Genomic DNA, 46,270 nt, shown 5'->3' with positions numbered 1-46,270 from the left:
TTGTGACGAGGAGCGATAACTAATGAGCAATCACGCGATCATCCGACCTGTTATTTTAACTGCTCTTACCGAAATTTGTGGGACAGATCAGGTTGCCAACAACCCCAACCAGGATCTTTTGGCTAATGGACTCTTAGATTCCTTTGGCTTAGTAGAACTGCTCCTGGCGATTCATGAACAGTTGAACATCGACATTGCTCCGACGGAAATGGAACGAGAAACATGGTCAAATCCAGAAAAAATCATCCAATATCTTGAGGAGAAGCTAAAATGATCCGCAAGCGGCTGGGGCCTTTAGGACTGGCGCTCATTCTCTTTTTCCTAAGTATGCTCATGATCGGTCCGCTCAGCGAATGGTGGGTAAAGAGCTACATTAAAGCCGGCGTAATCGAGACAGCCAGTGAAAACCCCATACCCTCACTTTTTGGAGGAACTCTTCTCCAAAGTGCGGCTTTAAAAGATCCTCACGTTCACGTAGTCCCTATATACGGATCTTCCGAATTTGGACATGGCGGCCCGTATAATCCAACCAAACTCTTCGCCGGCCAACCAACGGGGTGGACTCCCTATCTCGTCGGGCACGCCGGCTCGGTAGATTTAATACAGACCCTTTATGCCGGCGCCCAAAATCTAAAAGGCCGAAAAATTGTTCTCTCCCTTTCTGCCCAGTGGTTCAGCGGTAACGGGGTCTCTCAGGCCACCTTCGGGGCTAATTTTTCAGCCTTGCAAGCCTACAAAATGATTTTCAACCCTGCTTTGACCTTGCAAACCAAACAAGCTTTAGCTCGTCGTCTTATTCAATTTAACGAAGTAAAGAAAACCTATCCCATCCTAGATGGATTTCTTAATTATTATGGACAGAGAGATCTGAAATCGCTCCTTTTAGAATCAGTATACTGGCCTGCCGCCAGGGTGGAAATGGCCTCTTTGGAAATTCAGGACGCCCTAAAAACGGTTCAAGTTATTCAGCATCTTCCAGCCGGGAAAATCACCGACAATTCCAGAAGCACTGCTCAAAAGGTTCTGCCAACGTGGTCCGCAATGCAAGAGAAAGCGACAAACGATGTACGGAAAAATGAAACGAATAATCCCTTTGCTGTCGGCAATAGCTTCTATAGTCAAAGAATTAAGAACCTCCAAAGTTTAAAAAATTCAGCGACCAAAGGACATTTTTATCCTTCACCGGAATATGCGGATCTTAATCTCTTGATGGAGGTTTTAAAAGACGAAGGAGCCGATCCGATTTTTTTGATTCAGCCTGTAAACGGCCTATGGTATGATTTCACCGGTTTCCCTAAAGAACAGCGCCAACGTTATTACAGTCACGTTCGTGAAATGGCCAAGCACTTCGGGTTTTCTCTGGCCGATTTTTCCACTCATGAATATGACAAATATTTTATGGATGATCCGTCACATCCCAGTGAGAAAGGATGGCTTGAATTTGATGAAGCTCTGGATACGTTCGTTCAGCAATAATCCTAAAACTGCCTGGTTCGCCCGCCTCATTTACTACTACTTAATCTTGATGGGACTCTTTGTCCTCTATTTGGTGCAAAAACAGCATACTCCGCCCCCCTTTATCTACAACGGTTTCTGAGGGGAGTTACTTTGATATTGGAAAATGCTTGCGACAAACTGATTAAGAAGGTGATTTTATGCTTTTACGGCAGATTGACCGCTGGGCGGAATTAGCTCCTCAACAAATAGCCCATCAATACCGGGAGCAAATTCTCACATACTCGGAGCTGAAAACCTATTCCGATAGTTTAGCCTGCTGGCTTTTTCAGACGCTGAAGTATGCTTCCGGGAAAAGACTCCCTATTATCGTCTACGGACATAAAGAGAGCGAGATGCTCGTCTTCTTTTTAGCTTGTCTTAAATCAGGACATCCCTATATTCCTGTCGATAGCTCCATCCCTCCTGAGCGTTTGCTTAAAATTATTGAAGCTTCCGGCGCAACGGCTATTCTTTCGCCTACTGCTCTTCCCGAGAAAGTAAAATCAAGAGATCTCCTTTGGCGAGAGCACCTTCACCTTGCGGCGATCTTCGACTTGGCGCCGGGGCATGCCGGACCTCTGCCGGAATGGCAGATCGGCACCACTGACGTCTGGTATATTATTTTCACCTCCGGAAGCACCGGAGAGCCAAAAGGCGTCCAAATTACCCGGCATGCCTTGGAAAGTTTTGTCGGCTGGATGACCAAGGAATATCAGCCTAAGCTTCAGCAAGAAATTTTCCTCAACCAAGCTCCTTTCTCTTTTGATCTTTCAGTTATGGACTTGTACATAGCCCTCAGCCAGGGAGGGACTTTGTGGAGCGTGGATCAGCAACATATTGCTAATCCCAAGGATCTATTCGACTCTTTGCAAAAATCGCAAATAAGTTATTGGGTTTCCACACCTTCTTTTGCGGAGCTGTGCCTCATGGACCCCAGCTTTAGGCAAAAGCTTCTGCCCAGGCTGCGCTATTTTCTCTTTTGCGGAGAAATTTTACCCCACAATGTCGCCTCAAGTCTCTTAGAACGCTTCCCTCAAGCTCAGGTCATCAACCTTTACGGCCCGACTGAATGTACGGTAGCCGTATCCGGCGTCTCGATAACAGCCCGGATTCTGGCAAGCCCCGGCCCGCTGCCTGTCGGACAAAATTCTGCCGCCTGGCAAATCCACATCTGTGATCCCGACGACCTGGACAGAGTGATTGCCAGTGACGGCAACAAGGAACTGTTTCTCAGATCACTTCCACCCGGAGAAAAAGGAGAAATCGTTATCGCCGGACCTAACGTCAGTCTTGGCTATCTTAACCGCCCTGAGCTTACAAAACGATCCTTCTTTACCTGGACGGAAAACGATATCAGCCTTCAAGCCTATCGCACCGGCGATATCGGTTACTGGCTTAACGGAAAGCTGTATTATCAAGGACGCCGGGATTTTCAAATTAAATTGCATGGCTACCGCATTGAGCTCAACGAAATTGAAGAGCAGTTGCGTAAATTACCGGAAATTGAAAATGCCGTTGTGGTTCCGGTTGTACGCCGCCATAAAAATGCCGCTCTTCAGGCATTTATTAAACTCAGCGACAACTTCCTTGAGCTTACTTCCAAGCCGGAAACAGCCCAGCAGGATTGGGGACAAGAAATACGTCAAAAATTGGAAGCAATTTTACCCGCCTATATGCTACCGCAGCGCTGCATTGTCATTGCAAACCTACCCCTGACCAAAAACGGTAAAATTGACCGCCAAGCGCTTCGAGGAGGGCAAGATGATTCCCTATGCTAATTTCAGGTTTTTTTTATGGCTTCTTCTACCTGTAATACCGGCAATAATTCTGGGATTTGCTCAAGCATCTCCCAGAACCCGCTCGCTCTGGATTATGCATTCGTCTCTTGGCATGGTATATTTGATTTTGAACACTCAGGTTTTTTTAGCTCACGCCCTTTTGTATTTTATCTGGGAGTACCTTATTATCCGCTTTTATCTTTGTTACCGACTGTCGGAAAAAAAACGAAACAGCTCTTGGATCTTTTATCTGGTTTTGGCCGCAAGCTTGCTGCCTTTAATCATCGTCAAATTATCCCCCAGCCTGGGGCCCCACTTGGCCCCGGCTGAATTTTTCAGCAGCCGGAGAATCCCGCAAATTTCTCAAACTTTAGGGCAAACTTCCTCAGCTCAAAGTCCCATGACATCCTCTGAGAATTCATTCTTAAGTTTCTTAGGGATATCTTACGTAAGTTTTAGAATCTTAGGAACCTTAATTGAAATCAGGGACGGCTTGATTCAAGAAATTCAGCTCGGCAATTTTATAAGCTATGTTCTGTTCTTCCCCACCCTTGCCTCCGGGCCGATTGACCGTTACCGCAGATTTCTCTCGGACCTGCAGAAAACCTTAACGCGCCAAGAGTATCTCACGAATTTCACAGAGGGTTTAGAGTACATTTTTCGCGGTTTCTTATACAAGTTCATCATCGCCTATTTGCTTAATCAATATGGACTTATTCACCTCAATCCTGCCCACAGCTTGTGGCAGACGATTCAATATATGTACGCTTACAGCGCTTACCTTTTCTTTGATTTTGCCGGTTACAGCGCCTTTGCCATTGGCGTAAGCCGCTTTTTTGGCATACAGACACCGGAGAATTTTCAGGCACCTTTCTGGTCGAAAAATATTAAGGACTTTTGGAACCGCTGGCATATATCCCTATCCACGTGGTTCAGAGACTATATTTATCTGCGTTTTGTATTAAACAGCGCCAAAAAGAAACGTTTTGCCAGCCGTTATACGGCCTCGGCAATTGGCTACCTTCTGCTTTTTCTCATCATGGGAATCTGGCACGGCACAGAATGGCATTTCATTCTTTACGGACTCTATATGGCCCTGCTCATGATTAGTTTTGAGTTTTTAGAACGCCTTAATAAGCAGAAACATTTTTGGGGTCAGGGAAAGGCTTGGGATATACTGGCCAGATTGCTTACTCTCCAATTCACCTGCTTTGGCTTGTTGATTTTCTCAGGAAAACTGCTCTGATTTGCCTTGGCCGCAAATTTTTTAAAGGATGTGAAGTCATGGCTTCATTTTCATTCCGCATTTTAGTTGTCGACGACGAACCTTCAATCTGCCAAATGTTGAGCTTAGGCTTGCGCAAAGAAGGATATAGCGTTAAAACCGCAGCGAATGGCCAAATCGCTTTGGAACTCATTCCCGAATTTGACCCGCACCTGATTATCTTAGATTTAATGATGCCTGTCATGGATGGGAATAATTTATGCCAGGCTGTACCGGAAATCAGCCAAGCTCCTATGATCATGCTGACGGCAAAAAATTCGGCCGCCGATATTGTAGGCGGCTTGAGGCAAGGGGCCAACGATTATTTGACCAAACCTTTCCATTTCGAAGAGCTTTTGGCCCGCATTGAAGTTCAATTGCGCAACCGCTATCCGGAGCTAACCGGAATGCACAGCACAGGCGCTTTTTGTTTGGATGAAGCACACCATACTATTACTTTTGACAGCTGCCAGCTTGCTCTTTCGCCAACGGAATACAAACTCTTGTCCTATATGCTTTGGAACCCCGGTCAAGTGCTCAGCAAAAGTTCCATCTTAAACCACATTTGGGGATATGACTTTGACGGTGAGGACAATATCGTTGAAGTATATATCCGCTATCTTCGTGACAAACTGGGTGACAAAGAACACAAATTAATCCAAACTGTGCGCGGTGCCGGTTATCGCTTAGTTCCCTCACCTGTCAAATAACTCTGTAATCGGCTTCAGCGTTTCCTAAAAAGCGGGAAGGTGTTATCATGAAAAAAACTGGCGGCATAACCCCTTGGAAAAATTCCCTGGCCGGCAAACTCTTAATCAGATTTTGGCTGAGCCTTCTCTTGCTTTCTCTGATCATGGGCATAATTCAATACCAGGCTTTGCACTCCTTCTTAATGAAAGGAGAGACCCAGGAATTACAGGCTCAAATAGGTTCTTTTGATGAAAGTCAGCTTAAACTGTGGCTAAACGGTGAACAGCCATTTCCCAAAGAGTGGTCAAGCCTCAGTTCCGGCGTTGTCGCCGGTTTTTTCACTCCCGACAAAAAACTTGCGGGTATCCTGGGCCGCCAGGAAGTTAAGGCTAAAAACCCTTATGCTTTGGAAAAATCCTTTTTTCAGAAACAAATTAAAAGCAAAAAACTGCGGACGAACACAATCTTAACATCTCCCAAAGGTATCCGCTATATGGTCATTTCCGGACCGATTTACCTCAATCAGGAAACCGGAGCCGGCATGACAGGACAGAATTCCGCCCAAACGGCAAACAGCACTTTAATTGGCTATGCGGCACTATCAGCGCCTCTAACCCAACTTAACAACATTCTCTATCACCAACTTCAGGTTTTTCTTGTCAGCACTTTGTTTATTCTGGTGTTTGGCGGAATTTTAACCCTTTATATTGTAAAAAAGCCGCTCTTACCCTTATCCCGCATGTCCGAGATCTTCGGCAAGATTGCCGCCGGAAACTACGCCTTAAGAATACCCGAAGAGCCGGCAGCCTCGGAAATTACCCATTTGCGCTTTGTTTTAAATCAAATGCTGGAAACTCTCAATCAATCTTTAACAACGGAAAGGGAAGCCAAAGAACAAATGACAAGATTTATCGCCGACGCTTCCCACGAGTTAAGAACTCCCTTGACTTCCATTCGGGGATTTTTGGAAATCTTACTGCGCAGCCCGGAAACAGACCCGGAAACTTTAGCCTCCGCCCATCAGTCCATGCTGGTTGAAACGGAGAGATTGATCCACCTTACCGAGGATTTATTGACGCTTAATCATTTAAACAAACAAATCGAGCATATGCCGCAAGCCAAGCCGGAAACATTCGTTCAAGCTATTCTTCCTGAGCTCTTACCCTTACTTAGCTCGCTGCTGGCTTACCGGACTTTAGACGTCCAAGGAGACGAAATATCCTTGCCGGTTGAACCTGGAGAACTTAAACAGATCATCTATAACTTAATTCATAACGCCATTCAGCATACTCCCGTCAACGGGAAAATTACACTCAAAACCGAAACAAGGGATAAGGCAAAATATCTTTATATCGCCGATAATGGTGAGGGAATTGCCCCTCAAGACCTTCCGTATATTTTTGAGCGCTTTTACCGCGGCAACCGCTCAAGAGAAAGAAAAGCCGGCAGCGGTGCCGGCTTAGGATTGGCTATTGTCGGGGAAATCGTGAATTTGCGAGGCGGCAAGATCAATGTTGAAAGCAACCAGGGCGAAGGCACAACCTTTACAATCCATTTCCCTCAGGATTACTAAAAAAAAAACGGTGTTTTTGAGGCTGTTTGGCAACAGCCTCAAAAAGTCACGGCGGATGAATTTTATGACGGATTTGTGGCCGGCGCCGCTGAAGTAGACGTTGTTGAAGGTGAGGCGTTCAAATCTCCATTAATTTTCTGAAGGTCTGCCAAAATCTTCTGGTAAACACTAATTCTATTCTGAATATCCGTTTGAATCTTGCTTAAGTCCGTTGTAACCGCCGAGGAGTTATTGGCCTTGTTGTCAACGTTAAGTTGCGTCCAATCTGCCTTAGCCGTTTGAGCGTCTGTTTGAGCACTGGCGATATCATCCTGCATCGGAATCATGTCATTGAGAGCTGTTACTAAAGCAGTGTAATTCTTTGCTTGACGATCTGTTTTAACTTGAGCATGGATTGTTTGACGCAAGGTTTTAATTTGTGCACGCAGTTGTTTATCCTGAGCTTGCAGCTGGCGGATAGGAGCCAGGTTTTGCTGAAATTGTTCTTCATTTTGGAGATGTAAAATTTCATTTTGCAGTTTCTGTTTCCGGGCGGCTGCTTGATCGGAAGGGGTTGCTGCAGTCCCTGCTGCGGAATTTTGAACTTGAGACGTTGCAGGCGAAGTCGGCTGAGTAGTATCGCCTAATACAGGGAGAGAAAAACCAAAAATAGACGAGGCCAGCAAAGTGCAAGCTAAAAATTTGCTTGATGTTCGCATTTTAATTCTCCTTTACAATAACTCTAAACATATAACTCTAATTTCTTTAGATATTTTGCTGTAGACATTAAATCCTTGTCTCTACAAACTCCCCAAACTTTTGTCCAGGTCATTAAGCGATTTATCCAGATTATTAAGGTTTTTATTGATTTGGGCATTTAATTGCTTTTGTCCTTTATCTGTTTTCACATCAATTGCTTTTACCTGCTGTTGGCTTGTCATGAGATTAGGATCTGATGTTCTCTGAGCATCCGCCGTGGACGCTGAAGTTGCAGTCCCTGGGGCGGAACTTGCGGAAGACTGAGTGCCGCAGCCCGTAAGTACTAACAACAAAGTGAGCATAGCTAACGCAACAGGAACAGCCTTGCGATAGAATTGTTTCATCTGTGGGCCTCCTTTCTTAGACGAGAATCTTTACAAAGCTTATTTTAGGTGGCAAAACTGAGAATTCGCTGAGAATTAGGTTTACAAAGAAAACTTTTTATCCTTCAGGTGGCCTGCCAGGCGTCACAGGGGCCAACAATAAAAAAAGACCGGAATATCAGCTAATGACAATTCCGGACAGTGAGAGAATGTCCTCTTTTCCAAAGCAGAAATAAAGAAAACTTATTAAGAGAACAGGCAAAAGAAGTTTATATTTTCCAAACTAGCACTAAGAAGCCATTAAGTCTTCCCTAAGGCTAATACGTCAAAATGAGGATCTATTGACAGTGCAATATGGTATAATTTTTAAAAAGAAAAAATGAGGTCGGAGAAAATGAAATTAATCTCATGGAATGTTAACGGGCTTCGGTCCTGTCTGGCAAAAGGTTTTTTGGATTTCTTCAACGAAGTGCAAGCCGACATCTTTTGCATCCAGGAAGCCAAACTTTCTCAGGGCCAACTGGAGCTTGCCTTGGACGGCTATAGCCAATATTTCAATTACGCAGAAAAGAAAGGGTATTCCGGCACAGCAGTCTTTACCAAAAAGAAACCGATCAACTGTACTCTTGGCCTGGGAATTCCGCATCATGACAAGGAAGGCCGGGTTATTACTTTGGAATTTGAAGAATTCTACCTGGTCAATGTTTATGCCCCTAATTCCCAGCCCGAACTGGCCAGGTTAGACTACCGCTTAACCTGGGAAGATGATTTCCGCAGTTATGTTCGGAATCTCGATGTTCATAAACCGGTGATTTTCTGTGGTGATTTAAATGTGGCCCACCAGGAAATTGACCTCAAGAACCCTCGGATCAATAAAAGAAACGCCGGTTTTACCGACGAAGAACGTTTAAAATTTCATCAATTACTGGAAGCCGGCTTCATCGATACTTACCGTTATTTTTATCCGGAACAGAGGGACGCTTATTCCTGGTGGTCCTATCGTTTTAATGCCCGAATCAGAAATGCCGGCTGGAGAATTGACTATTTTTGCACCTCCAAAAGCTTAGCCGACAAGCTGCAAACTGCGAATATCTATCCTGCCGTCTTCGGTTCGGATCATTGCCCCGTTGGCTTAGAGATTTTATAATATCGGCAGTTTTTTACTACTCATACTCTTCGTTCTTGCCTGTCCTTTTATCTTAAGATTGGCTTTTGGTCTATTCTCTTTTCATCAAATTATTCTATGCTGTGAAAATTATTTAATTTATTAAGCATTGACATTCTCTTGTATTAATAATATATTAATAGCAATTATAAATATCTGAATCTTTAGTCTAAAGGAGGGGCTTATGATGGCTTTATGTGCAAAATGCAACCAGGAGGTTCCGGAAGAGGACTTGTATGAAGATCACGGATTGCTTATTTGTGAGGATTGTAAAATGAAAACGACCCATTCACCCTCTAAACCGTGCGGCGGAGAAAAATAAAAGGGTAGTGTCCCTAAAAAACAGGTACAAAAAAGCACTTCAATTAGGCTGAGAAGGCCTTTGCGAAGCGCTTTTTCTTGTTCAGACTTTAGCTGTCCCTGCTACCTGTTTATCGCTATATAATTTGGAACAGAGAATTGATTTTTTTGATATGTCCTTTCTCTTCATCGATTAATTCGTTTATTACATCCTTGCCTGCCTTGTTTACAAAATTCTCAAATTCCTGGAAAATCATTATTGAATCTTTTTCAAAGCTTAAAGCAAACTGAAGAATATCCCGGTCTGTTTTAATTCCCTTCACTAGATCTTCAACCGTATTCACATTAAAAATATGATTATTGATGATTGACTTCAAATAGTCCCCGTACTCTCCGGCATAAGTCTCATTGGGCACAAATTCGTTGGCCAGCTTTTCCCCTAATTTCTGAAAGTCCCGAATATGTTTTTCTTCTTCTTTAGAAAGATAACTCAGAATCTCCTTTAGTTGCACATCCCCCGCATACGATGCGGCTTTCTCATAAAAAACCTTTCCTGTCCGTTCCATTTCAAGAGCCAATTTAATAATCTCTTCACCTGTAAAGTTGACAATACTCCACGACATGTCTATCCATCCTCCGCTCTTATAATTTTTTATCCGCTGACTAATCCGCTCTAAGACTCCCGCTTCGGCAAGCGGTGAGTTAAGAGCGGCTAAGTCCCTGGATAAGTGCGACTAAGATTCAGATGGAATTAAAACTCCGCCTGAATCAAGTCTTCTTTATTGATCACTATAGGGGGACCGGGGAAACGATGTTGCTGCTCAAAAAACTTTCAAACTAATTGTTTAGTTTTATATATATTATAATTATTATAATTACAAGTCAAGATCAGATGCCTATATTTCTTCGACATTTTTTGGACAATGAAGACGCCTCTTCAATCAAAGGATAGTTTATATTTGTCTCTTAAACTTGCCTTTTACTTAAGAGCGGCTGTAATTATGCCCATTTTATAAACTTCTTCGGCATTGCAACCTCTGGAAAGGTCATTGATAGGAGCGTTCAGGCCCTGGAGAATAGGACCGAAAGCATCAAACCCACCTAAACGCTGGGCTATTTTGTAACCAATATTTCCGGCATTAATATCCGGGAATATAAAAGTATTGGCCTGTCCCGCAACTGGCGAACCCAAGGCTTTTGTTTTAGCAACGGCAGAAGAAAAAGCAGCATCAAATTGCAGCTCGCCGTCAACCGGAAAATCAAGGCTCATGGCTTTTAATTTTTCCGCAGCGTTACGCATCGTATCGACGGTTTCACCTTTTCCGGAGCCTAATGTACTGTAGGAAAGCATGGCCACTTTCGGGTCTACGGAAAAACACCTCGCTGTTCTCGCCGTTTCCACAGCAATTTCAACCAGTTCATCTTCCGTGGGTTTAATATTAATGGCGCAATCGGCCATCAGGTAAGTTGCCTCACCATCCGGTGTCGATCGGTGCAGAACGAAGCAGCTTGAAACAAGTTTATTGCCAGGCTTTGTCTTAATAATCTGCAAAGCGGGACGAACCGTATCGGCCGTGGAATAAGTAGCGCCGCCTAGAAGGGCGTCGACATAACCCATCTTTACGAGCATAGTACCAAAATAATTGGGCTTTAACAAAAGGGCCCGGCAAGCAACCTCATCTAGTTTCCCTTTTCTCAGTTCAAGCAATTCGTCGACCATTTTATCGAAGTCAGCATAGGTGAGGGGATCAATAATCTCAATCCCTCCTATAGGCCAGCCAAACACCCGGGCCGCATTTTCCACTTCAGAACGATTGCCCAGAAGCACCGGCACAAGGATACCGTCTTTATGCAAGCGGCTTGCGGCTTCAAGAATCCTCGGGTCAGATCCCTCAGTAAAAACGAGTTTTCGTTGCTTCGCTTTCAACATTGCCATCATAGTTTCAAACATAGTTCATACCCTCGCATTTCCAATTGATTGATCTATGAAAAACTATTCCAATACTTTATCTCCAATTGTCATTGCCCGATCAAAAGCTGCCCTTTTCTTGAGATCTGTAATTTCTTCTCCAAGATCTTTAGAGCTGATTTCCTGACGATAGTCAGAATTCTCCCTGGTACTCTCTATGGATTGCTTTAGAGCAACCTTTTTCGCCGAAACCTTCCTCTTTTTAGCTTTATAATAGCGGTTGAGCTGATACATCAATTCTCGTCGGCCTCTGCGGGGATCACGAAGTACAAAATTTCGTACCGGACGAATAGGACTAATTGGCTTAATTTCCTCTATTCTTTCATTCATACGGCTCCACCCACCCATCAAGGTCCTGGAGAAATCTTTAAAAAATCGGCAGACTCTGGCTAAAAAGTCTCACTGTAGTCTCACTTAACTAAAAAGATATGTTTAAAAAATTGAGGCTCGCTCAGACCGGGGGCAAACAGTCCCCCAATAAGCCGTGAACGTCAAGTTGTTATAACCGACAGCCGGGTTCTCCTGTTGTTACCAAACCTCAACATAGGCAGCGTTCACATAAATCTTTTCCAATTTAACTTTATGCATTTCCTCTATCCTGGAAAGGTCTGAAAAGAGTTCCTTTTGCCGGTCATCAGTACTTAAAAGAGCCAATTTTTTATACATATTCATAGCTTGTTCTTCTTTTTTCATTGCCAAAACAATAGCATCAACGAATTTTATATCTTCGGTAAGCTTTGGCTCTGCGACACTTTCGGATACATGATAATCCTCAAAGTCAGCTAATTGAATTTCCGGAATTTCACCTTCTAAGTAGTCCTGTAAGTAATCTCTATGCTTTTGTTCCTCTATAGCCAATTCTTCAAAAGTATCTGCCAGGTTGGAATCTGAGGTGATTTTTTTAGCCATATTGTGATAAAACTCATAGGAATCCACTTCATTTTTAATGGCAAACGCTATAACATCTTTAAAGCTATAACTATTCGTCGTCATTTTAAACCTCCTCATTTATGTTAATTTAAAGTATACTGAAACTTAAAAATAATGTAAATACAGCTTAGAGAAAGAAGATGCACATTGGGACTTCTCCGGGAAAGATGTGACCATATCCTTTAATAAGCGGAACCATACCTATTCCCATAAACCTTGCTAAAACTCTTTATATCCTCTTCCGAATAGGGCGACTTCGACTCCGCAGGATACCCGAAGGACATGATCGAAGCAACGGTCAATGTCTCGGGAACCGCCAAAATTTTGCGCACATAGTCTTCGGCTGTCTCTGTATCGGAATACTGTCGTTTCCTAATTTGAATCCAGCAGGACCCTAAGCCTAAAGATTCTGCCGTTAGATGAAGAATTGTCGCCGCGATAGATGCGTCTTCCACCCAAACATCACTCAGATTGGGATCGGCCAATACCACTATTGCAAGAGCCGCGCCTTTTAAATGCCCCGCTCCTTTTTTAGCTGCCGCTAAACGAGACAAAGTCTCCGAATCATCTACAACGACAAACTGCCAAGGTCTTAACCCACATGATGAAGGGCTGAGCAAAGCCGCCTTTAAAAGGACTTGAACGGTATCCCGGTCTATCTTTGTCGGCTTATACTTCCTGATACTCCGCCGCTTGTAAAGCAAATCCAGCATGGTTAAATTCCCCTTTCTTACTTTGATTGCTTAATGTTTAAGGATGCCCATTATTCAAGTAAACTAGCAGCCGGCGTCGCCTTCGAAAAAGAATCTTCTCAGCCCTTAATAGGGCGAGAAGATTCTTTCTGTCAGATTCTTAACTGTCTAATTGCTCAAACAAATTATATCACGTCATTCTCTGAAAATCCCGCTTTTAAAGCCTTATTGTTAAATTGTTCCCACCCCTGCTTGAGCCTGTTTCAGCCATTCAGGCAGAGTTCACTGCTATTATTTGCTTCCAAGAGGGCAAAGAGATTCCAAATCTTTTTCATTTGTCAGCTTACTTTTAATTTGGGATTGTACCGAGAACTCAAAAACTAAGGCATACAACTTTTTTACAAATTCAGAGGAAAGCTGCAAATCCTCCGCCAAGGGAATTAAACGCTGCAGGATATCTTTTTCCCGACCGGCATCTTTGACACGATCCAGCCGTTTTTGAGCTCCAATCCTTCTGGCGATTTGCATGCGATCTGCTAAAGACTCAATAAGGTTCCGGTCAATTCGGTCAATTTCCAAGCGTAAGGATTCCAGTGTCTCCGCCCGTTCTCCGCTCACAAAGATTCTTCCCACGGATTGAGCAACGTCCCTTAACTCCTGAGCCAAGGCTATAAACTGTTCCGGCGTAAGAGATTGTGGTCCATCACTTACGGCCTCGTCCGGATTGGGATGCATCTCAATGAGCAGACCGTCGGCACCTGCTGCCAAAGCTCCTTTGGACAGGGATGGGATCAGGTCTCTTCGCCCCGCAGCATGACTGGGATCAACAATTACCGGAAGATGGGAGAGCTCTTTTGCCACACCCACAGCACTTAAGTCCAAGGTGTTTCTTGTGCTTGGTTCAAAGGTGCGGATTCCCCGCTCACACAAAATAACCTGAGAATTGCCTGCTGCTAAAATATACTCGGCGGCCAACAACCACTCTTCCACTGTTGCTGACAATCCACGTTTGAGAATGACAGGCTTGTTAATTTTACCGGCCAATTTCAGCAACTCGAAATTTTGCATATTGCGAGCACCTATTTGCAGCAGATCGACTTCATCTGCAACCATAGCCAAGCTTTGAGCATCAATCACTTCCGTAACGCAGAGGAGTCCGTTTTCTTTGGCTGCCCGCACCAAATAGTCTATTCCCTCACGCCCCAATCCTTGAAAACTATAGGGGGACGTACGCGGTTTGAAGACTCCCCCCCGCAGTATTTTTCCTCCCGCATGTTTAACCGCTGCCGCGGCTTTTTGCATTTGTATACTCGATTCAACAGCACAAGGGCCCCCGATAAGGATGATTTCCTGACCGCCTAAAGCTACTCCACCAACCTCAATCAGACTTCGCTTTGACTTAGATCCGGCTAATTTTAAATCTTTCATTAGTTCATTCCTCCTAAATAATAAAATAAAGTCCACGGTTCATCCCTTCAGGGACGAAAGCCGTGGACTTCCGCGTTACCACCCAATTTGGCCAAACATGGCCCTCTCCATAAGGTACGGGATTCAAACTTGCCTTTGTTGAGTCATTAGGCTGCTAAGCAAAAAGTTTCTCATCCCTGACGGGACGAGAAACTTTATCTCGCATTACCACCCAATACTGGCCATTGGCCACTCCACAAGGTACGGGAATGATATCCGATACCCCCTTCTTGTTAACGGTGAAGAACCGTCCTAGCCTACTTGATTCCGTTCAGCCGGCAGCTCAGGAGGGAACTTCAGCTATTACCACACATAGAAGAGCTTACAGTCGAGACTCTTCCTCCCTGAAAGGTAATACATAGCCTACTTTTCTCCGTCGTAGCTTTTAAGAAATTTAATTAAATGTATTATAACAGAATAAAAATATTTGTCAACTGTCTATATCAGGCAAACGAATAGCATTTCACTCCAAAGGAAAAAATATAATAATCTTAAGGTTATCTTAAGGTTCGTAAGGTAAAGTTATTAATAGCGTAATCATCAAGATTTTAAAACAAATAGTGACTACCAATTAGAAAGGAGATTCGGAAATGCGTTTTTCACTAGGGCTATTGGATACGCTTTTTGGAGAGAAAATAATACTCCAAGGACCTGATGAAAAAGGAAATATTGTCAAATGCAAAGTATCCAAAAAGTGGCTTGAACGGGCACAAGGAGGTAATTCTATTCCTTCTCAAGATGCAGCGAATGACGATAAGTATTCCACATCACCCATTTAAACTTTCCGGAAATTCGGCAATTCTTTTGGTCATTTAATTTAAAAAATACTCATTTTATTAAGCCTTCAAGTATCCCCCGAAAAGCTACAGGAAGGGGAATTTGTCCCAAATCACTTAAAGATATCCAGCACCTGCTTTGTTCCGGCAGGTGTTGATTTAATTTTTTGACGAGATAATTCCCTTCAACCTCTTTAAGCGGCTCCTCTTCATAGTTATGCTTCTGTGTTTGTGCTGATTCGGGTTTGAATTCTCCTCCGGTTTCGCAGGCAAATTTTTGCCCAGAGCAGGTTTTATTCAGGTCAAAGATAAGCCAGAGAATTTTCCAGCGCCGATGACTGAAATTATACCAGACAGGCCCTTGAAGGTGGAGACCCCGGGCCATAAGACTCTGGACATCTCTATCGAAGGAACGGTCGGTTACCGCATCTTGGAATAATTGCAACCACTCCGCTTGAGTCAAGACAGGAAGGGCTTCACTCAGGCTAACTTCCTGCAAGAATTCCACGCCGGGAAACTCCCAAAGGTTAGCCAGCAATCCTTCCGGCGGGCGCTTTTGTAAATACACTCTGTCCCCACAGCGTAAAACAAAGGTTAAGCGAGTCACTTCCTGGCGCTGGGGCTTGATCTTCTTCACAGGATAAGCAAGAAGATCTCCCCGTTTGTATCCTTGGCAAACTTGAACCAAAGGGCATCCTGCACAGTCTGGTCTAACCGGGGTACAAACCATCGCTCCAAGTTCCATGAGTCCTTGATTAAAATCTCCCGGCCGGAGAGCTGACTGCCAGGCGGCAATCTGCCGATCAAAATGCCGGTAGCTTTTGACCGCTTCCACCGGCTCAGGCCAGGCCAAAAGGCGGGAAACAACTCTCAAAACGTTGCCGTCAATGGCCGAAACATTTTGACCGTAGGCAATACTGGCAATCGCACCCGCAGTATATTTGCCAATTCCGGGCACTTGAAGAAGACCGGCAAAACTATCAGGCATTCTTCCGGACCACTGGGTCAATAGATAGTGGGCTCCCTCCCACATTCGTCTTGCCCGGGAATAATAGCCTAACCCCTGCCAAACAGTCAGTACATCTTCCAGACTTGCCTCTCCCAATTTCCTGACATTGGGAAAACGCAGGAGAAATCGCTCAAAATAAGGAATAACGGTTTTAACCTGGGTTTGTTGCAGCATGACTTCGGACACCCAAATCACGTAAGGATCTTTCGTCCTTCTCCAAGGCAAATCCCTTTTCCTCTCATCGTACCAAGTTAGCAATAGGTCTGCCACACTCGACCCTGCCGGCAAATTTTCAGTTTCTTTTTGTATTGTCATTCCTTGCTGTCTCCTATTTATTGATAAGCACCAACCCGACGATGCACAAGACAACCCCGATTATCTGAAACAAAGTAAATCCTTCATTAAAGAACAAAATACTGATAGGGATAAGCACAATTGCCAGGATAATGTTGGCAACTAAGGAGCCAACTCCAAGGTTCCAGCCCACCCGATAGGCCACCAGATAGCCCGCTTCGAGTCCCACAATAGCTAACCCCAAAACAAAGCTTGTCCAGTTTAATTTGCTAAAGGAGTCCAGAAACCCTTTATCTGTTTTATAGAATAAGGCCGCCAGCACGGTCAGCAGTGCTGCTGTCAGATAGGTTACCAGCAAGGCCGAGAAAGGATTCACATTTTGCGGAGTTGTCTTCTGACATATATTATAGACAACATTGGAGGCCACAATCAGAAGGATCGGGAAAAAATAAGCAACCATAATAACCTCATTAACTCTTAAATTTAAGCAGGAAATTTGCAATCCTACATTTAAAGGTTCTTCCCTTCAGGTTAATAACTTACTGCCAAACATCATGACATGAAGACCCTCTCACTCATTCGCTTCATCTCCAACGGCGGGATCGGCTTTAGCCCAAAAGCCCTCAATAGATTGGCGAACAGCGCCGGCATTAGTTGCATAATGAATATCCCGCCATTCCACAGGAAACAGCTTTTTGTATTTCGACAAGGCGAAGCGCTCATCAATCAGCAGTACGAAACCCCGGTCTCTGTCTGTACGGATAACCCGTCCGACAGCTTGCAGCACCTTGTTCAGGCCGGGATACATATAGGCAAATTCAAACCCTTGCCGATTGCCGGCCTGATAATACGTACTAATAATCTCTCGTTCCATTCCAATTTGAGGCAAACCTACTCCGACGACTACGGCGCCTGAAAGCCGGTCACCTATCAGGTCAATCCCTTCGCCAAAAATTCCGCCCATCAGCGCAAAGCCGACTAAAGTTTGTTCAGGCTGTTCCATAAAATTCGCCAGAAAATCCTCCCGTTCTTCTTCGATCATGCCTGACGTTTGCTGAACTACAGCCACTGAAGGATTCTGTGCCTTAAACCTCTGATAAACCTCCGCTAAATATTCATAAGATGGAAAAAAAACAAGGTAGTTTCCCTTTTGGGGCTGAGTTGCAGCGGCAATTGCTTCAGCGATAAGATCATAACTCCAGGCTCGTTGTTTAAATTTGGTGGATATAGCGAGGTGAATTATTAAATGTAAGTTTTCTGCCGGAAACGGAGAAGCTAAGCTCAATTTATAAGAAGTCTCCTCTCCACCTAAAACATTCATAAAATAATCCATGGGGCTCAGCGTCGCCGAAAACAGAACCGCAGTCCGCCCTCTTGCCAAGGCTTCCTTCAGGCGAATAGACGGGTCAAGGCAAAACAGCTTGATCTTAAAGTCCTTTTTAGACTGCCGATAAGTGACATAACAGCTGTCATAGCTTTCGGAGGTTCTGACAAAACTTAGAGTCTGAAAATACAAATCCAAAAGCGGCTCCTGCCAAGTAAAGGTTTGTTGCTTTGTTTTAAGATAAGACTCGACATCTTTGACAAAGCGGCTTAGAACTTGAACCAGTTGCGCGGGAAGCTCCTTTTCTACGCTTTCTCCCAGCTCATTCAAAGCAAGACAGCGCTTCTTCTCTTTGCTTAAGGCGGCATTGACCCGGGTCAAACTCTTTGTCAATTTCGGGTTGTCCTTTTTTATAAGTCGTTTCAGGTTAAGCCAAGCTTCCTTCTCCAATTCCGCGGAATACATTTCCCGGGCACGATCCACCAGATTATGAGCTTCATCCACTAAAAACGTGTAGTCACCACCATCAAGGAAAAATCTCTTCAAATAGACTCGGGGATCAAAGACATAGTTGTAATCTCCGATAATCACATCTGCCCATACAGCCATTTCCAACGAAAATTCAAAGGGACAGAGGGAGTGCTTGCGGGCATAATCTTCCAGAACCTGCCGCGTCCAAATCTCCTCTTCAAACATGTCCTCCACCGCCCCGCGCAGGCGGTCGTAATACCCTTTGGCAAAGGGACATTCCTCGGGCAAACACGCAGCCTCCGGCATTAAACATACTTTTTTCTTAGCAGTAAGGGTTAGCCGTTTAAGTCTTAATCCTCCGGCTTGCAAAGCACTTAAGGCTTTTTCCGCCACAGTACGCGTGATTGTTTTGGCCGTCAAGTAAAAGATTTGAACCGTTAATCCCTCCGCCATGGCTTTGAGAGCCGGAAACAAAGTGCCTATAGTTTTGCCGATACCTGTAGGCGCTTGGGCAAACAGCTTTTGTCGATGCTTAATTGTCTGATAAACTGCAACGGCCAAATCCCTTTGTCCCGCCCGATAGGTGCGAAAGGGAAATGGCATTTCCCGGATGCTTTGATCACGAATAATTGACCACTCCTGAAGTTTACAGGCCCAAGCCAAATAGCGCTCCGCTAAATCAAAGAAGAATTCCGTCAGTTCTTTCCTAGAAAACCACTTGTTAATTTTTTGGGTCTCGGCAGTATCGAGCTGATAATAGGTAAGCTGAACTTCCATCGTCTCCAGGTTTTCACGAACGGCATACATAAAGGCATAGCACTGGGCCTGAGCCCAGTGCAGGTCGCTTAAAGATTCGTCAATCAGAGCTAAATCCAAAGTTGTCGTTTTGATCTCATCCACGCAATCCCCGGATTCTCTTTTAATAATCCCGTCGGCCCGGCCTTTTACTTCCAGGCTGATCTCCCCATTCGGGGTTCTTACAGCCTGCTTTTCCTGAGGAACATAAAGATAGGATAGAGTTACTTCAGGGAGATAATCCGTACCGTTTAGTCTTTGAATGAACTGGTGCGCCTTAATCCCATCTTGAGTTCGCGCAGCCCCAAGCAAACCCGGCTGCAAATCTCCTTTCTTAAGCACAAATTCAACCAAATCCCGTACAGATACCTTCATTACCGCCAATTCAATAATCCTTCCTCACCTAAGCCGAGTGAACTTATTTACATAATCGCATGTTATTATAATAGCTTGCTTAAAAATTGCAGTCTATTAGGAAATTCGACATGGTCCTAAAGAATCCTTCAATATAGGGCATAGCTGCAAAATACCCTCACGAAAAGATACTTAGATTTTTCCAGCCTTAAGAGTTTTGTCCGATGTCTTAGGTGTTTATAAAGCAATGTATTTTCATCCAAATAAGTATAATTTTAACTATCTTGACCATTTCTTAATAAGTTGTTCATGGTTTGCGCAGATTTTCGATATTTTTGGGGAGTATAATCTATAACCGAAGCAGTTAGGGTAACATTAAGAAATGAGATGATAAATTTTGAGACTTTCATTTATGGATCGAACCCGCGGCTTGATTATGATCTTTATGGCTTTAGATCATGCCTTATATTTTTGGAGTAACGGACGAGTAAACAATGAAGGATTGCCGCTCCTAATCAAGGGGACCTTAACCTTCAACCCCTTGGGAAATACCACCTTTCTCAGCTTGCTCGTCATGTTTCTGTCCAGCCTTTGCGCTCCGGGTTTTTTCTTTATAGCCGGTTACGTTTTAGCTTTGTCAGTCAAAAAACGCGAAGCAGCCGGAGCCTCCAATTGGAGTATTGACAAATATTTATGGAAAAGAGGATTCCTTCTTATAGCCTTGCAGCTCTTAATTGCTTCTCCCGCTTTTAATCTCCCTCTCTTTGTTCAAGCCAAATCATTATCCATCACTACAATCGGGACATTTTTTTCCCTGAGTGTTCTTTCCTCCATAGGCTTAGGCTTCATAGCTTTTTCTTTAGGACGCCGGATTTCGCCTTGGAAACTCCTGGGACTGGTCATATCTCTTTATTTACTCAGTCAAGCCCTTCTTCCCAGTTTGGCGACAAGCTTTCCCTCCCTTCAAGCCTTTATTCAAGCCTGCCAAGTGGTTCTGGCCTTGCCTGTTCCATTTTCTCCGGAATTGCTAGCAAACAATAATTTCCCTTTAATTCCCTGGCTTTTACCGCTGGCACTGGGCTGGCTGTACGGAAAGACCTATGTAGAAAAACGCGGGATTGCACATGAAGCAAAGAGGTTCGCAGTTTCCGGATTATGCAGTATCACTCTTTTCTTCGTTTTACGCGCCGCCGGAATCGGTGATTATCTTCTCCCTGATGGAACTTTGCAAGGTTTTTTTGGACTTTCCAAATACCCTCCCAGTATAGATTATTTTTTGCTCTACCTTGGGCTTATATTCCTCTTGCTTTTCCTCTTCTACAAGCTTCCTCAGACAGCAAAACTGAGCAAAATACTGGAGAATTTTGGCCGAGCGCCCTTGTTCTTTTATAATACTCACCTCTGGCTCTATGCTGCAATTCCGGCAATCTTAGGGCGCTTCAACACTCTTCCCCTTTGGGCCGGTGCTGTTATTTGGCTGCTTGGCTTATTGATTCTTTACCCTCTGACTCAAGGCTACCAAACTTGGAGATCTTCTCACAAGGTTCGGGCTTATCGATTGCAGCTGCCCCTCCGTTTCTGAATCCGTCCCCCTTATAACTTGGAGCTTCGGCCTTAAACCCCAGGAAAGGATTGATTAAGACCCCATGATATCTTCCCTAGATCTAAAAACGCTTTATCACTGGACAGACTGGCCTAAAAAACACTTTCTGCGTTTATGTTTAGTGGCGGTAGCGCTCTTTGTTTTAATTGCTCCCAACCGCTCCGCCCACTACTCCTATCTTTTGCTTATCGGGGCCTTCTGGAATGTGGGATCTGACCGTTTAGCCCTGCCTTGGCAGCGCTTTTTAAGTCTTGGCATACCTTTAGTCTTATTTCCAATTCTGATGTGGCAGTATTTCCCTCCCATCTGGAATGACGTCGTTTATTGGCAATTAGGAACACGCACTCACCTTCTGGATTTAGATGCCCTCTTTAAGTCAATCCCCGGAAATGACGGCCGGCTATTCCGGATAATTCAAACTCCCTGGTTAACCGGCTACTTTCGCTGGATTTATGCCAACGGCTTTACTCTTCCGGTTCTGATACCCATCTTTCGCTCGTTTTGGGCCAAGGACTCCTTAAAAATGATTCGCTATAGTCTGTCGGCCCATATCCTGCAGTTTCTCCTCATCTTTCCCTTCTATTTAACCATTCATGTCAACGAAGTATGGTATGTTTTAGGCCAGCCTGACGGCATGGCCCGCAATCTTTCGGCGGCCGACGCAGCCGTTGTTGTTGTCAACTGCTTCCCCTCCATGCATACTTCAATTGCTTTTGCCATGCTTTTGTTAGCTTGGCGGGAAAAGGATAAACTCTTTCGTTATGTTTGGACATTTTTTTGCCTTTCCGTGATCTATTCAACGCTTTATCTGGAAATTCATTGGGTTACCGATGTTCTCGCCGGTATTGTTTTAGCACTGGCGGCTGTCAAACTCGGAGATTGGCTTATCCGTATTGTCTCCGGCAAATGGCGGGCTAAATTTGGCACTGCAAAGGTCTGCAAGGTTTGAACAGCCGGCAAAATTACAGGCGCCGCAGATCTTCTTCTCGCGGCACCTTTAGAATCAATTATGAAAGTTTTACTCTGATCCCCTTCTCCCGGCTCATGGCATTTATGAAGGACCTCTCCACCTTAATCTTAGGGTTCTGTTCAATGACTAATTGGAGCACTGGCTAGCCGCAGCAGTTTGCAGTTTAGCTTTTTCTTCTTCCACGAGCTGCCGTCTCAAAACTTTTCCTACAATGGTTCTGGGCAGCTCATCTCTAAACTCTACAAGGTGCGGTATCTTAAAAGCAGCCATCTTGCCCCGGCAAAAAGTAATAAATTCCTGTTCCGTTGCTTCCACATCGGAATGCAGTACAATGTACGCTTTAGTGGTTTCTCCGCGGTATTGGTCGGGCACTCCCGCAACGACAACCTCTTTCACCTTGGGGTGTTCGTAGAGAATTTCCTCAATATCGCGAGGATAAATGTTAAAACCACCCGCAATAATCATATCCTTCTTGCGGTCAATGATGTAAAAATAACCGTCTTCATCCATCCTGGCGATATCCCCCGTATGCAGCCAGCCATCACGCAAGGTTGCTTCCGTTTCCTCAGGCTTATGCCAATAGCCTTTCATAACTTGAGGACCTTTAATACATAGCTCGCCAATCTCCCCTACAGGAAGTACTTTCGTCCCCGTCTCTAAATCCATGATGACACAATCCGTATCAGGAAAAGGAAGGCCAATGGAACCTTCCCGCGTAGGACGATCCAAGGGATTGCTGTGAGTTACCGGGGAAGCTTCGGAAAGGCCATACCCTTCCACAAGATTTCCTTCTCCTTGCGTCACTTTGGCAAATCTTTGGGCGACTTCTAAAGGAAGGGGGGCCGAACCGCTGTTACAAACTTTAATTGCCGCTAAGCTTTCCCAATACTCTTCAACACGCGGGTGGTTGTTAATAGCCATAAACATAGTGGGAGCCCCTGGGAAGAGCGTTGGCCTGTATTTATTAATGGCCTCCAGGACCTTATCTATTTCAAAACGGGGCAAAAGTATTTGAGTCGCTGCAGTGGCAACGGCATAATTTACACAATTCGTCATTCCGTAAACATGAAACACCGGCAGGAGCGTTAGAATCCTTTCTTCTCCATAGTTCAAATTGAAAGACCAAGCCATCGTTTGCAAAGCATTACAGACTAAATTTTGATGAGTGAGCATGACACCTTTGGATCTTCCTGTTGTGCCTCCCGTGTACTGCAATACTGCGAGATCTTCTTCAGGATTCATGGCAACAGACAGAGGGGCTGGTTCTGTTTTAATGAGTTCATCGTAAGAGTATAAGTCCGGCGTTGATGCCACAGGCGCAAGAAAGTTAAAAGCAATGACACGTTGCAAAGAGGTTTCGTTCAGAATGCTCTTAACCCGGGGATAGAGCATTTCCCAAACAATGACAGTCGTAGCGCCGGAATCATTCATTTGATAAGCTATCTCGCGTTCCAGGTACATAGGATTTGTCTGTACTGCAATGGCGCCGACCTTCAGGATAGCGTAAAAACTTACGACCCATTGCGGACAATTCGGACCCATTAGCCCAACCCGCTCTCCTTTCCTCACACCCATGTTTTTTAAAGCCGTTGCTAACCGGCTGACCTGATCTCCAAATTCACGGTATGTCGTCTTTTGGTTTTCAAAAATCATTGCCACCGTATCTGGCCTTTTGGGTACGGCATCATCAAGCAATTCTCCCAGCGTTTTTCTGGGGTAATCGAGATGATACTTTACATAGGACGGATAGCTTTTCAACCAAATTTTTTCAGTTTGTGGCATGATTATTTAACCTCCTTAATTTACCAATCCAAGCTTTTTACTTATTTAAAGAAACCACTATTTTCCACCCTTTATTTTAATGAGCTATTGCCGGATTGCTCTTAGCAAATTTAACTGCCGGCTTGCTTAAGCAAAATGACTTCTTATACGCTCCTTCCTGAATATTCAAAATTATTTGTCTTATTTGTATTTGCAAGAATTATGCCAAAATTCTATTAACTCTGGCGGCTTTTCGAGCAGAGCTTAAAACCATGACACCAAGGAACCTAGAGTTTATACAATCCGGCTAAAACAAGTTACGATTGCTCATTGGACAACCTACTGTATAAAATTGTTACACAATAAGAACTAAGAGCGTAAAAATCGTATGAAAAGTATACAGTATCGTACAGATTCAATTTAAAAAAGACCTCAGTCATTTGGGCGACTAAGGTCTTTTTAAATTGAAACCTTTTACTCTGAAAATTCCCGGCTTATGGAGCAATCAGTCATAGGTATAAAAACCTTTTTTCGTTTTGACACCGTATTCCCCTTTGGCATATTTCTCAACCAGGATGGGAGATGGTTTATCACCTGGGTCATGGGTATCCTGATAACGTTCCATTCCTATATAATACGCCAAATCAATACCTGTAAAATCCATCAGCCGGAAAGGTCCCATGGGGTGACCCAGGGCATTGGTAACTGCCAAATCAATCTCTTCCGGACCGGCAATTCCCATGTCGGCTAAAAACATCGCTTCATGATTCAGGGCCGCTAAAATACGGTTTACTAAAAAGCCATAGATTTCTTTTTTCAGCCAAACTCCGGTTTTGCCGAGTTTAGCTGCCAGATCCATGGTTACTTGGGCCGTTTCCTGAGAAGTATGCGAACCTTGCACCACTTCTACAAGTTTCATGACTAACGCCGGATTGAAAAAATGCATGTTGCAGATTTTTTCCGGGCGTTTAGTGACATCGGCAACTTTGGAGCTTACGATAAAGGAACTATTGGTAGCTAAAATCGCATGAGATGGTGTGATTCTGTCTAAATCCGCAAAAAGCTTACGCTTAATGTCAATTTTCTCGACGGCGGCTTCAATCACAAAATCAGCATCTCCGGCCGCTTCCTCCAAATTTGAACTGAAACTTAAATTTTCCAAGGCCATAGCGGCTTGTTCTTGTTTCATTTTTCCTTTGGCCACCCGCTCCGGCAGGTAGGTGCGTGCAAAATCTTCCGCTTTGCGCAACATCTCCTCGCTAATATCTGTACAACTCACTTTGTACCCGGCTAAAGCTGCGCACAAAGAAATCTGGTGCCCCATGTTTCCCGCGCCAATAACACATATTTTTTTAATCTCTTCCACCTTCATAATTTCGCTCCCCCTTTATTTGCTGTCAGAGAATCCAGCTCCGCCTGACAGTTATTTTTTTAGAAAGCCTCTTCGGGCATATCCATAGCCGAGGTGTCGGCTTCTTTGATAATTTGCGCCGTTGCCATAACATCCGGAAGAATATTGCGCACATAGAATTTAACCGTAATAATTTTGCCTTGGTAGAAGGTCAAGTCTCCCGCTCCTTGATCCAGCTTCTCCTGAGCGACCAACGCTTGGCGCATAAGCAGAAACGCCCCGTATAATTCAGCTGTCATGCGCAATATTCTGGTGCTGTATAAAGGCACAAGGCGGATGTCCCCTTTAAAATAGCCGTACATTGTTCCCATCATTTCCTGATAAGCCTGGATTGCCTGGTTAAGCAAGGTGAATTCACGCGCCAACACACTGTTTTCCAGGTTGTTTTGCGTAAAGGTAATGATTTTCTGCAGCCATTCTCTAAAAATACTGCCCTTATCCAAGCTCCATTTGCGGCCAACAAGGTCCATAGATTGGATAAAGTTAGTGCCTTCCCAAATTGAGTAAATCTTCACGTCACGTGCCTGACGGGCCACCGGATACTCCTCAGTGAAGCCATACCCGCCGTGAATTTGAATGGCCTCGGTAATCATTAACCAGGCCTGATCTGAACAATAGGCCTTAACTAAGGGAGTTATGACTTCTACCTGACGTTTTGCTTCTCGGACTTCTTCAGCTTCTCCGCCATATTCCGCCAAGTCCAGATAGTAATAGGCTTGGAATATCATAGCGCGCATAGCCTCAAGGGTGGCTTTTTGCATAAGCAACATCCGGCGTATATCTTCATGCTGGATGATGGGAACTCTCTGACCTTTGGGATCGGTAATCGGACGGCCTTGAATGCGCTCTTTGGCATACTCGACCGCATTGTTGTACGCTACCGTCGCCACACCCAAAGCGCTATGCCCTGTATCAAGGCGCGAACCGTTAATCATCTTAAACATCTGAGCCATACCTTGCCCAAACCCTTTTTCATCCGGCGCGCTCCCTAAAAGAAAACCCCGGCACTGACCTTCTTCTCCAAAACTCAGTACTGCTGTTGACGAACCTTTCAGACCCATTTTATGTTCAATGCCGACCGTGGCAACGTCATTCACTTCTCCCAGGCTTCCATCCTCATTGACCCAAATCTTCGGCACAATAAACAGAGACAAACCTTTCGTTCCGGGGGCGGCCCCATCAATGCGCGCCAGCACTAAGTGAATAATGTTCTCAGTAAGGTCATGATCTCCCCCTGTGATAAAACACTTTGTTCCTTTTATTTTATAAATGATGGGATCATCTGTGGGGTAAGCTTTGGACAACATATCTCCAACATCAGAACCGCCGCCGGGCTCTGTCAAACACATGGTCCCTCCCCACTCGCCTTTAAACATTTTGGGGGTATAAAGGCTGATTTGCTCGGGAGAGCCAAAAGCCTTGATCACAGAAGCAATACCGCCGGTCAGCCCAATGTAGGGGGTCATGGCTGGATTCGCTCCAATCATAAATTCCCGAACAGCCTCACATAAGATCGCCGGTAAAGTGCCTTCTCCGTCCACGTCCTTATTGCTGCCACCCCAGCCGTTTTCCGCAACAAAACGAAAAGCGTGATGGAAGGACGGCGGGACCGTAACTTTGCCCTCTGCAAAAACCGCTCCTATCTTGTCCCCTTCGTCATTGGTCGGGGCAACAACTTCTTTGCTCATTTTCAAAGCTTGATCCAGAATTCCGTCGACATCATCAATGCTCAGATAATCCCGAAAGCGCTTAAGCTCAAGTATTTTCCCGCCATCCAACCATTCTTTGATAATAAATTTGTGGTCGCGATTGCTGTAGGCATATTTGCTTGCCATCTATTATTCCTCCCATTTGATCATATTTTTACTTGACAGACCAGTCGGATAGCTTGAAGTCCGCGTCCTTTTTATAGCGATCCAGTAAATAATGACGGAAGCGCACATACTCCTGATAATCACAGTCAATTCCCGCTTCAGCCAAAACCTCCACAAATTTCTTAAGATCCGGCGGACATCCCCAGAGAGGAATCGCCTTCTTGATCTCCGGATTATCTTTATTTAAGTGACAAGCACACTTTCCAAAGAGCACGCTGTTGTCAAATCCGGGAGACGCTAAGCGATTCTTGCCGCTTACCACCTCAACGTTGGGAAAAGGACTGCCTTTATAGGCCGAGGAAAAGAGGATCAACATCGGATTATATTGTACCGAGCAGCCTGTGCATAAGCTGCTGTCGTACTTGCGAATTGCCAAGCCGGAAATGCCACGTTTTTCAAAGCCCGCCGGGCCTGTGTCTTGCCCGGTCCACTCCCAATCGTATTCTACAAACTCCTGATGATCAGCTACCCTCTCTCCGCGGATATCGTAAGCGGCCAGTTCCGTACTATAGCCATGGCGTTGAGCAAAATTGCTGAGATGTTCCACATCTTGCGCCGGATAGCCAAGGATAGCTGAACCCACCAGATCACACGCGTAGGAGTCCCGGGAAGATATGAGCAAGTTTTTGCGATACGCTTTTCCCGTGGGTCCCGGACCTTTCTCCAGAGTATATAGGCCGTCAATAATTGTCAGAGCAACAGGGAGCTTTTCAATGATCCGTGGAAACATTGAACTAAGCTCTTGATCACCTACACCGTGGCAAAGTTGTTTGGACCTTTTATTAAGACACCCTTTGAGGTTTTTTATTCCCAAGGAAACCTTTGCTTGATTGTGCGTTTTTAATACAGGCACATTAATGATCTTTTCAGCTTCCAGAGCCCGTTTGGCAATTTCAAGTTTTAGCCCGTCTCCATAATCGACAGGCACAAATTCTTCCTGATTGAAATCTACAAGCTTAACTCCATAGCGTTCTGCCAATTTATGATATCCCAAGGTTTCATAAACGGCTTCTCCTTTAGGACTAAGCACAGGCAGAGCGCCTTCACCAATTGTCAGATCCTTAAAGCCATGTTCGGCAAGAATGCGGACTAAAGCTTCGATCACAACGCTCGTAGTTACTACCCCGAAAGGAGGAAAGGGTAATTCGAAGTCCCAGCTGACAATGTTCGGTTTGATCAGGATTTTTTCGTTGGTGTTCAAACCGGCCAGGCCGTGACATAAATTCAGACTTTCCTGGAGAGATTCGTAAACATCTGTTACTTTGACGATGGACACGGATGGTTTGACCATAAAACTCCCCTCTTCTTTAAGATCTTTTTCAATTCATTCTGATTTAGTTGGTTGCCTTATCCCCTTGAGGACCAACACCTCTTAAGCGCAGGTTTTGTATTTTCCGTCAGACTTCCTGACTATCTTCCCCTGTTTAACTAAGCGCTTCAGATGTTTTTCCAACATCGTCTGTTCAAAAAAGCGATAGGCTTTCTGTGGTTCCGGGTAGCGCTGGAAAATAATTTTCCGATCGAGAAGATCTGCCGCTCCCCTGGGAACCTGAAGGTGCTTGAGGATTTGTTCGTCACGGAGATCAATCATTGCCGCATACCTCTTTAAGCGTTCTGGAATATGATCCCCGATAATTCCCGCATGGCTTGTGACCAATATCTTAGGGTTTAAATCAATAAGCCGATTGATGGAAGCCACGAATTCCTCAAGATCTGAACGCACATTGCCATACCACGGACCAAAAGAGGAAAGATCAATATCCCCTGAGAACAAGATGCCGGCCTGAGGTTCAAATAAAGCAATGTGTCCCCGGGTGTGCCCCGGTGTATGAATAACTTTCAAGGCGATGTCTCCAAAATCCAAAACTTCGCCGTCCGAAAGCTCCCGGTCCACTTCCCGACCTGACGGTCCGCCGGGAAAATGTTCGGGTACCGGGAAATCAGAAGGTTCAGAGAAACCCGTGTAAGCCATAAATTGATCCGCAGAACGTATTGGCGGGGCGTCAAGAGTGTGGACCCAAATCTTGGCCTGCGGAAAATACTTATTTCCGTAAGCATGATCCAAGTGAAAATGAGTGTTAATGATGACATCAACCCGGCCGCCCGCGAGGATTTTCTCCCGCCGGCTGACGCCAAATCCCGTATCTACCAAAACTCTCCTGTTGCCTTCAATCAAGAGGCCATTACTGTACGGGAATCGCCCGCCTTGTTCCCCTGAGATAAATAACAGCTTAGGCAGCAATTGAATAAACATCTCTTCATTCATAGTTAATCCCCCGGTTTCGCGCTGCGCTTAAACCGTCTGGAGGTCCTTAAGCTTAGGTCCTCTCCGCTCCTTACTTGCATTTTGTTGGCTTGGTTTGCTTAATATTGCAAATTTCATGCCACAAATTTCTTCATAGCAAAAACCCTTCAAATCAGCTCTTAGCATCTTTGAAGGGTTTTTCTCTGTATAAATTTAATACATATCAAAGAATCCGGTAAAGAATATCGTATATAAAACGCACAGAAGCTTTATGATTCCCCGCCCTCGGAGATCAGCCCCAGGCTACTCCTCAATCCCATACCTGCGCAATTTATCATAAAAAGCCCGTCTCGAAATGCCTAAAGCTCTCATAGCCTTAGAGCGATTATTGTTGCTGTTTGCCAAAGCTGCTAATATCAGTTCTTTCTCAACTTTTGCCACAGCCTCTTTAAGGTCACCGTGTTTATCTTTTATATACAACGGCTCGCCGTTGCTCGGAATAACATGCCCCGGCAAGTGCCGTATCTCAATCAGGGAGCCATTGCAAACGATACTCGCGTGTTCGAGAACATTCTGCAATTCACGAATATTGCCCGGCCAGTCATATTGCTGAAATATCCTCACAACTTGGGACGAAAGACTCAATTCATGACCGACTTCCCGAGAAAACTTATCCAGAAATGTTTTGGTTAAAGCCATCAAGTCATCTTTGCGTTCACGGAGAGGATTTAAATTAAGAGGAACAATGTTAAGCCGGTAATAGAGGTCCTTACGAAACGTTCCGGCGGCGATCATTGCTTCCAGATCCCTGTTAGTGGCCGCAATAACTCGAATATCCACTTTAACGGTTGCAGACCCTCCTACCCGTTCGAACTCTTTTTCTTGAAGAACCCTCAGCAATTTGGCCTGCATAGTTAAACTCATATCCCCGATCTCATCCAAGAAAATGGTACCGCTATGAGCTAATTCAAATTTGCCAAGTTTTCCTCCTTTTTTGGCTCCGGTATAAGCCCCCTCTTCATAGCCAAACAATTCGCTTTCTATTAAGGTCTCCGGGATAGCCGCGCAATTTACCTTAATCAGGGGTTTGTCTTTACGGCGGCTGGCGTTATGAACAGCCTTGGCCAAAACTTCTTTGCCCACACCGCTTTCCCCGAGAATCAGCACAGTGCTGTCAGTCCTGGCTACCTTTGCCGCCAACACCAAGGTTTCTTTAACATTGCGGTTTTGACCTACGTATTCCTTAAAGGAGAGGGGCAGTTGTTCCCACTGTTCCAACTGCTCTTTTAAATAATCGGCAACACCTTTGGTTTGCTGCAGTTCTCGGTTTAACTCAACCACTTCCGTAACATTTTTAAATGTAGAAATACAACCTATAATATGTTTTCCCTTATAAAGAGGAAAGGTGCTTCCCACTACATCAATTCCTAAAGAATCCAAATGATCTGCGCCATTATTGGCCCTTCCATTGCATAAAACTTTAATCGCTGCGGCATCAGGTTCGATTTTGTCGAGCCTGCGGCCCAAAACTTTAGCTACGGGAACTCCTAAAATTCGAGCGTAGGCTTCATTGGCATAGACAATGGTTGTATTGGAGTCGATCACCAGTACCACGTCATGGATCTTATCCAGGATTTTAAATAACAATTCCTGATCCCAGCACGGAAAATCGTTTGTTGTGACAGCATGGGCTCCGGTACTCATGTTATTCCTCCATCTTTTTGTATCTTTTGTAAACATTATACCCGAGTAAAGCTTAAAAAGTAAAGATGGATACCATAATATTTTAAAAATTCCAACTATTCTATCGAGAAGCCTCCTCTTGCACTCAAATAAGAAATCCCAGAGCCGAAACTTTCGTCCCCAGGATAGATAAACTTTGCAGATCTTAATCTTAATCTGTCACTCAAGGTGTCAATAACCATAGCAAAATCGTCCGGCAGCCATCATTTGGCCTTGAAGATGCCGCCTATAAATACGTTATCAGCTGCCATGAATTAGCGGCCGCGAAAGCTGGGTTTTCTTTTTTCAAAAAAAGCCGAGATCGCTTCTTTAAGATCCTCCGTGCCGCAACAGTAAGTAGACTGAGCCTGTTCAAATAAAAGCCCCGCGGCTACACTGCTCTCTGCGGCCAGATTAATCCCTTTTTTGGCAAAGGCGACACTTGACGGCGGATAGGCCGCCATCTTCTGAGCTAAGCGAATCGTCGCTTCTCTTAATTTATCGGCTGGAACAACTTTTTCCACAAGACCAATTTGCAGGGCTTCCTCTGCCCCTATTTCTTCGCAAGCCATGATAAGCCTTTTGGCCTGTCCGGTTCCTACAAGTTTTGTTAGTCTCGTTGTCCCGCCCATGTCCGGAGCTAAGCCTAATTTAACCTCCGGCAAGCTTAATCTGAGGTTTTCGGCGGCAATTCTAATATCACAGCCCAACATAAGTTCCACGGCAGATCCGAAACAGAATCCCTGAACTCCAATAACAACCGGTATGGAGAGGGTTTGCCAAAAGCTGTAAAGCCCCTGCAGATGAGTTAAGGTTGCTTTTACTTTTTCCGAGCTGACCTCGTGAAGCATTTTCAGGTCAATTCCCGCCGAAAAGTTATCGCCGTTGGCAACAATAGCTAAAGCTCTCAACTCCTCCATACCTAAAATATCCTGCTGCAGAGCCCCCAATTCTTTGAGAAATTCATCTCCTACGACATTCATCTTCTCGGCATTGTCCAAAATAAGCGCACCGCAATAGTCTTGTTTTTCAAATTTGATAACGCTGCCGTAATTATTGCTCATTCGTATTGCCTGGCTTTAACCAAGCTTCACCTCTTTCTTGTTAAGTTTATCTCTGCCCTGTCATTAGTTTATTTATATTCGTAATGCTGCCCTCTAAACCTTAGGAGTGTGTTTCGTCCGCCGGATAAGTATTGTTAAACGTTTGCGCCGGATGCCGAAATCCGAAACTGATTCAGAAAGCTGCGGATTTCCTCTGCCACTTCAGCGGCTTTCTCCTCCATGCACATATGCCCCGCAGAGCCGATAACCTTCAAGTCCGCCCCGGGAAGCTTGCTTGCCAGGAACTGAGCGTATTTCACAGGAGTCATGACATCTTCATCCCCTACCAGGATTAAACTGGGTACTTGAATTTTTTCCGCGTCCCCTACCCGGTCAAACTCATTGCAGGCGTGGAAATCAGCCCAGAACACTTCCGGCGAAATCTTCTCCAGTTCTTTCATTTCCCCGGCCTTTTGCTCGTCCGGCGTTGCCGAGCCATACAAGTGATTGACATCCTTAAAAGGCATCTTGCCTGCGGCCAAAGCGTCTAAAATACTTTGAGCCACTCGCAGGCGGGCGCCCGTCCCGATAAGGATCAGACCCTTTACTTTTTCCGGATAGCGCAAGGTAAACTCCTGCGCAACAGCTCCTCCCATAGAATGCCCGCCTAGAATAAAGGTTTCTAAAGCCAAGGCCTGCGCAAAATCGGCGATGAATTCAGCCATTGAACCAATATCCTTCAGCAGCGCTCCTTCGGAATTGCCATGTCCGGGCAGGTCTACAGCGAATAGGGTTTCTTGATTTTGCCAATTTGAGAATTGTCCCGACCAACGCTGACTGGAACCTCCGGCGCCATGAATCAAAACAACGGGCAAGAAATTTCCGCTCTTTCCGCTTGTACACAAATAGAACGTCTTCGTTCCTTTGACACTGAGATAAGGCATACAATTCACTCCTTTCGTGGAGCCTGAACGGCTGAACCGGCTTACCTGGAGCAGCCCTCAAGGCTTTAATTGTAATCTCAGTAATTTTATTCAACATAAAGGGAGCAAAGCCCTTCGTCTCGTGAAAGCTATTGTTCTTTTAAAAGGCGCCGCAAGACTTTTCCGGCCCCGGTGGACGGCAATGAATCACGGAATTCCACCAAACGCGGAGACTTATAAGGGGACATTCTTTGTTTAGCCCACTCCATTATTTCTTGAGCCTTAATATGCTCAGAGTGTCCCGGTTTAAGTACCACAAAGGCTTTGATGACTTCGCCCTTTTGGGGATCGTCAACACCGGCCACCGCCACCTGAGCAATCGCTTCATGCCTGATCAGCATTGCTTCCACTTCCTCCGGGAAGACACTGTAACCCGATACTTTAATCATTTCTTTAAAGCGTCCGCAAAACACCAAATAGCCCTCTTCGTCCAGGTACCCCATATCTCCGGTATGAAGCCAGCCATTGCGCAACGTTCGCCCGGTATCCTCAGGCCTGCGCCAATATCCCTTAAAAACTCCCGGATTTTTCAGGACGATTTCGCCCATTTCACCTCTAGCTTTTTTCTCACCTGTTTCCGGATCAAGAATGTGAATCTTTGTCTCGTAGGTCGGAATCCCTTGAGTTCCATATTTTATGGCCCGGACAGGCATAAACGTGTCTCCGGTATGGGTTTCGCTCAAACCGTAAGCTCCCTCGTAAAGCTTACAACCACCGGTAAATTTCTCCCATTCCCCCGCCAGCTCAGATGTCAGGTTAATTCCAAAACTGGTGGCGGCATTGATTTTTAGGGAAGAGAGATCATATTGCAAGGCATTAGGCGCCTGCATAACGTAAACGTTCATAGGAGCAACACTATACCACCATGTACATCTGTAACGATCAATCCCCTGTAAAACGGCGGCAGGGTCGAAACGATGAAGCAGTACGGTAGTGGCGTTGGCATAAATTGTGCAATTTAATCCCATCAGCATTCCGGCAATATGATAAAGCGGAGCAACGGAAAGTATTATTTCCTCCCGCTTAATTTGGTTGCTCTGGGCAGTCGCGGCAGCTTTAAAAAGGGCATTTTGGTGGGTCAGCATAGCTCCCTTCGGCTGACCCGTTGTGCCGGAAGTATATACCATTAAGGCGATGTCCTCCAAGGTTATGTCTGCAGCCTGACGGGCTGCTTCCGTGTTGTCAAGAGCCGTCAGCAGATCAGTCGCACCGGGGACGGACAATTTATCCCGGCAAATCTCTTCCGGAAGATCTATCGTCGCTTTGGAAGGAAGAAGGTCCCCGTAATTTGTCAGGATAACCTGTTCAATACCTGTCCGGGGAAGTACCTTTAGGACAATATCGTATAAATTATCGGCGGCAACAATAAATTTAGCCTGGGCATCCTTTAATTGATATTCAAGTTCCCATTCTTTAAACAAAGGGCTGCATGGACAAACGACTCCCCCGCTTTTCTGGATTCCGTAATGAGCAATAAAGTATTGCGGACAATTGGAAAGAAAGAGCGCGACCCGATCTCCTTTTGCCAGCCCTTGATTTTTCAAAAAAGCGGCAAACCTCTCGCTGAGATCATTAAGTTCCCAATAGCTTATCTCCCGGCCATACCAAACGATGGCCGTCTTCTCCGGAGTCAAAGAGGCATAATCGCGCAAATACTCGTACAAAGGTTTTTGACCCCGGAGATAGCATAAGTCCGAAGCTAAATTGGCCGGCCAACTCTTAGGTTCATGGGTGTCCATGGCGTACCTCCTCTAATTGTTACCTACTTGTTTACCCTCATTGCGGATTAGTCAGCGGATTAACCGGACCCCCTCGGGCTATCTTTCTTTAACAGCGCTCCCCTAACTTTCAGGTTGGGGGAGACTTTGTTTTTCCTGCTTTCTACTTTTGATCTCTATTTTCTTATAGCTTGGCGCCTAATCCTAAGGCTGTTCCCGCTGCTTTTTCGCTCTGGGGGCCATTCCGGCAATTGCCCGAACCATGTCTTTCTTAGACTCCAGATCGTATTGGGAAGTGATGGCAATTTGCTCCATGATCGGAGAGCCTCCACCGTGATAAGCGCCATATTGGGAAGTACCGGCATAGCCTGACAAACCAAAGTCAATAAAGTTCATCCAGAATTTAATCTGATCCTCAATGGGCATTTGAGGATGGCGGCTCAGGTATTTTTCCAGGAGATGCTTCGTTTCCGGATTCATCAGATCCCCTTCGAAAGGAAACGTGGCCGGAATACCGCCCGCGATATTGCATAAAATTTCCTGTTCATGAAACACGGCCTCCCCGGTTAAGCAGCGGCCGACATTCGAATAGATAGAATTCGGGATGTAGCTGCCCGGCCCATAGGGAACCGTGCCCAGACCAGGTATATAAACTTCGGGCTTAGCCAGAGCAGAAGCCGTATAGCCGGCGGCATAGCCGAGCTCGCCGGTCACAATCAGCTTAGAGAGCATTTCGCGGACATGATGAGTCTTGCTGATCCCGTTGATCTCAGCCGCCAGTCCTGCCAAGCCGATGACATAATCGAGCTGAGCCGGTTTGCATCCCGAATAAGAATGGCGATGAAAGAGGGCAAAAAGCAAAGCAGCTAAGCCGCCGTGTTGGATTTCACCGCACAAAAATACCCGCTCCCATGGAACAAAACAGTCCTCAAAAATAATATACGAATCGGTGTATCCCGTTTCGATCCCTTTTTGGTAGTAGTCGCGTTTGCGGTTCCTGTGATAATGGACAACCTGCTTGATCCCTTCATAATCTGAAGGAATTGCAAAACAAACAGCGTAAGCTTCCTCACCTTTTTGCAGGGCCCGATTGGGGACAACTAATATTTCGTCGGAAATTGAGGCTTCGGAAATATGAACCTTGGCACCGCGGACAACGATGCCGTCGCTCCGTTCTTCAACAACATGAACATACATATCCGGATCTGTCTGTTCGGCCGGCCGTTTTAAGCGCTCGCCTTTAACATCGGTCTGAGCACAGCTGGCGACAAGGTCTTCCCTCTGAAACCGCTCCAGCCATTTGAGGAAATTGTCGTGGTAAGCGGTTTTGGCCTTAGGTGATTTCTGAGCCTCATAGGAGACTGCATTGATGGCATTGGCCGCATCAATTCCCATGCAACGTTGAATACACCCTCCAACCTTGTTGCACAGAAGCCGAGTCATATCCTGTTTTTTATGAAGGTCCTCCGTACTTTGATGTATGTGGTTAAAACGATTAATGGTTTCCCCTGTGATGTGGGATATTGCTGTGCACAGCTCTTTGCTGGCGGGGTCCCAAGCGGCGTCGAAGGTTAAACCCATGACATTAAGAGCGCCCTCTTGGCGCGGATCAAGCCTGTCGATCTTTTCCCCATTCGCATAGAGATTTCTGTTCATTTTGCTTAGCTTTTCTAAATACTCTGCTCTTGTTCGCATCTTGTTTCCTCCTCTAAAATCCTAGGGCATTATTTTCCTTGGAACTTAGCCGGCCTCTTTTCTAAAAAGGCTTTCATGCCTTCTTTTTGATCTTCCGTAGCAAAGAGAAGGCTGAAGCATTTATGTTCATATTGCAGTCCTGCTTCCAAATCCATTCTCAGCCCCTCATTGACAGCCGATTTCGCCATATTCAAAGCTACTGCTCCACGCGCCGCAAAACGTTTGGCCATCTTGTCGGCTTCTTCAAATAACCGGTCGGCGGGCACTACTTTATTGACCAGTCCGATGCGCCAAGCTTCTTCAGCGTTGATAAAATCCCCGCTAAAAATCAGTTCCTTCGCCCGACCGGAACCAATCAGGCGGGGCAGACGCTGAGTCCCCCCTCCGCCCGGGAGAATTCCCAGTTTGATTTCCGGCAAGCCCAACTGAGCATTGTCGGCGGCAATACGGACATCCGCCGCTAATGCCAGCTCGCATCCGCCCCCCAGGGCATACCCCGAGATCGCCGCAATTACCGGCTTCGGCATATTCTCAAGCAAATTAAAGGCCCGGTGAGAAGGATGGTTTCCGCTAGAAACAGCGACAGCCGTCGCTGAAGCCATCTGTCCGATGTCGGCGCCGGCGGCGAACACCTTGTTGCCTCCGGTGATAATTACAACCCGAACCGAATCGTCCGCCCCAAGCGTTAAGGCCACGTCCGCCAGCTCATTAAAAACCTGATTACTCAGGGCATTTAAAACTTCGGGCCGATTTAAAGTAACCGTTGCGATACCTTCCTCAATTTTTACCAAAATCGTTTCGTATACCATGTCAATCCTCCTAATCAGCGAGATTTAATCTGTTCAGCAAGAAGCAAAGCCAGCCTTAACTCCTGCTCCTCGTAAAATCCTGAACCTTTCGCCAAATCATGTTGCAAGAACCATGCCAGCCATTAGAAATAATAAAAAGCCCTCCAGACTGCCTAATCAGCAACTGGGGGGCGAGAAACTTGTATGGAATTAATACACCTCTAAATATTAACGATTAATGGCAATATGAGCTAAACCTGACACAACTTTTTCGCCGCGTTCGTTTAAGGCCGTTAAATCGCATACTAAAATGTTTTCAGAGCGAGCTCTTATAAAGCCGGAACATAAAATAGTATCCCCGGGACGAACCATTTGCTCAAAGCGCACTTCCAGTTTGGTAATTCCCCCTTCTTCCCCGATCCAATCCGTAAGCATAGCGGCCACTTGAGCCATGGACAGCATTCCATGAGCGATGATTCCTCCCAGGCCGGCTTGACGGGCGTAATTGTCATCCAGATGAATAGGGTTGAAATCTCCGGAAGCCTCAGCATACTGCCTGATTTGCATAGCAGTGGGAACCCATTTGCGAACCGGAAGGCGATCGGAAACCTGGTATTCGAACAAACTTTTCACTGAGCTCCCTCCTTTGCCGGGGCAATCAGAATGGAGCTGCTGGAAAATACCAGTTCCCCGGTTAGATCCTGCCCGATCGTCTCCAGCACTACAAACGTCATTTTTCCCAGTTTACCGCCGCGGTCATAAATATCTTTCACCCGTCTTTTATAGGAGATGCTGTCTCCAAGGCGGATCTGGCGATAATAGGTGATTTTTTGTTCCCCATGAATCATTCCGGCGACAGGCAATTCCACTCCGCTGATAGGCGCCTGCAGCAGCGTCCCTACAAAGGTTGGAGGCACTCGGTCATTGAAAGGGACTCCCGTGGCCTCAGCGAACCGCCGCACCTCATCGGGTCTGATTTTTATTACTGCCGACTCACTTTCCCGGCCGATTAATTCTTTACCAAGCATAAGCCCCCACCTTCCCTCTCAAGATCGATCCCTTTAATTTAAAGATTTAATTTTTCTCGCAATGTCATCAGTTTTCTTTCAACAACCGCTAATTTAGGGTCAAGAGCATTTGCCAGCATATACTCATTTAAAGCTGCTGTAAGATTGCCCAGAGATTCTTGGTAAATACCTTCACCATAATGCCTTAACGCTAAATTTTCATAGTCTAAGTCATCGTGGTTGTGTCCAATGTGCATTCTGACTCCCCCTTTAACGCGGGCAAAAAACGAGTTCGCAAGCTCCATTGTCATCCTTGCGGCAAGTCATGTCTAAATTCAGGCCGATTTTTGCTGCGGCGGCTCTGCTTGCGGCTAAACAAAAAGCCTCGCAAGATTTGATGCCCCTCTCAGTGAATTGCTTGCCGAGGCCGCAATTAAAACTGCGCACCTTTAAAGTTTTCGTTGTGGCCTGAGTCACCGTCCAGGCGTCCCGGGGGCGTAAGCTCAGGATTCCCAGCTCAATATATCTCTCAAACACGTGAGGAAAGTGTACTCCCGTTTGCTTGGCCACTTGTTCAATCATAGCGGCGGTTCTATCCCGACAGGCTTCCGAATCCGCTTCCTGAATCAAAACCTTCATAAATTTCTCACCCTGTCTAGCCAATTCCTCGTCACTGACTTCACTCTCTTGACTGAACAGATTTCCCAGAGGAAATTCCTTGTTAACCTTGTCGATAAGTTCTCTGGGCATATCATACCTATAATCTTGACCGGGATTTATTTTCAAACGCCGGTTGGGGGCAACCTCAGTGCTGGGATTGCCTTTGATTTTTTGCAAAGCTTTAAAATCTAAAGCCATGGCCTAACTCCCCTTCCTTCTCCAATTCCGGGCCAGCCTTTACGACTGACGTTCCTTTAGTTGAGCCGCCCGTTCCGCCCGAAACATTTGGGCGAGTTGTTCCTGAGGTATAAACGTAAGTTCAATTGCCTTTGTCGGACAAACCTTAACACAGTCGCCGCAGCCGGAGCATTTGTCGTAATAACGCCCGATAATTTTATATTCGCCAGGGTCACTTTCCCGCCCTTTCCAGACCTTTGTCGGTCCGCAGACAAAGACAACGGATGGACACACGCTTAAGCATTGGCGGCAATTTAATGGGTCTGTACATAATGCATAGTCTATTTTAATTTGAGCGATCATTTTGTTCCTCCCCTTTACCAATTTTCCGCTAACCCCGGCATACTTTGCCGGTCATACAATTCGATAGCGCCGGTGGGACAAGCGGTCACACAAAGCCCGCAGCCGAAGCACTGATCAAGGTCAATATAAGCTTTGTTCGTGTAGACTTCCAAATTAAGAGCTTTAAACTGACAACGGCCCAAACAGCTTTTGCAGCCTGTGCATTTTTCGCGCTCCACTTTGGCCACGGAATGCCCTTTTAATAAAAATTTAAAATCATAGTCGATGCGGTTGCGAACTGCCACACAGCCCGGATATTCACATTGGCATAGCCCCCCGATGTAGGGAGTGCCGAAGACATCAACAGTTTGTACCCGCCCTTCCTTATGATTCATCATAGCCCATTCCTTAGCTTCCTCAGGGGTAACAAACTCTACTCCGCCGCGGTAAGTCTCCGGCCAGCGTTCCCATTTATACATGCCGGGGCCTATGCCCATGCAAGTAAAGTTTTCCTCATCCGGCATACCCCGTTGTACCCGGCGGCAGCCACAGGTCATTTTGGCCAAAGGATAAGCAATGTCCAGGATCTGTAAATACTCATCCAAAGTGACCACTTGCCCAAAGTGCGTTTGATAGGCCTGTTTTAAGGCATCCCGCTTAATTTCTTCTTCCCACTCCCGATCTCCGCTCAGGCGTGCTTTCACTAGCTCGGCCACTACACCTGCACCCATGCCCGCGGATTGGGGATCTGCATCGGCACCCGAGGCCTCTTCCCCTTCTTTACGCACCTTATAAAGGCGGCGGGCATAATTTTCCGGATTAAGATACCACTTTTGACCATTACCATATTTTTCACATACCCAACACATTTGGAACTCCCTCCCTTTTTTGACATTGCCGGCAAGTATAATCTTTGTTAAACTCTTTCTGCAGCATAAGCACAACTCAATAGAATCCTCGTGTCAATTATGAAGATTTTTAAGCAACCTGGGTTCCGGTATATCTGCAAGGCAGACATATCTTCTTATAACGATGTAAGCAATTTTTATGCCAATGAACTCATTTCCGCTAAAACTCAACAGCAAGGATTCCGCTGCAATCTTTCCGCGCAGGATTTTACCAAAGCCGCCAATCTCCAAGAGGAAAAATCCCTTCCCAGCGACAGTCGTAGAATTTGAAAAAACGGCTATGCTAACGCCAGGGGCTTATGTCTCAATCAGATACACTCTGTATACTTGCCATACATGACCTGTTGCGCAAAGTCTCTCCTGGAAGCGGCGGAAAATTTCCGGTCTGCATTTCAAATAAAGGAATTTTTAAACTTCCGACGAAATAATCACTAAGAGAATACTATTATGAGGTGATCAAGATAGCGATAAGTATTCTAATCGTAATAATACCTGTAATTTTCATTGTTCTGGTCATAGCAAGTATTGTCGGTATTAAAAAAGGAAGCGGGGTATCTCCGGAAAGGGGACATGAAATGATTAAAACTGTCTATGTCTATTTAATCCTCTTCGCAACATTGATGATGACGATTGGCGGCACTGTAGCCGCTTTTATGGCTGTCGCAGACATCGTTTCTCCGCCTGCCAGCTATCAGAGTTTTGAACAATACCGGATGGTGCCCGAGTATAAACAAACAACAACCTCAGGACAGCCGCAAGGGCAAACACTGACTGATGCCGAATTAAAAGTAAAATATGACCAAATGGTTGCCGAAGAAAAAGCGCTCACTAGGACAAGAGCGGTAAATAGCCTGATAAAGAGCTTTGGCTGGATTGTTATACCCTTTCCCATATTCTTATTTTTTCAAAGCAACGTGCGGAAGCAGCCTGTCTAACTGTTGAACTATTAATGTTTTAGAAACCCCGGAACATTAAAAGGTTATAAAGAAGACTTGATTCAGGCGGAGTTTTACTCCAACTGAATCCTAGTCGCACTTATCCAGGGACTTAGCCGCTCTTGACTCACCGCTTGCCAAAGCGGGAGTCTTAGAGCGGCTTAGTCATCGGATAAAGCCCAGAACTAATCCCGCTGAAATTCAGACAGCGGGATTTTACGTTTATTGACGTATAAATTAATAATCAAACGTCTAAAGGGTTGTAAAGGCGGTGATTAATATTTGCATGATGATGAAATAATTCGCAGTATCCTTAAAGGACACGGGGAGCGCTATGATGATATCGTTGAACGCTATCAGACAGGGGTATACCGAACCGCCTACTACTACACCCGAAATGCCGAAGACGCCCGAGACATCACTCAGGAAATTTTTATCAAAGCGTATAACAGCCTTGAGGGGTTCAAACAGGGGGCGGCTTTTTCAACTTGGCTTTACCGGATCGCCGTCAATCATTGCCTGGATTGGTGCCGGAAAAAAAAGCCGCTTTACGCAGAAGCAGCGTGCTTAAATAATCTCCATGACATGAGAGACGGCCCTGAGGATCTGCTGTTGCGTCAAGAAACGTCAGCAGCAGTACAGGCCGCCGTGGCAAACTTGCCGGACATTTACCGAACCGTACTTATCCTGTACTACTTCGAAGACTTCAGCCCTCAAGAAATCGCTGAAATAACGGACACTTCCAAAAGAACCGTCGAAACCCGCTTGTTCCGCGGCCGAAAACTACTAAAAGAAAAACTAAATTCTTCATTGTCAGGAGGTGAAGGGCATGACATGTTCTCGAAGTGGGGATGATTGGCACAGCTATACTAAGAAAAATCTGGCTGATACAGTACTCTTGGATATGGCCGCCCATTTAACACATTGCCCTGAATGCCGGCACACTGTTGACCTTATCCGGGAAACCGACGACCTATTATCTAAAGGACGGGTCGCCTTCAGTCCTCCTTTAGACCTTAAAATTAATATCATGGCGTCCATCGATAAGAACAAATATAAAGCAAGAAAAAGTTCGTTCCCAACCTTTGATTTGAAAAATTGGGGACTCAGCATGGTGGCGGCAGGATTTCTCCTTTTCGCTCTGAACTTGTCATCTTTAGCCGTCAATTTCAAAGGCGCGCAAGTTGCCGAATTAAACAATGAGATTACGAAAGAGATAGTAGTTCCCTTTGACAAAATGAGTGAATTGACCCATGGTGTTCTTATGAAAATCAGCTCCCTGTCCACATACCAGGCAAAATCAACCAGATAATCAAGGAGGTCTAGCCATGAATTGCAATTACCATCCTAACCAAGCAGCTCAAGCTCTGTGTGAGAAGTGCAAACTACCGATTTGCGCAGAATGCACCATAATAATAGACGATAAGCCCCTCTGCCGCCATTGCATTCAACAAACCCTCTTTCCCGAACCAAACGCTCTGCCCAAAAGGTCGTTCCTGGAAAAGTTCCTCTTTTTCTGTATGAGTCTCATTCCAGGTGCAGCACACATGCAAATGGGCCTCTTTCGTCGCGGTTTACAGCTTATGATCATCCCTTTAGGCATGATTTTCGTATCTGATTTTATTGGTTTGGACAGTTTAATCCCCTTAGTTTTAATACCCGTTTGGTTTTTTAGTTTTTTTGAAAGCTATAACTTAAAAAAGCAACAACTACAGGGACTGAGCCTCAATGATCAAGATCTTTTTAACCATCAGTTATTCGACTACACTCTCCTGCTGAAAAACCGTCGCAGCATTGGCGTTATCGTCATCGTCATTGGTTTTCTCAGCTTATCTCACGTAATGGAACGTTACTCAATCCTGGCTCGTCTCCTTGGAAATTGGACTTATTATTACGTGCTAAGAGGCAGTTTCTTGCCATTGTGCCTTATTTTAGGGGGAATTTACTTGATCATAAAAGCGAAACAACCCCCTAAAATCCAAAGCGACATTTCAGATGACCATTGATTCGGACTTTAAGGTTGGATATAAGCGTTTGGCGCATTCCGGGCAAATATCATGAGTAAATTCCGCTTCCGAGTGTTCCTCAATATAATTCTCCACACGACTCCAATAACCCTTATCATCCCGAATCTTTTTGCATGACGCACAGATGGGGATGAGTCCCTGAAGCTCCGTAATTAAGGAAATATCTTCAATAATAATGACAACATAAGCCTGCCGCCTATATTCAAACGGTGAAGCACTCACAAAAACAGGCATCCCATTGCCCGAAAGAAATTCCAGTTTCCCTTTCGCCCGGCGCGTTTCTCTGGCTACGATGGCTTCAAGAGCAGTATTCCTGGTAATACATGTTTTACAAAAGGGGCTAAAACCGCACCCTAAGTCATTCTCCTGATGATGAAGACAGCCCAAAACTTCTCCGCAGCGCTCTCCCCGCAGCTCGTTTTCCTCATGAGAGCAGTAAGACAAGGCCGCATGATTTACCGCATGAACCAGCAACTTTGGATCAAGAACTAAGGCCAACTGAGGAATTGCATCAAATAATATCCTGGAAAATCCTCTTTTCATTAGTAAATTTTCCATATGCATCTCTCCTTTCATAGACCCCCATACAAGAAACAGATTCTTCTCAATCCTCCCCAATGTCTAAAAAATCGTCAGTCATTAGATAGAATATTCGACCATTTCTTTGTTTTTCCTATCTAAAAATGGACAAATATAGTTATACATGGAAATTTTTATTTAAAGTTTTTTTTCTAGACTAAAACCTCCCCGGTAAAAGCCGGAGAGGTTTTAAACTGTCTTCGAGTCGAGAAATCACACTATAACCAGAAGTCAAGGACATTCTGCTTAAGGTAAGCGGATAATGGTCTTTACTTTCAGAATATTTGTGAGATAATTAGGTCATTCGTAAATGAATATCCATTCATTATCACACGTCAAGAAAGGAGTTGAATTGCATGTCTTTATTGCTAAATCCTCAAAGCTATAACAGTCCGCAGAAAGATTTGCCCTCTAAAGAAATCATGGAGAAAACGATTCACTTTTTTGAGGACAAGGGTCTGGCGAGCATTAAAGAAGACGACCAAGCCAGCCGCTGGTATACTGATTTTCTCAAGTTTGTTAAAGAACATCAGATTTTTGCCACTCTTTTAACTCCTAAGGGCTATGGGGCTGAAGGTTCACGGTTTGATTTAAGCCGCGTCTGTGAGTTCAATGAGATTAGCGCCTTTTATTCCCTGTCCTATCAATACGCCTATCAAGTTACTATCCTTGGTTTGGGCCCCATCTGGATGGGGGATAATGAAAAGGCCAAACACCTAACAGCTCAAAAGTTGATCGAAGGAGGAATCTTTGCTTTTGGCTTATCGGAAAAAACCCATGGAGCAGACCTCTATAGCAACGAAATGGCCTTAACTCCCGGCAAAGAAGGACAATACTTGGCTAATGGCGGAAAATATTATATCGGCAACGCCAATAAAGCGGCCTTAGTCTCAACCTTTGGGCGCTACCAAGACACAAAGGAATATGTCTTTTTTACCGTCGATACTCAACATCGCAACTTCAAATTAAATAAAAAAATCTCCACTTCCGGCGTGCGAGCTGCCTATGTTGGAGATTATGAACTCATAGACTATCCGGTGACAACCGACACCATTCTTTCCAGCGGAACTTTGGCTTGGGACTCTTCCCTTTCTTCAGTAAATATCGGTAAATTTCAGCTCGGTTTCGCTTCCATCGGAATTTGTACCCATGCCTACTACGAAGCTTTAAATCACGCCGCACACCGTGAACTGTACGGCAAAAAAGTCACGGATTTCCCCCATATTCAAAAAATTTTTACCGAATCTTACGCCAGACTCATTGCTATGAAGCTCTATGCCCTAAGAAGCCTGGATTATTTCCGTTCCGCCTCGGACGAAGACCGGCGCTACCTGCTGTTTAATCCGATTCAAAAAATGAAAGTAACAACCCAAGGCATGAAAATCATTGAAATGCTTCTTGACGCCATTGCGGCCAAAGGATTTGAGCAGGATACGTATTTTGAAACCGCGATTCGGGACATAGGTATGATCCCGCGTCTGGAAGGTACCACTCACGTCAACATCGCCCTAGTCATTAAATTCATCCAAAACTACTTCTTCAATCCAAAAGAATACCCTGTCATTCCTCAACGTGACGATCCTGCCGACGATTCCTATCTCTTCCGTCAAAAAGCAGGAAAGCTGGCCTCTGTCCGCTTCCCCGACTATCGTCTGCCTTATGAAGGAATTCAGGTTCCCAATGTCTTGCTCTTTTTTCAGCAAGTTGAACTATTCCGCTCTTTCTTAGAACAAACCGCTCCCAATCAGGAGCAAGTCAAAAATATTGACTACATGCTGGCCTTGGGCGAAATGTTTACCTTAATCGTTTATGCTCAATTAATTTTAGAGAACTCCAAAATTCATTCCCTATCTTCCGCTTTGCTTGATGAGATTTTCAATTTCTTAGTGCGTGATTTTGCCCAATACGCTCTCTGTCAAATTTCCAATTACCAAAGCAGCGCAGGCCAAGAGGATCTCTTGAGAGCAATGCTCAAAAAGCCCAGCCTCAATCCCACAGTAACGCAGGCACTATGGGAAACGGAAGTTAAACCCTTGGTTGACAGCTACCGAACCTAAGACCGGTTTATTTAACCCTGCGCAGTTTCGTTTGTCTCTGGCCTTTTCCTAAAGGATAGACCTGCGCAGCCTTTTTTACCTTTTTCTTCTCTAAACGACGGCGGCGACGACCTGACCAATAACCAAAAAGCAAGATAATCCCCACTGCAATTGCTAACGTCAAATACCTCATAATCACTCACCCTTCAGAAACCCAATTCTCAGCAGCACTGATTTTAATGACTTCTCCAGGATTAGCTTATACTGTCCGTTTTTCAATTATCACCCACAGAAGATTTTTTATCCGCTGACTAATCCGCTCTAAGACTCCCGCTTCGGCAAGCGGTGAGTTAAGAGCGTCTAAGTCCCTGGCTAAG

At 45.2% G+C, this 46,270-nt stretch carries 47 protein-coding genes and 1 other annotated feature; of the genes, 17 read left to right on the top strand and 30 right to left on the bottom strand.

Going from position 1 to position 46,270, the window contains the following annotated elements; translation table 11 throughout:
• Positions 1-22 precede the first annotated feature (22 nt).
• Genes dltC through REC12_RS22600 form a run of 7 tightly spaced genes read left to right on the top strand, consistent with a single transcriptional unit; the run spans position 23 to position 6,802 of the window.
• Complete coding sequence (gene dltC, locus REC12_RS22625) at positions 23-274, top strand: D-alanine--poly(phosphoribitol) ligase subunit DltC (RefSeq protein ID WP_308898176.1); 252 nt, start codon at positions 23-25, stop codon at positions 272-274.
• Positions 271-1,476 (top strand): D-alanyl-lipoteichoic acid biosynthesis protein DltD, encoded by a 1,206-nt coding sequence (gene dltD, locus REC12_RS22620; RefSeq protein ID WP_308898175.1) that lies wholly within the window; start codon positions 271-273, stop codon positions 1,474-1,476. Before dltC ends, dltD begins: the two co-directional genes overlap by 4 nt.
• Positions 1,379-1,597 (top strand): teichoic acid D-Ala incorporation-associated protein DltX, encoded by a 219-nt coding sequence (locus REC12_RS26555; RefSeq protein ID WP_374214241.1) that lies wholly within the window; start codon positions 1,379-1,381, stop codon positions 1,595-1,597. Before dltD ends, REC12_RS26555 begins: the two co-directional genes overlap by 98 nt.
• Positions 1,598-1,655: 58 nt before the next feature.
• Positions 1,656-3,275, top strand: coding sequence for a D-alanine--poly(phosphoribitol) ligase subunit DltA (gene dltA / locus REC12_RS22615; RefSeq protein WP_308898173.1), 1,620 nt, complete (start codon positions 1,656-1,658; stop codon positions 3,273-3,275).
• On the top strand, positions 3,259-4,521 hold the full coding sequence (gene dltB, locus REC12_RS22610; RefSeq protein WP_308898172.1) for a D-alanyl-lipoteichoic acid biosynthesis protein DltB: 1,263 nt from the start codon (positions 3,259-3,261) through the stop codon (positions 4,519-4,521). The genes dltA and dltB overlap by 17 nt, the downstream gene beginning before the upstream one ends.
• A 38-nt stretch (positions 4,522-4,559) precedes the next feature.
• Positions 4,560-5,249 carry a response regulator transcription factor gene (locus REC12_RS22605; RefSeq protein ID WP_308898171.1) on the top strand — a complete coding sequence of 230 codons (690 nt, stop codon included), beginning with the start codon at positions 4,560-4,562 and terminating at the stop codon, positions 5,247-5,249.
• Positions 5,250-5,296: 47 nt separating this feature from the next.
• Positions 5,297-6,802 carry a sensor histidine kinase gene (locus REC12_RS22600; RefSeq protein ID WP_308898170.1) on the top strand — a complete coding sequence of 502 codons (1,506 nt, stop codon included), beginning with the start codon at positions 5,297-5,299 and terminating at the stop codon, positions 6,800-6,802.
• A gap of 62 nt (positions 6,803-6,864) precedes the next feature.
• Here REC12_RS22600 and REC12_RS22595 read toward each other — a convergent pair whose 3' ends face one another.
• Both REC12_RS22595 and REC12_RS22590 read right to left on the bottom strand, forming a co-directional pair.
• Positions 6,865-7,500, bottom strand: a complete 636-nt coding sequence (locus REC12_RS22595; RefSeq protein WP_308898168.1) for a hypothetical protein — start codon at positions 7,498-7,500, stop codon at positions 6,865-6,867.
• 81 nt (positions 7,501-7,581) lie between these two features.
• Positions 7,582-7,884 carry a hypothetical protein gene (locus tag REC12_RS22590; protein WP_308898167.1) on the bottom strand — a complete coding sequence of 101 codons (303 nt, stop codon included), beginning with the start codon at positions 7,882-7,884 and terminating at the stop codon, positions 7,582-7,584.
• A gap of 373 nt (positions 7,885-8,257) precedes the next feature.
• Between REC12_RS22590 and REC12_RS22585 the strand changes: the two genes are divergently transcribed.
• Both REC12_RS22585 and REC12_RS22580 read left to right on the top strand, forming a co-directional pair.
• Entirely contained in the window at positions 8,258-9,010 is a 753-nt protein-coding gene (locus REC12_RS22585) for an exodeoxyribonuclease III (RefSeq protein ID WP_308898166.1), read from the top strand.
• Positions 9,011-9,212: 202 nt separating this feature from the next.
• Positions 9,213-9,350 (top strand): hypothetical protein, encoded by a 138-nt coding sequence (locus REC12_RS22580; protein WP_308898164.1) that lies wholly within the window; start codon positions 9,213-9,215, stop codon positions 9,348-9,350.
• Positions 9,351-9,465: 115 nt separating this feature from the next.
• Here REC12_RS22580 and REC12_RS22575 read toward each other — a convergent pair whose 3' ends face one another.
• The 6 genes from REC12_RS22575 to aroF all read right to left on the bottom strand — a co-directional run bounded on the left by REC12_RS22575 (position 9,466) and on the right by aroF (position 14,347).
• Positions 9,466-9,951 carry a ferritin family protein gene (locus REC12_RS22575; protein ID WP_308898162.1) on the bottom strand — a complete coding sequence of 162 codons (486 nt, stop codon included), beginning with the start codon at positions 9,949-9,951 and terminating at the stop codon, positions 9,466-9,468.
• A gap of 356 nt (positions 9,952-10,307) precedes the next feature.
• Positions 10,308-11,279, bottom strand: a complete 972-nt coding sequence (gene pta / locus REC12_RS22570) for a phosphate acetyltransferase (RefSeq protein WP_308898160.1) — start codon at positions 11,277-11,279, stop codon at positions 10,308-10,310.
• A gap of 42 nt (positions 11,280-11,321) precedes the next feature.
• A complete protein-coding gene (locus REC12_RS22565) occupies positions 11,322-11,627 on the bottom strand; it encodes a hypothetical protein (protein WP_308898159.1) in 306 nt (101 codons plus the stop codon).
• Between the two features lie 198 nt (positions 11,628-11,825).
• Positions 11,826-12,290 carry a ferritin-like domain-containing protein gene (locus tag REC12_RS22560; RefSeq protein WP_308898157.1) on the bottom strand — a complete coding sequence of 155 codons (465 nt, stop codon included), beginning with the start codon at positions 12,288-12,290 and terminating at the stop codon, positions 11,826-11,828.
• Between the two features lie 119 nt (positions 12,291-12,409).
• Positions 12,410-12,940 carry a nitroreductase family protein gene (locus REC12_RS22555; protein ID WP_308898155.1) on the bottom strand — a complete coding sequence of 177 codons (531 nt, stop codon included), beginning with the start codon at positions 12,938-12,940 and terminating at the stop codon, positions 12,410-12,412.
• Positions 12,941-13,210: 270 nt separating this feature from the next.
• The gene (gene aroF / locus REC12_RS22550; RefSeq protein WP_308898153.1) at positions 13,211-14,347 is read right to left on the bottom strand and encodes a 3-deoxy-7-phosphoheptulonate synthase; all 1,137 of its coding nucleotides are present in this window, start codon (positions 14,345-14,347) and stop codon (positions 13,211-13,213) included.
• Between the two features lie 46 nt (positions 14,348-14,393).
• Positions 14,394-14,775, bottom strand: a binding site (T-box leader).
• A 201-nt stretch (positions 14,776-14,976) separates the two neighbouring features.
• Between aroF and REC12_RS22545 the strand changes: the two genes are divergently transcribed.
• Positions 14,977-15,165: a hypothetical protein gene (locus REC12_RS22545; protein ID WP_308898151.1), complete on the top strand. Its 189-nt coding sequence runs from the start codon at positions 14,977-14,979 to the stop codon at positions 15,163-15,165.
• Between the two features lie 49 nt (positions 15,166-15,214).
• Here the strand turns inward: REC12_RS22545 and mutY are convergent, their stop codons facing one another.
• The 3 genes from mutY to REC12_RS22530 form a co-directional block, all read right to left on the bottom strand.
• Positions 15,215-16,486, bottom strand: a complete 1,272-nt coding sequence (gene mutY / locus REC12_RS22540) for an A/G-specific adenine glycosylase (RefSeq protein WP_308898149.1) — start codon at positions 16,484-16,486, stop codon at positions 15,215-15,217.
• A 13-nt stretch (positions 16,487-16,499) separates the two neighbouring features.
• On the bottom strand, positions 16,500-16,925 hold the full coding sequence (locus REC12_RS22535; RefSeq protein WP_308898148.1) for an EamA family transporter: 426 nt from the start codon (positions 16,923-16,925) through the stop codon (positions 16,500-16,502).
• Between the two features lie 111 nt (positions 16,926-17,036).
• Entirely contained in the window at positions 17,037-19,430 is a 2,394-nt protein-coding gene (locus tag REC12_RS22530) for an ATP-dependent DNA helicase (protein WP_308898177.1), read from the bottom strand.
• 391 nt (positions 19,431-19,821) lie between these two features.
• On the opposite strand from REC12_RS22530, the gene REC12_RS22525 reads away from it, so the two are divergent.
• Positions 19,822-20,991 (top strand): heparan-alpha-glucosaminide N-acetyltransferase domain-containing protein, encoded by a 1,170-nt coding sequence (locus tag REC12_RS22525; RefSeq protein WP_308898147.1) that lies wholly within the window; start codon positions 19,822-19,824, stop codon positions 20,989-20,991.
• 64 nt (positions 20,992-21,055) lie between these two features.
• On the top strand, positions 21,056-21,961 hold the full coding sequence (locus REC12_RS22520; protein WP_308898146.1) for a phosphatase PAP2 family protein: 906 nt from the start codon (positions 21,056-21,058) through the stop codon (positions 21,959-21,961).
• Positions 21,962-22,108: 147 nt separating this feature from the next.
• Here the strand turns inward: REC12_RS22520 and REC12_RS22515 are convergent, their stop codons facing one another.
• From REC12_RS22515 to REC12_RS22435, 17 genes are all read right to left on the bottom strand, one after another.
• Positions 22,109-23,764, bottom strand: coding sequence for a long-chain-fatty-acid--CoA ligase (locus REC12_RS22515; RefSeq protein ID WP_308898143.1), 1,656 nt, complete (start codon positions 23,762-23,764; stop codon positions 22,109-22,111).
• A 484-nt stretch (positions 23,765-24,248) separates the two neighbouring features.
• Complete coding sequence (locus REC12_RS22510) at positions 24,249-25,115, bottom strand: 3-hydroxyacyl-CoA dehydrogenase family protein (protein ID WP_308898142.1); 867 nt, start codon at positions 25,113-25,115, stop codon at positions 24,249-24,251.
• Between the two features lie 59 nt (positions 25,116-25,174).
• A complete protein-coding gene (locus REC12_RS22505) occupies positions 25,175-26,989 on the bottom strand; it encodes an acyl-CoA dehydrogenase family protein (protein WP_308898140.1) in 1,815 nt (604 codons plus the stop codon).
• A 28-nt stretch (positions 26,990-27,017) separates the two neighbouring features.
• Complete coding sequence (locus REC12_RS22500; RefSeq protein ID WP_308898137.1) at positions 27,018-28,319, bottom strand: DUF362 domain-containing protein; 1,302 nt, start codon at positions 28,317-28,319, stop codon at positions 27,018-27,020.
• A gap of 81 nt (positions 28,320-28,400) precedes the next feature.
• Positions 28,401-29,294, bottom strand: coding sequence for an MBL fold metallo-hydrolase (locus REC12_RS22495; protein ID WP_308898135.1), 894 nt, complete (start codon positions 29,292-29,294; stop codon positions 28,401-28,403).
• 282 nt (positions 29,295-29,576) lie between these two features.
• Positions 29,577-30,977: a sigma-54 interaction domain-containing protein gene (locus REC12_RS22490; RefSeq protein WP_308898134.1), complete on the bottom strand. Its 1,401-nt coding sequence runs from the start codon at positions 30,975-30,977 to the stop codon at positions 29,577-29,579.
• 293 nt (positions 30,978-31,270) lie between these two features.
• Positions 31,271-32,059 (bottom strand): enoyl-CoA hydratase/isomerase family protein, encoded by a 789-nt coding sequence (locus REC12_RS22485; protein ID WP_308898133.1) that lies wholly within the window; start codon positions 32,057-32,059, stop codon positions 31,271-31,273.
• 134 nt (positions 32,060-32,193) lie between these two features.
• Complete coding sequence (locus tag REC12_RS22480; protein ID WP_308898132.1) at positions 32,194-32,982, bottom strand: alpha/beta fold hydrolase; 789 nt, start codon at positions 32,980-32,982, stop codon at positions 32,194-32,196.
• A gap of 128 nt (positions 32,983-33,110) precedes the next feature.
• On the bottom strand, positions 33,111-34,760 hold the full coding sequence (locus REC12_RS22475; protein ID WP_308898131.1) for an AMP-binding protein: 1,650 nt from the start codon (positions 34,758-34,760) through the stop codon (positions 33,111-33,113).
• Positions 34,761-34,943: 183 nt separating this feature from the next.
• Entirely contained in the window at positions 34,944-36,434 is a 1,491-nt protein-coding gene (locus REC12_RS22470; RefSeq protein ID WP_308898129.1) for a 4-hydroxyphenylacetate 3-hydroxylase family protein, read from the bottom strand.
• A 29-nt stretch (positions 36,435-36,463) separates the two neighbouring features.
• Positions 36,464-37,243 (bottom strand): enoyl-CoA hydratase/isomerase family protein, encoded by a 780-nt coding sequence (locus tag REC12_RS22465; protein WP_308898127.1) that lies wholly within the window; start codon positions 37,241-37,243, stop codon positions 36,464-36,466.
• Between the two features lie 207 nt (positions 37,244-37,450).
• The gene (locus tag REC12_RS22460) at positions 37,451-37,855 is read right to left on the bottom strand and encodes a MaoC family dehydratase (protein WP_308898126.1); all 405 of its coding nucleotides are present in this window, start codon (positions 37,853-37,855) and stop codon (positions 37,451-37,453) included.
• A complete protein-coding gene (locus REC12_RS22455; protein ID WP_308898125.1) occupies positions 37,852-38,250 on the bottom strand; it encodes an FAS1-like dehydratase domain-containing protein in 399 nt (132 codons plus the stop codon). The genes REC12_RS22460 and REC12_RS22455 overlap by 4 nt, the downstream gene beginning before the upstream one ends.
• Positions 38,251-38,288: 38 nt before the next feature.
• Complete coding sequence (locus REC12_RS22450) at positions 38,289-38,486, bottom strand: hypothetical protein (protein ID WP_308898124.1); 198 nt, start codon at positions 38,484-38,486, stop codon at positions 38,289-38,291.
• A 13-nt stretch (positions 38,487-38,499) separates the two neighbouring features.
• On the bottom strand, positions 38,500-39,087 hold the full coding sequence (locus tag REC12_RS22445; RefSeq protein ID WP_308898123.1) for a hypothetical protein: 588 nt from the start codon (positions 39,085-39,087) through the stop codon (positions 38,500-38,502).
• A gap of 39 nt (positions 39,088-39,126) precedes the next feature.
• Positions 39,127-39,429 carry a 4Fe-4S binding protein gene (locus REC12_RS22440; protein WP_308898121.1) on the bottom strand — a complete coding sequence of 101 codons (303 nt, stop codon included), beginning with the start codon at positions 39,427-39,429 and terminating at the stop codon, positions 39,127-39,129.
• 14 nt (positions 39,430-39,443) lie between these two features.
• Positions 39,444-40,277: a 4Fe-4S binding protein gene (locus REC12_RS22435; RefSeq protein WP_308898119.1), complete on the bottom strand. Its 834-nt coding sequence runs from the start codon at positions 40,275-40,277 to the stop codon at positions 39,444-39,446.
• A 491-nt stretch (positions 40,278-40,768) separates the two neighbouring features.
• On the opposite strand from REC12_RS22435, the gene REC12_RS22430 reads away from it, so the two are divergent.
• From REC12_RS22430 to REC12_RS22415, 4 genes are all read left to right on the top strand, one after another.
• Positions 40,769-41,251, top strand: coding sequence for a hypothetical protein (locus REC12_RS22430; RefSeq protein ID WP_308898118.1), 483 nt, complete (start codon positions 40,769-40,771; stop codon positions 41,249-41,251).
• A gap of 282 nt (positions 41,252-41,533) precedes the next feature.
• Positions 41,534-42,106 carry an RNA polymerase sigma factor gene (locus REC12_RS22425; RefSeq protein ID WP_308898116.1) on the top strand — a complete coding sequence of 191 codons (573 nt, stop codon included), beginning with the start codon at positions 41,534-41,536 and terminating at the stop codon, positions 42,104-42,106.
• A complete protein-coding gene (locus REC12_RS22420) occupies positions 42,081-42,563 on the top strand; it encodes an anti-sigma factor (RefSeq protein WP_308898112.1) in 483 nt (160 codons plus the stop codon). Before REC12_RS22425 ends, REC12_RS22420 begins: the two co-directional genes overlap by 26 nt.
• Positions 42,564-42,579: 16 nt before the next feature.
• Positions 42,580-43,257 carry a B-box zinc finger protein gene (locus tag REC12_RS22415; RefSeq protein ID WP_308898111.1) on the top strand — a complete coding sequence of 226 codons (678 nt, stop codon included), beginning with the start codon at positions 42,580-42,582 and terminating at the stop codon, positions 43,255-43,257.
• Here the strand turns inward: REC12_RS22415 and REC12_RS22410 are convergent.
• Positions 43,243-43,836 carry a nitrogen regulation protein NR(II) gene (locus tag REC12_RS22410; RefSeq protein ID WP_308898109.1) on the bottom strand — a complete coding sequence of 198 codons (594 nt, stop codon included), beginning with the start codon at positions 43,834-43,836 and terminating at the stop codon, positions 43,243-43,245. The genes REC12_RS22415 and REC12_RS22410 overlap by 15 nt on opposite strands.
• A gap of 377 nt (positions 43,837-44,213) precedes the next feature.
• Between REC12_RS22410 and REC12_RS22405 the strand changes: the two genes are divergently transcribed.
• Positions 44,214-45,914 (top strand): acyl-CoA dehydrogenase family protein, encoded by a 1,701-nt coding sequence (locus REC12_RS22405; RefSeq protein WP_308898107.1) that lies wholly within the window; start codon positions 44,214-44,216, stop codon positions 45,912-45,914.
• Positions 45,915-45,921: 7 nt separating this feature from the next.
• Here REC12_RS22405 and REC12_RS22400 read toward each other — a convergent pair whose 3' ends face one another.
• On the bottom strand, positions 45,922-46,086 hold the full coding sequence (locus REC12_RS22400) for a hypothetical protein (protein ID WP_308898106.1): 165 nt from the start codon (positions 46,084-46,086) through the stop codon (positions 45,922-45,924).
• Between the last annotated feature and the right edge of the window lie 184 nt (positions 46,087-46,270).

Source organism: Candidatus Desulfosporosinus nitrosoreducens, from assembly GCF_030954495.1.
GTDB lineage: Bacteria > Bacillota > Desulfitobacteriia > Desulfitobacteriales > Desulfitobacteriaceae > Desulfosporosinus > Desulfosporosinus nitrosoreducens.
This window is presented reverse-complemented; position numbering and strand designations above follow the sequence as displayed.

Bases quoted from the DNA above. Each gene is read 5' to 3' on its own strand.
- dltA (WP_308898173.1), top strand. From the start codon at position 1,656: ATGCTTTTACGGCAGATTGACCGCTGGGCGGAATTAGCTCCTCAACAA.
- pta (WP_308898160.1), bottom strand. From the start codon at position 11,279: ATGTTTGAAACTATGATGGCAATGTTGAAAGCGAAGCAACGAAAACTC.
- dltD (WP_308898175.1), top strand. From the start codon at position 271: ATGATCCGCAAGCGGCTGGGGCCTTTAGGACTGGCGCTCATTCTCTTT.
- REC12_RS22535 (WP_308898148.1), bottom strand. From the start codon at position 16,925: ATGGTTGCTTATTTTTTCCCGATCCTTCTGATTGTGGCCTCCAATGTT.
- REC12_RS22450 (WP_308898124.1), bottom strand. From the start codon at position 38,486: ATGCACATTGGACACAACCACGATGACTTAGACTATGAAAATTTAGCG.
- REC12_RS22495 (WP_308898135.1), bottom strand. From the start codon at position 29,294: ATGAATGAAGAGATGTTTATTCAATTGCTGCCTAAGCTGTTATTTATC.
- REC12_RS22455 (WP_308898125.1), bottom strand. From the start codon at position 38,250: ATGCTTGGTAAAGAATTAATCGGCCGGGAAAGTGAGTCGGCAGTAATA.
- REC12_RS22435 (WP_308898119.1), bottom strand. From the start codon at position 40,277: ATGTGTTGGGTATGTGAAAAATATGGTAATGGTCAAAAGTGGTATCTT.
- REC12_RS22440 (WP_308898121.1), bottom strand. From the start codon at position 39,429: ATGATCGCTCAAATTAAAATAGACTATGCATTATGTACAGACCCATTA.
- REC12_RS22515 (WP_308898143.1), bottom strand. From the start codon at position 23,764: ATGCCACAAACTGAAAAAATTTGGTTGAAAAGCTATCCGTCCTATGTA.
- REC12_RS22490 (WP_308898134.1), bottom strand. From the start codon at position 30,977: ATGAGTACCGGAGCCCATGCTGTCACAACAAACGATTTTCCGTGCTGG.
- REC12_RS22480 (WP_308898132.1), bottom strand. From the start codon at position 32,982: ATGCCTTATCTCAGTGTCAAAGGAACGAAGACGTTCTATTTGTGTACA.
- REC12_RS22410 (WP_308898109.1), bottom strand. From the start codon at position 43,836: ATGGAAAATTTACTAATGAAAAGAGGATTTTCCAGGATATTATTTGAT.
- REC12_RS22555 (WP_308898155.1), bottom strand. From the start codon at position 12,940: ATGCTGGATTTGCTTTACAAGCGGCGGAGTATCAGGAAGTATAAGCCG.
- REC12_RS22470 (WP_308898129.1), bottom strand. From the start codon at position 36,434: ATGCGAACAAGAGCAGAGTATTTAGAAAAGCTAAGCAAAATGAACAGA.
- REC12_RS22405 (WP_308898107.1), top strand. From the start codon at position 44,214: ATGTCTTTATTGCTAAATCCTCAAAGCTATAACAGTCCGCAGAAAGAT.
- REC12_RS22475 (WP_308898131.1), bottom strand. From the start codon at position 34,760: ATGGACACCCATGAACCTAAGAGTTGGCCGGCCAATTTAGCTTCGGAC.
- REC12_RS22595 (WP_308898168.1), bottom strand. From the start codon at position 7,500: ATGCGAACATCAAGCAAATTTTTAGCTTGCACTTTGCTGGCCTCGTCT.
- REC12_RS22520 (WP_308898146.1), top strand. From the start codon at position 21,056: ATGATATCTTCCCTAGATCTAAAAACGCTTTATCACTGGACAGACTGG.
- REC12_RS22510 (WP_308898142.1), bottom strand. From the start codon at position 25,115: ATGAAGGTGGAAGAGATTAAAAAAATATGTGTTATTGGCGCGGGAAAC.
- REC12_RS22560 (WP_308898157.1), bottom strand. From the start codon at position 12,290: ATGACGACGAATAGTTATAGCTTTAAAGATGTTATAGCGTTTGCCATT.
- REC12_RS22445 (WP_308898123.1), bottom strand. From the start codon at position 39,087: ATGGCTTTAGATTTTAAAGCTTTGCAAAAAATCAAAGGCAATCCCAGC.
- mutY (WP_308898149.1), bottom strand. From the start codon at position 16,486: ATGACAATACAAAAAGAAACTGAAAATTTGCCGGCAGGGTCGAGTGTG.
- REC12_RS26555 (WP_374214241.1), top strand. From the start codon at position 1,379: ATGAATATGACAAATATTTTATGGATGATCCGTCACATCCCAGTGAGA.
- REC12_RS22580 (WP_308898164.1), top strand. From the start codon at position 9,213: ATGATGGCTTTATGTGCAAAATGCAACCAGGAGGTTCCGGAAGAGGAC.
- REC12_RS22565 (WP_308898159.1), bottom strand. From the start codon at position 11,627: ATGAATGAAAGAATAGAGGAAATTAAGCCAATTAGTCCTATTCGTCCG.
- REC12_RS22600 (WP_308898170.1), top strand. From the start codon at position 5,297: ATGAAAAAAACTGGCGGCATAACCCCTTGGAAAAATTCCCTGGCCGGC.
- REC12_RS22485 (WP_308898133.1), bottom strand. From the start codon at position 32,059: ATGAGCAATAATTACGGCAGCGTTATCAAATTTGAAAAACAAGACTAT.
- REC12_RS22530 (WP_308898177.1), bottom strand. From the start codon at position 19,430: ATGAAGGTATCTGTACGGGATTTGGTTGAATTTGTGCTTAAGAAAGGA.
- REC12_RS22400 (WP_308898106.1), bottom strand. From the start codon at position 46,086: ATGAGGTATTTGACGTTAGCAATTGCAGTGGGGATTATCTTGCTTTTT.
- REC12_RS22465 (WP_308898127.1), bottom strand. From the start codon at position 37,243: ATGGTATACGAAACGATTTTGGTAAAAATTGAGGAAGGTATCGCAACG.
- REC12_RS22525 (WP_308898147.1), top strand. From the start codon at position 19,822: ATGGATCGAACCCGCGGCTTGATTATGATCTTTATGGCTTTAGATCAT.
- dltC (WP_308898176.1), top strand. From the start codon at position 23: ATGAGCAATCACGCGATCATCCGACCTGTTATTTTAACTGCTCTTACC.
- REC12_RS22575 (WP_308898162.1), bottom strand. From the start codon at position 9,951: ATGTCGTGGAGTATTGTCAACTTTACAGGTGAAGAGATTATTAAATTG.
- dltB (WP_308898172.1), top strand. From the start codon at position 3,259: ATGATTCCCTATGCTAATTTCAGGTTTTTTTTATGGCTTCTTCTACCT.
- REC12_RS22505 (WP_308898140.1), bottom strand. From the start codon at position 26,989: ATGGCAAGCAAATATGCCTACAGCAATCGCGACCACAAATTTATTATC.
- REC12_RS22545 (WP_308898151.1), top strand. From the start codon at position 14,977: ATGCGTTTTTCACTAGGGCTATTGGATACGCTTTTTGGAGAGAAAATA.
- REC12_RS22415 (WP_308898111.1), top strand. From the start codon at position 42,580: ATGAATTGCAATTACCATCCTAACCAAGCAGCTCAAGCTCTGTGTGAG.
- REC12_RS22420 (WP_308898112.1), top strand. From the start codon at position 42,081: ATGACATGTTCTCGAAGTGGGGATGATTGGCACAGCTATACTAAGAAA.
- REC12_RS22500 (WP_308898137.1), bottom strand. From the start codon at position 28,319: ATGGTCAAACCATCCGTGTCCATCGTCAAAGTAACAGATGTTTACGAA.
- REC12_RS22590 (WP_308898167.1), bottom strand. From the start codon at position 7,884: ATGAAACAATTCTATCGCAAGGCTGTTCCTGTTGCGTTAGCTATGCTC.
- REC12_RS22585 (WP_308898166.1), top strand. From the start codon at position 8,258: ATGAAATTAATCTCATGGAATGTTAACGGGCTTCGGTCCTGTCTGGCA.
- REC12_RS22605 (WP_308898171.1), top strand. From the start codon at position 4,560: ATGGCTTCATTTTCATTCCGCATTTTAGTTGTCGACGACGAACCTTCA.
- aroF (WP_308898153.1), bottom strand. From the start codon at position 14,347: ATGAAAGATTTAAAATTAGCCGGATCTAAGTCAAAGCGAAGTCTGATT.